This is a genomic window from Micromonospora sp. NPDC049900 (assembly GCF_044461025.1).
Classification (GTDB): Bacteria; Actinomycetota; Actinomycetes; order Mycobacteriales; family Micromonosporaceae; genus Micromonospora.
In genome coordinates, this window is the sequence record NZ_JBITKM010000010.1 from 51,632 (window position 1) to 109,302 (window position 57,671).

The window sequence follows — 57,671 nt, forward strand, 5'->3', positions numbered from 1 at the left end:
GCCAGGGTGACAAGGTCGTACGTCCGGTAGGGCGCTCCACCTTGTCACCCTGGCCCTGGCCCGCTCCACGGTGTGTGGGTCGGCGGCAGACGGGATGACAGTTGACTACTCGCTCTCGGACGAACTCTGGCGCCCGTGATTTGTTCGAACACATGTCGGACGCCAATAACATGTTCCTCCTTGCCGGCATACTGCCAGCCATGCGTCGTAAGCGGAACGCCTTTGTCGTTCACCCTGCCCCTGTTAAGCGCATGTCGAAACAGCTCCGCCCGCCGTCCGTCTCCAGTCAAGACCTGGATCCTGCACTCGACCCGATCATCTCCTGGTGGTATAGGCAACCCGATGCCCGAGAGCGCTTCCGCTGGGTTCTTCGTGACTCCATCGACGAGCTTCTCGATGGTGAGCGGACAGGGCACTGGTGCTACCAGCACTTCGGTAAGACGGAGAAGACGCACCTCGGGACGGTGATCGAGATCAACCTTGCAAAGGAGTTCGCCATTCCGCAAGGGCATGACCTCGACTGGCGTATTGCTGGCTGCGATCTTGACTGCAAATTCTCAAAGGACGTTGGCGGCTGGGAAATCCCGATGGAGATGTACCTTTGCGCTGACCACGGTGAGCAGAGCGGGCGAGCCGATCATCCCGCTCTCGTCGTGTGGCTAGACGACGACATGTCGCATTGGGCTGCCGGGGTTGTGCGGGTCACCGACGACCGACTCAAGTTCCGAGACCGTAACGGTATCCGTGAGCGGCAGTACAATCGAGACAACAAACGCAATCTCTCTGACGCCGGCATGAACGCAATCTATTGGTTGTGGGGCGGGCTACAGCAAGACCTTCCCGAGAACCTTCTACGCCACATGAACCCCGCTGACCGGACGGCGGTGCTGGACGCGAGCCTGAGCGGGCAGCAGCGCGTCAACGAACTCTTCAGACGGATGACTGAGAAGCTTGTGAGCCGGCACGTGATCAACACAGTCGGTCAACAAGACGACGCACCCAAGCGGGTTCGTGATGCCCGAAACCCGGCACCTCAAGGGATTGGGTCTGAGGGGTATTGGATACTCGGACATCAAGAGGCCCACCCCCAGATAGCAGCGGCGTTCGGTCTCCCAATTCCCGAGAAGGGCGAATGGGTGTCGGTGAAGGTCGCCGAGGTCAGTCAGAGCAGCAGTCGACCGAAGGTGAAGATCGGTAAGTCCTACTGGGCTAAGGCGATACCCGGTGACAAGATCGGTCCTGCTCCAAAGATACCGCGCGGCAGACTAGAGGATTGAGAAGCCAGACTGCATTAAGGGGCGTCTTGCAACCCGGTGAAGTACTTGCCTGCGACGGGCGTGGCGGTCAATCGCCGAGGGCCCATGCTGTGGAGCATGGGCGACACCCTAACAGACAAACCTCGGGTTGCGAGACCTCCTCTTAGACCAACCCGCCGTCGTTATTCAAGGGACGCTGCAACGCTCCGTGCAGCGGACCGCATTCCAGCCCTACCGCTCTTTGTGACTAATGGAGGTGGCGCTTGATCTGTGCGGCGATCGCGGCCGCCAAACCCGAGGGGACGGCATTGCCGATTTGCTTGGCAATCTCAGTCTTGGTGCCGCACCACAGGTAGTCCTTCGGAAAGTCCTGCAGCAGGGACGCCTCGTAGTGGGTGATGACGCGGTTGACCCGCCGGTCCCGGTCGTACAGATCCCACTGCGGGTGTAGGTACTGGCCCTTCTCGGGCTTGAAGAACTCCGTGCGGATGGTCAACGAGGGGGCGTCCCAGCGCATCCGCCCCATCACATCCGTCGTACCCGTCGACTTCTCACGCCAGCATCGAGGCAGCAGGTGCGGTGGGACGTCGAATCTCCCGCCGCCCGGAGGCACGTGGTCGTACCGGTCCAGGGAAAGCTGCGTCGGCTGCCGGCCGAAGTGGATGTCCATCCCTTTAAAGAGACCGGGGATCCGCTCGCCGAAGTACTCGGTAAAAGCCCGCGGCAGCTCGGTGGTCGCCGGGCGCTCATCGATGCCACCGATGCGGCTTCGAACGGTCTCCCAAGGCAGCAGATCGCCGGTCGGCACCCGAGCGTGCGTTGGTCGCGGCAGATCGATCTTTCCGATGCGAGAGCCAATGATGATGGTGCGCGGGCGCCGCTGGGCGACGCCGTAGTCGGCGGCGAGTAGTACGCCGTAGCTCAACTCGTAGTCCTTGATGATGCCGTGGTCCGCCTCGCTGAGCAGCAACTGGAACTCGCTACTTTTGGAGAACCGCTGGACGTTCTCGATCACGAATACCTGCGGCCTGGCCGTCACGACGAAGCGGAGGTACTCCTTCCACAGCTTGTTGCGGGGATCGTTCACGTCTTTGCTGCCGAGGTTGGAGAACCCCTGGCAGGGCGGGCCTCCAATGATGACGTCCGCCTCGGGGATCTGATCCTCGGTCACGTCGGCGATGTCGCCCCAGTGGGTATGACTCTCGCCGAAGTTGGCTGCGTACGTTGCCGCTGCCGACCGCTCCCACTCGACCGCAAGGACCGACCGAAAGCCTTCACGATGGAACCCAACGGTCATCCCGCCACACCCGGCGAAGAGATCGATCATGCTCGGCCGCTCACTCACCTGCAACATCCTAGTTGTCCTCCCGCTAGAATCTCCGCCGGCGTGCCGGAGGAGAGTCGAACAAGTGTCTGATGTCTCATGGGCGTCATCCCAGGCCGTACGCAAGTCGATGCAGTCCAATACCGGGCGTGACACGAAGCCGGAACTGGCGTTGCGGCGGGCTGTGCATGCCGCCGGTCTCCGGTACTTCGTCAGCCGACGACCCATCCGCTCAGTCCGCCGAACCGCCGACCTGGTCTTTCCTCGTCTGCGGTTGGCGGTCTTCTTGGACGGCTGCTTCTGGCATGGGTGCCCCCAGCACCACACCGTGGCCAAGACCAACGCGGCCTTCTGGGCTCAGAAGGTTGCCACCAACCGCCGCCGCGATGCCGACACCGATGCTCAGTTGATCGCCGAGGGGTGGACTGTGCTGAGAATCTGGGAGCATGAGGCACCCGCCGAAGCAGCCGCCCAAGTCGCCGAGGTGGTGAAGCGACTGAGGAGAGAGTCAACCGCGAACGCTGATGATTGACGCCGTTCGGCCCCGGTCTGCGTCGTTGTACAGCCATCCGTACAGCCAAGCCGGTCGACAAACCCGGTCCGCGAACGACGACGGGCGACACGGCGAGCAGGCCAGCGACGGTTACCGACGCCGGTCGACAGAAGTCTTGATCTTTGCAAGGCAGGGGTTAGGGGTTCGAGTCCCCTGGGCTCCACTTACACCTCCGCTTCCGGGAGGGCTCTCGTGGATTTGCCGAGAGTCATAAGGCGTACTCTTCATCAGCTTCAGTGGTCTGTTTTGCCTCCGCGCAGTCAGTACGGACGGTAGTCGGGACTGCGGCGAAGTGCGACACCGTCGTATGTTGCCGGCATGGTGTTTGCCGATCGACTCCGCCTCGGCGCTACCCGGATCTTGACCGGAGCGCTTCTGCTAGCGCTGGCGGCCTGCGGATCTACCGGCTCATCCGTTTCGTCGAGCAGCTTGCCGCCAGAGGTGGGAGTGGCGACGAGCGCACCTCCACAAGCACCAGAGGACGCGCCTGCGGAGGAGGGAAGGGAGCGGCTGCCCCACGAGGTGCTCGCCACCAACATCCGCCTGGCTCGTACGGCCTGCAAGGGATGTGGCGCGGAGCTGAATCTCGACGCGGCCACGCGGCAGAAGTCGATCGTGAGCTTGATGCGGGAGCACGCTCAGCACAAGGATTTCGTGCTCAGTGAGGCAAACGCAGAGCGGGCACTCTACGGCCCCGAGGGGTCGACGCCGACGCTCGCCGGTGCGAACAAGCCGCCACCGGACGTCTCGTTTCTGGACAAGAGCGGGCAGGAAGTGTATCGGCGAGAGGTCAAGACGTTCAGTGGGGCGCCCACTACCTTCGCCCGGCAGTTCGAGGACTACGCCAAGAAGTTGACCTATCGGGGTGAGTTGTTCGTACAGGTGCCCCCAGGAACCGACGTGCGTCGGTTGATGGAGGCATTCTGGGCCAAGAACCGCGACGATCGCCGGCTCGCGCGGTACGCGGACGTGTACGTTGCTTTCCACACGCCGGACGGGCGCCCATTGGGGCTTTGGATGCTGGGAGCGCGGGGCATGGGCGTACCTGGTTAGGGGATGGCAATGGGGGCTTCCGCTTTTCTCTACTGCTCGTGCAACCGGATCTGTTGGGGTCTCGGCAAGCCGCTGAGTGAACAGCCCGGCGCTGCGCTGACCCGGTACGCCGGTAACCCGGACGAGCCGGTCTTCTCGCAGTGTCGCTCCGCGTCGAGCGCCTTGTGGAAGCTGCTCGCCGATCATGGTGGGCACCGGTTGCGGGTGGCCCATGACTGGGACCCGGAGTTGCACCGGCAGATGGAGACCGGTTGTCTTCCCGCGATGCTGGACGGCGACGGGGAGGGTGACATCTCCTTCTCGGCGTATCTGGCGGGCTGGCCGGAGGGTGGTTTCGCGGACCTGCTGTCTGCTGGGTTCGACGCGTCCGACGAGGGGTTCCTGCGCTGTGCGGAGTGCTCGGAGCGTCTATCGCTGGGCCGCGTGTTGCGGGATCGGGCGGGCGCGCCGTTGCTGTTCCACGCGGGTGCGGTTGACGGGGTGCCCAACTCTCGGCAGCCGGACCTGAACCGGGCGGCCTGGCGCTTCCTGACCGTGCACTTCACCCATCCGATGCTGGTCGTCACGACCGCCGTCCGGGAGCCGGGCGAGTACGCCGAGCAGGACCTCGGGGGCGATGTCACGGTCGGCGGTACGGGACCGGGGGCGGTGCCGCTCACGGCGTACGTCGCCGAGTTTTCCGGGTGAGTCGGGGCATGTCGGGTGAGGCGTCGGACGCAGGCTAGCGTCGAGGGTGTGAGCACTGGATCTCCGCGTGTCCTGCCTGCCGAGGGTGACCTGACCGAGGCCGCCTCGGTGCTGCGTACCGGCGGGCTGGTGGCCTTTCCCACCGAGACCGTCTACGGCCTGGGGGCGAACGCGTTGGACGCGCGGGCGGCGGCCCGGATCTTCGAGGCGAAGGCGCGGCCCAGCTTCGATCCGTTGATCACCCACCTTGCCGACGCCGCTGACCTGGAAGCGCTGGTGGGGGTGGTCTCCGCGGGCGTGGCGGCGTTGGCGGAGCGGTTCTGGCCGGGTCCGTTGACGTTGATCGTGGACCGGCCGGACGTGATCCCGCCGATCGTCACCTCCGGGTTGGCGACGATGGCGGTACGGGTGCCGGACAACGAGTACGCGCGGCGGCTGATCGCCACGGCGGGGGTGCCGGTGGCGGCACCGAGCGCCAACCGGTTCGGGCAGCTCAGTCCGACCCGGGCGGAGCACGTGGTACGCGGGCTGGGTGGCGCGGTGGACGTGGTGCTCGACGGCGGGCCGACCCGGTGCGGGATCGAGTCGACGATCGTGGACGCCCGGGGGGACCGTCCGGTGGTGTTGCGTCTGGGCGCGTTGCCGGTCGAGGAGTTGGAGAAGGTCACCGGCCCGGTGACGGTGCGCCAGGGTAGTTCGGGGCAGCCGGTCGCGCCGGGGACGTTGGCCGCGCACTACGCGCCCCGTACGCCGCTGCGTCTGCGGGACGCGGGGACGTTGCCTGTCGAGGACGGGGTTCGGCGCGGCTACCTGGCGTTCCGGGATCGGCCGGCGGAGGGTTGGGCGGCGGTGGAGGTGCTCTCGACCGCCGGTGACCTGACCGAAGCGGCGGCGCGGCTCTTCGAGGCACTGCACCGGTTGGACGCCGCCGGGGTCACCGAGATCGTCGCCGAGCCGGTGCCGGAGAGCGGGGTGGGGCGGGCGATCAACGACCGGTTGCGTCGCGCTGCCGCGACCTGGCATTTCCCCGGCTGACGCTCAGGACTCCTGCGGCCCGGGGCCGACCTGGGAAGCCCGACCGTCCGACGACGCTGCGCTCGACGACGCACCATCGGGCTGAGCGTCGTCATCCCGGTGACCGTCATCCCGCGCACCGTCCACCTGGACACCGTGGACCCGAGCGTCCTCGACCAGGACGCCTTCGGCCCGGCGTCCGCCAGACGACACACCGCCAGACGACACACCGCCAGACGACAGGCCGTCGGCACCAGCGCCATCGCCACCAGCGCCGTCAACAGGAGAGCCGTCGGCAGGAGCGCGGTCGGTCTGAGGTAGGCGGGCGACCAGCTTGGTGAGAGCGCCGTTGGCGAAGGTGGCGCCGAGTGCGGAGCCGGTCGCGATGGTCCAGCCGACCGGCCCGAGCGGGGTGCACCCGAAGAACTGACTGACGCCGGGGGTCTGCACCACGGCGGCCAGGACGCCGACCGATGCGGCGGTCGAGGCGAGTACGGACGGGCTGGTGCCACCGGCCAGGACGGTCTGGCCGAGCTGGGTGCCGACCAGCGAGACCAGGGCGATGGTGCCGGCGCGTCGGCGGCTGCCGGTGTAGCGGGCCAGCGTCCAGCCGGCGGTGGCACCGAGGGTGGTAGCGGCGGCACGCAGTCCGATCTCGCGGGTCATGGTCTCGCCCAGGGAGCTGTCGGGGCCCTCGCGGAGCAGTCCGTCGGTGTGGTCGCCGTCGCCGGGTGGGCGGACGGCGATGGCCAGTGCGGGCGCCATGTCGGTGAGCAGGTTGACCAGCAGTAGTTGGCGTCCGTTGAGCGCGGCCTGCCCGGTGGCGGCGGCGGTCAGCACGCTGAACGCGATCTCGCCGAGGTTGCCGCCGACCAGGATGCTCAGCGCGTGGCGGACCGAGGACCACATCGCCCGGCCTTCGACCAGGGTGGCGATGATGGTCTCCAGCCGGTCGTCGGTGACCACCAGGTCGGCGGCGGCGCGGGCGGCCGGGGTGCCCCGTTGGCCGAGGGCGATGCCCACGTCGGCCAGTCGGATGGCGGGTGCGTCGTTGGCGCCGTCGCCGGTCATCGCGACGGTCCGGCCGCACTTCTGCAACGCCTGGATGATCCGGACCTTGTGGGCGGGGGTGCAGCGGGCCACCACGTCGGTGACGGCGAGCCGGGCGGCGAGGGCGTCGTCGTCGAGGGTGTCGAGTTCGGTGGCGGTGACCACCCGCTGGGCGTCGCCCGCGCTGATGGTGGCGGCGATGGCCTCGGCGGTCGCCGGATGGTCGCCGGTGATCATGATGGTGTGCACGCCGGCCTGTCGGATCCGGCGGACGGCGGGGGCGGCGCTGTCACGTACCCCGTCGGCGATCGCCAGGAATCCGGTGAAGACCAGGCCGCGTACGTCGTCGTCGGTGAGGTCGGGGTCGCTGACCACGCACTCGGCGACGGCCAGGATGCGGTGTCCGGCTCCGGCGCGCTCACCGAGCAGGCGGTGCAGCTCCGCCCGGCCCGCGTCGTCGAGCGGTTCGTCGCGGCCGTCGGTGCGGCGGGCGGCACAGCGGGGCAGTACGCGCTCCGGCGCGCCCTTCACACTGAGCAGCATCCGCCCCTCGGTCTCGCCCACGGTGGCGTGGTAGCCCCGGGACGGCTCGAACGGCAGGCCGCCGATCGCGCGCCAGCCCGGGGCCGCGTACTGCTCGGGGATGTCGGCGGAGGTCGCACCGCGCAGCACCGCGCGGTCGGTCTGCATGGACAGTTCCTCGGGATCGTCGGCTGCGGGAGTGGCGCGCAGCGCGGTGGCGAGGATCCGCCGGAGCCGGTCGTCGAGTCGGTCGGCCGGGGCGTACCCGTCGGCGTCGCCGACGCCCGCCAGCAGCAGGTGTCCCTCGGTGAGGGTGCCGGTCTTGTCGAAGCAGAGGACGTCGACCCGGCCGAGCGCCTCGATGGTGCGCGGGTTGCGGACCAACGCGCCGTGTTCGGCGAGTCGCCGGGCGGCGGCCAGTTGGGCGGCGCTGACCAGGAACGGCAGCCCTTCCGGCACGGAGGCGACGGCCAGGTTCGCGGCGGTGGCGGCGGTCTGCGCCAGGGGTACGCCGCGCAGCAGCCCGGCACCGACGACGGCGACCGCCGACCCGGCGGCCAGCGGGATCGCGGCCCGGGTGAGCCGGCCGAGCCGGGCCTCGACGCCGCTGGCGGGTGGGGCCTGCCGGGCGAGTGCGAGGCTGCGCCCGGCCTCGGTGTCGGTGCCGGTGGCCACCACCACGGCGACGCCGCGTCCGGCGGCGACGGTGGTGCCCTCGTAGAGCATCGACCGGCGGTCGGCGACGGCGGCGGCCACCACCGGCTGGTCGGTCTTGGCGACCGGCAGCGACTCGCCGGTGAGCGAGGACTCGTCGGTCTCCAACCCGACGCTGTCCAGCACCCGGCAGTCGGCGGGTACGGCGTCGCCGGATTCGAGCACGATCACGTCGCCCGGCACGAGGTCCTCGGCCGGGAGTACCCGTTCCGTGCCGCCCCGGCAGACCCGGGCGGTGACCGCCGAGCGGGACAGCAGCGCGGCCAGTGACTTCTCGGTGTTGCGCTGGTGCACGGCGCCGACCAGTGCGGACGCGCCGACCACGCCACCGACCAGGGCGGCGTCGACGAGCGAGCCGAAGCTGGCGGAGAGGACCGCTCCGGCGGCGAGCACCGGTGTGAGCGGGTTGGCCAGCTCGTCTACGAAGGCCCGCAGCAGCCCGCCGGGGCCGGAGGTCTCGCCCGGCCCGGCGGCCCGGCGGCGCTCGGCCTCGGTTTCGGTCAGGCCGCCGCGTTCGGTGCCGAGCTGGTCGAGGACGGTCGGCACCGGCATCAGGTGCCAGGCGGTGATCGCCGGGGCGGCCGACTCGGTGCGGGCGGAGAGCCGACCGGCGCGCCAGACGCCGTGCGCGAAGGCCAGTGCCGCCGCGCCGTTGACCGAGGCGAGGCTACGGCCGGGCAGCAGCGCGGGGTCGGCGGTGAAGGCCGCCAGCGCGCCGAGGCCGCTGCCGGCCAGCCCGATCCGCATGTTCTGGCCGGTCATCCGGCGGGCCACACCGGCCGCCTCGATGATCAGTGCGACCGACCGCAGGTCGGTGCCGACCAGCAGGTGCGCTCCCCAGGGCGGCGCGGCTTCCGGGTCGGCGACACCCAGACCGCAGTCGGCCGCCGCGAGCGCCGCGCGGTCGCCGGAGACGAGCATCACCACCGCCCCCTCGCGTTGCAGGGTGCGGACCGATTCGGCCAGCCGGTCGTCGCCGGGCAGCAGCGCGTCGGCGGAGGCGTACCGCTCGGTGTCGTCGCCGGCCACCACGAGCCGTAGACCGGCCTGTCGGGCGACGGCGGGCAGGGTGTCGACGCCGGGCGCGGGTTCCGGTTCCACCCGCAGTACGGACGCCAGGGTGTCGCCCTGCGCCAGGCCGAGCAGCGTTCCGCCGCGTTCGCGTAGCCGGCGACTGTCGTCGGTGTCGCCGGGGTCGTGGACGTCGAGGCGGTCGAGGGGGCCGAGTCGCCAGCCGTCGAGTCGACGTACGTCGGTCGGGGCGGTCGGCTCGAACAGGGTGAACGCCCGTGCCGCCACCTGCGAGGTGTCGGCGCCGGGCAGCGGGGCCAGGTCGGCCAGGACACCCCGGTCGGAGCCGAGCACCCGGGCGTCGAGGACCAGCGTGTCGATCCGGTCGAGTTCGCGCAGTACGCCTCGGTCCATCGCGATGACGCCCCGCCGGGCGAGGATGCGGCCGAGTTGGGCGGCGTACCCTTCGCGACCGCTGCCGGGGGCCTTGGGCAGCGTGGAGAGCCCCAGCGCGGCGGCGCGTTTCGGACCGACGACGGGTGTGGCGGCGGCGAAGGCAGCCGCGCCGGTGCCCAGCATCCGGGTGACGTACCGCTCCGGGGCCCCGTCCGGTTTCGGGCAGGGGCGTTCGCCGACCGGGGAGCGGGCCACGGCCCGGTCCGGTTCCCCGGTGAGGCCGGGCTCGGCCTTCTCCCAGGCGTGCAGTTGGGCCAGTCCTTCACCCCACTGCACGATGCGCTGGGCGCTGTCCAGCACGATGCCCGTCCAACCGCCGGTGAGGCCCTGCACCACCGCTTCGGCGAGCGGGAAGATGACCTCGGCGCGGGGGTCGCGGCGCAGGCCCAGACCGGCGAGGGCGTGCAGCCTCGGGTGCAGGTCGATGGCGCTGAGCAGACCGGAGACCTCGGCGGGCACCGGGGTCACGGGCAGGATCCGGGTGGCCGCGGAGATGGTCAGGCCGAGCGCGTCGGAGGCGAGCGCGCCGAGGGTACGGGCGGTGCGCGGCCCTTCCTCCGGCGGGTGCGGAGGCGGGATCTCCGGGTCGGGTTCGTGCGGGCAGGTGCGTTCGATCCGGGAGATGGTGCCGATCAGCTCGCGTACCTTCGGTCCCGGTGTGTCGACGGCGACGACCACCCGTCCGGAGGGGGCGTTGACCCGGGCCCAGAGCACGCCGGGCATCCGTTCCAGGGCCGCCTCGACCTGCCGGGCCAGCGTGTCGCCGCCGTCCTGGCACACGCCGTGCACCTCGATGTGGTGGCGTCCCGGCCGGGACCACACCCGGCGGCTGGAGAGCCCCACGGCCCGGGCGAGCCGGGTGGCGGCGGCACCGACGCTGCGCGAGGCGTCGCCGACCAGCGGCGGTACGGACACGGGTCGCCGCATCTCGCCTCCTACCGGTCGGGCCCGGCGGCCTGGCTTCCCGGCCGGGCGTCCCTTATGCCCGCCGGGGCGGGGAAGTTTTTCGCCTCGGTGGGCATGGACGGCCTCGGCGGTGGAATCCGGGGTGGGCGTCGTCGTCCAAGGGAGGCGTCGTCGTCCACGGGGAGGCCGAGATGAGTGCGCTGACACGAGAACTCAGCGGTACGCAGGAGACGCTGCGGGCGTTCGCCCACCGGGTGGAGATCCCGTGGCTCGGCATGGTGGCCGTGCCGCCGCCGGACAAGCTCGCCTACTACGCGGGCATCGGGGTGCTCACCGCGCTCCAGGTGATCGAGTGGCCGTTGGCGCTGGTGATCACCGCCGGGCACCTGCTGGCCGATCAGCGCCTGTCGGGACTGGCCAAAGGGCTGGGAGAGGCGCTGGAGTCGGCCTGAGGGTAAGCCGCGTCACGCTTGACCTGAACATGGCTTGAGGTCGCAGGATCGGGTCATGTCGATCGTCCCGTACCGGCGTCCCGTCGGTGTCCCGCGCCGCCGTGCGAGTGTCCGGTGACCGCCACCGCCTCGGCTCCGGACCTGACGTCGGCGGAGACGATCTTCGCCACTCGGCTGCGGGCGATGACGGTGGGCACCGTGGCCCTGGTCTCGCTACTGGCCTTCGAGGCGCTGGCGGTGGGCACCGCCATGCCGACCGTGGCCCGCGCCCTGGACGGTCTGGCCCTGTACGGGATCGCCTTCGGCGGCCCGTTCGCGGCGGGCGTGGTGGCGATGGTGATCTCCGGTCTCTGGTGCGACGCCCGGGGACCGCGCTGGCCGATGTGGTCCGGTCTCGGCGGCTTCGTCGTCGGGCTGCTGCTCGCCGGGAGCGCCGACACGATGGGCACGCTGGTGGTGGGCCGGATCGTGCAGGGTTTCGGCTCCGGCCTGCTGTCGGTCGCGTTGTACGTCATCGTCGCGAAGGCGTACCCGGAGCACCTGCACCGGCGGATCTTCGCCGCGTTCGCCGCCGCGTGGGTGGTGCCGTCACTGGTGGGGCCGCTGCTGGCGGGCCTGGTGGTGGAGCACGTCGGCTGGCGGTGGGTCTTCCTGGCGGTGCCGGTGGTGGCGGTGCCGGCGGCACTGCTGGTCCATCCGGGCCTCCGCTCGATCGACGCGGGCCGGTCGGCCGGAGCGGGCCGGTCACCGGACGGGTCGGTGACCGACGTCGACGGGCCGGTGCGGCCGACCGGCGACCAGTCCGGTCCGCTCACCCGGATCGGCTGGGCGTGCGGGGCGGGGGTGAGCGCCGCACTGCTGCACATCGGGGGTCAGCAGCGCGGCCTCACCGCCGTGGCGTTGGTCGGTACCGCCCTGGTCGGCCTGCTGGTCTGCGCGCCACGACTGCTGCCCGCCGGGTTCCTCCGGGCCGGGCGGGGCCTGCCCACCGTGGTCGGGCTGCGTGGGCTGGCCTCGGGTGCCTTCGTCGGCGCGGAGGTGGTGATCCCGCTGATGCTCTCCCGGGAACGCGGGTTCTCGCCCACCGCAGCCGGTCTGGTGCTGACCACCGGGGCGGTCGCCTGGTCGTTCGGGTCGTGGCTACAGGGACGGGTCCGCGCGCCACGCAGCCGTGCCACCCTGCCGAGAGCCGGCCTGACCTGCATCACCGTCGGTGTCGCGGTGGTGGGCCTCACCGTGCTGCCGGTCGTACCGGTCGGGGTGGGCGTGTTCGGCTGGGCGGTGGCCGGGACCGGTATGGGCCTGCTCTATCCGTCGCTGTCGGTGCTGACCCTGGAGTTGTCGGCCCCGGGCGAGCAGGGCCGCAACAGCTCGTCGTTGCAGTTGTGCGACTCGCTCGCCGCAGCGGCCGTGCTGGCGCTGACCGGTGCGGTGCTGGCGGCGGGCGCCGCACCGGGTCCGGGCAGCTACGGGGTGACCCTCGCGGCGGCGGCCGGGCTGGCGCTGGTCGGCGCGCTGCTCGCCGGTCGGGTCGTGCCACGTGCGCGGGTCGGAGCGGCCTGACCTCGGCGGGCGTACGCATCCGCCGAATCTGGGGTGCCGGACGGAGGCAGCCGGGAGGATGGGCACGCGATGAACTTCCTGACTCTCCTACCACTGGCCGTGGTCATGGTCGCCGGGACCCAGTTGGTGGCGGCGGTCTTCTTCGCCTCCTCCGACCGGCCCCGGGCCGCGTCGCTGGGCTACCTGGCCGGAGCGGCCATCGTGGTGTGCGGCGGTACGACCCTGGCCTGGCTGGTCACCCACCTGTTCCGGATCAGCGTCGACGACCGTGACGGCCGGTTCGAACGGATCGTCGACTGGCTCGTCCTGGTGCTGCTGGCCGTCCTGGCGGTGGTGGTGTTCCTGCGGCGCCACTCCGGGCCACCCGCCTGGATGGGCCGGCTCCAACACGCCACCCCCCGTTATGCGCTCCGAGTCGGCGTGCTGCTCTTCCTGGCCATGCCGGCGGACGACCTGACCATGCTCACGGTCGGTGCCAGTGCCGCCCGGCAGGGTCTGCCGTGGTGGCACCTGGTGCCGTTCATGCTGCTCACCCTGACGCTGCTCGCTCTGCCGCTGCTGGCGTTGCTGCTCCTGGGCCGTCGGGCGGCGGCGGTGCTGCCCCGGATCCGGGACTGGGCCGACAGCCACGCCTGGCTGGTCAGCGAGGCGGTGATCGTGTTCTTCGTCGTGCTCACCGTGCTGGACCTGGCCCGGTGAGGTGGCCGTCACGCCACGCCGTACCCGACTCGGCGCACGCACCAGATCGACGTGCTCGGCACCCGCCGGCTGGTCGCCGCGGCGACCGAGGGCGGCGTGGCCCACCTGATCTACGTCTCGATCGTCGGCGTGGACCGGGTGCCCTACGCGCACTACCGGCACAAGCTCGCCGCCGAGCAGGTGGTGGCCGCCGGAGGGGTGCCCTGACGGTGCGGGCCACCCAGTTCCCGCAGTTCCTCGACGGGTCGCTGCGCGCGTCCGGCAAGCCCTGCCCGGTGATCGCCGACCGGGCGGTGGTGGCCCAGCCGGTCGATCCGGGTGAGGTGGCGGACCGGCTGATCGAGCTGCTGCGCGCCGGTCCGCGCGACGGCATCGCGCCGGTGGACTGGTCACCGAGACCCGCCCGACCGGCCGCCGCACCTGGGCGGACTACCTGGCCGACACGTACGGGGGAACGACGGCAAGATGACGCCCGCTCTCGTTCACGTTCGCCCTACCGTCGGCTCATGCTCACGTTCGTCGTCACCTGTCTCCTGTACGTCTGCGGCTTTGTCTTCCTCTACGGGGTGATCCGGCTCGCGGTCCGGCACGCTCTGGAGGACATCGAGGCGCGCCGCGTGCAGGCGGAGCGGGCGGAGGAGATGGCGGCTGCCCGGGACCGGGCGATGCTCCAGGAGCACGGGTTCCTGACCAACGGCTGAGCCGGAGCCTCGGTGACCGGTGCACCCGCGACGGATGCGACGATCGCACCCGTGATGGGAACGTTGCGTACCGAGCCCGCCCGTGGCCGCCCCGAACTGCTGGCCGCGCCGGTCGCCGACGCGCTGGCGCAGTGGCCCGCCGACGCGCCGGTGGACGTCGACGCCGTGCTGGTCGCGCCGATCGACGCCGACCTCGCCGACACCGCCGCCTTCTGCGAGGCGTACCAGGTGGGGCTGGAGGAGTCGGCCAACTGCGTGGTGGTCGCGGGCAAACGGGAGGGCGTCGTCCGGTACGCGGCCTGCGTGGTGCTGGCCACCACTCGGGCCGACGTGAACGGGGTGGCCCGGCGTGCGCTCGACGTACGCAAGGCGAGCTTCGCCCCGATGGCCGACGCGGTGGAGTCGACCGGCATGGAGTACGGCGGCATCACCCCGATCGGGTTGCCGCCGGAGTGGCCGATCCTGGTCGACTCCCGGGTGGTGGCCGCACCGTACGTGGTCATCGGTTCGGGGGTGCGGCACAGCAAGATCGTCCTGCCGGGCCCGGCGCTGGCCGTGTTGCCCGGCGCACGGGTGGTGGAGGGCCTGGCCAAGTCGACCTGATCGTCGAACGGTGTCGATGTGGTTGCACGTGAAACATCGCCACCGTCGATGGGTCAGGAGGCGGCGGCCTCACGCTCCGCGACCTCGTTGAGCGCGGCGAGCAGCGTGGCCGGCTCCTGGGCACCGGAGACCGCGTACTTCCCGGCGAACACGAAGGTCGGCACGCTGGTGATGCCGAGTTGCCGCGCCTCGGTCAGCTCCGCGTCGAGCGTGGCGACGCCCTCGTCGGAGTCGAGGAAGCGGCGGGCCTCCGCACCGTCAAGCCCGACCTCGGTGGCGATCTCGGCGAGCGCCCCCCGGTCACCGATGTCGACGCCGTCGGTGAAGTGGGCCTGGTGCAGGGCGTTCACCGTCTCGGTGCCGCGACCCCGCTCGGTCGCCCAGTCGACCAGTCGGTGCGCCTGGAACGTGTTGGCCGCGATCGCCCGCGAGAAGTTCAGCTCCAGCCCGACGCTCGCGCCGATCTCGCTGACCTGGGCGGCCATCTCCTGAGCCCGCTCCGGACCGCCGAACTTGGCGGCCAGCGCGTCGAGCAGCGGCACCGGCTCGGTCACCGGGGACGGGTCGAGCTGGAAGGGGCGGTGCCGGACGGTGACCTCACCGTCGTACGAGGCGAGAGCCTCCTCCAGTCGGCGCAGGCCGATCCAGCACCAGGGGCAGACCACGTCGGCGTAGATGTCGATCTCCATGCCCGGAGACAACCCGTCGGGACACCGATCTGTTCCCGTACCGGCGTCGGAGTGAGTCGGCCCGCTCCCGGACCTGCCGCAGGGGCAGAGGAGGTCAGCCGGCCTGCTCGCGGACCTGGCGCTTGAGTCGGGCGAGGATGGCGGTGCCGCCGCGTACCCGCAACGGGCTGATCGCCTGCGCCAGACCCATCCGCTGGTACAGGTCGTCCGGGACGGCGAGCACCTGCTCCGGGCTCGCACCGGCCAGCCCCTCGGCGAGGATGCCGGCGAACGCGCGGGTGGTGGGCGCCTCCGGAGGGCAGTCGAACAGGGTGCGAACGGTGCCCTCCGGCGTCACCTCGGCACGCAGGAAGAACGCAGTCTGGCACTCCGGCACCTGCTCCATGCCCTCGTGCCCGGCCTGGTCGGCGGGCAGCGGCGGCACCGCGTCGGAGTACTCCAGCAGCATCTCCAGCACCACGTCGCGGGGCGCGGAGGCGAACTCGTCGACGATCTCCGCCAGCTTGCTCGGCATCTCGGGCATTCCGCCAGGCTACCGGCGACAGGCGCGGCACTGCGGTCGCGTCCGGGTGCGGTCGCGGTCGGTGCTGCGGTTGCGGCCGGAGTGCGGTCGCGCCCACGGTTCCGGCCGCGCGGTCGCGCACGGTCGCGGAGCGCGTGTCGTACACGGTGCTCGGCGAGCGCCGAGTGTTAACCGGGGACCCCTTCTCTACCGCAGGCGTTAGGAAGGTGCCCTTCCTTACACCTGGGGGGCCTGTTCGCTGATCTCGCTGAGGGCGGAGGTGGGGTCGAGCTGCATCGCCAGGTCGCCGAGGGAGACGATGCCGACCAGCTTGCGTTCGTGGTCGCAGACGAGGATGCGGCGGATACCGCGTTCGCGCATCAGAGCGGCGGCCTTCGTGGCGGTGCAGAACTGCTCGATCATCACCACCTCGCGGGTGAGGATCGAGCCGATGGTGGTGGTCGTCGCGCTGGCGTTCTCCGCCACCGCCCGGACCACGATGTCCCGGTCGGTCAGGATGCCGGCCAGCTCGGCACCGTCGGTCACCACCACGTCGCCGATGTCGGCGTCCCGCATCACGCGGGCGGCCTCGTCCAGTGTGGTCTCCGCCGACAGGTAGATCACCTGCTTGGTCATCACGTCGACGACCCGATACTCGGTCATGAGAGCCTCCAGAACACCTTCTGCCGATCGTGATGCGGTACCCGGTTACGTGACTGCTACACCACGTTCCTGCCTACCTCCTCGACGAGACGGTCCGCCAGGTCTTCCACCGGGATCTCGACACGTTCCCCGGTGGACCGGTCGCGCACCTCGACGTACCCGTCGGCCAGGCGGCGGCCGACCACGACGGTGCGCGGGATGCCGATCAGTTCGGCGTCGGTGAACTTCACCCCGGCGGAGACTCCGGCCCGGTCGTCCACCAGCACCCGCAGACCGGCGGCGGCGAGTCGGGCGCCGAGGTCGAGCGCCGCCTCGACCTGCGGACCCTTGCCGGCCGCCACCAGGTGTACGTCGCAGGGCGCGATCGCCGCCGGCCAGACCAGTCCCCGGTCGTCGTGGTGCTGTTCGGCGATCGCCGCCACCGCCCGAGACACCCCGATGCCGTAGCAGCCCATGGTGGGGCGTACCGGCTTGCCCTGCGGCCCGAGGACGTCGACCGCGAAGGCGTCGGTGTAGCGGCGGCCGAGTTGGAAGATGTGTCCGATCTCGATGCCCCGACGCATGGTCAGGCACCCGCCGACGCAGGCGGGACAGGGGTCGCCGGGACGGACGTCGGCGGCCTCGACGGTGCCGCTGGGGGTGAAGTCGCGGCCACAGACCACGTTGACCGCGTGCCGCCCCGGCTCGTTCGCCCCGGTCAGCCAGGCGGTGCCGGGCACCACCCGGGGGTCGACCAGATAGCGGATGCCGAGCTTGTCGAAGACCTGCGGGCCGATGTAACCCCGGACCAGGTCGGGGCGCTCGTCCCAGGCGTCGAAGACGTCCACGGTGGCCGGTGCCAGCACCGCGGCCAGCCGCTTGAGGTCCACCTCTCGGTCACCGGGTACGCCCACGACCAGCAGGTCGGTCTCGTCGACGCTGGGTCGGCGTACGGTCAGCACGACGTTCTTGAGGGTGTCGGCGGCGGTCCAGTCGTCGCGTCCGGCGAGTCGGCGTTCGTTGGCCAGCGCGACCAGGCTGGCGATGGTGGGCGTCTCCGGGGTGTCGTGCACCTCGGCGGGCGGCTGGGCCAGCGGGTCACCGGCCGCCGGTGCGGGCGTCGTCACCGCCTCGGTGTTGGCCGCGTAGTGGCAGTCCGTGCAGCCCACGAAGGTGTCCTCGCCGACCGGCGCGATGGCCAGGAACTCCTCCGAGGCGGAACCGCCCATCGCCCCCGACGTCGCGTGCACCACCGTGTACTCCAGGCCCAGCCGGTCGAAGATCCGCCGGTACGCGTTCCGGTGCCGGTCGTACGCCGCGCGCAGCCCCGCATCGTCCAGGTCGAAGGAGTACGCGTCCTTCATCAGGAACTCGCGTCCGCGCAGCAGCCCGGCGCGCGGGCGGGCCTCGTCGCGGAACTTGGTCTGGATCTGGAACAACGTCACCGGGAAGTCGCGGTACGAGGTGAACAGATCCTTCACCAGCAGCGCGGCCAACTCCTCGTGGGTCGGAGCGAGCAGGTGTTCGGCGCCACGCCGGTCGGCCAGCGTGAAGATGTCGTCGCCGTACTCGGTCCAGCGTCCGCTGGTCCGGTAAGGCTCGGCCGGCAGCAACGCCGGGAAGTGCACCTCCTGGTCGCCGACCGCGGTCATCTCGGCCCGGACGATCGCGGCGACCCGGTCCAGCACCAGCTTGCCCAGCGGCAGCCAGGTGTACCCGCCCGGGGCGGCCCGGCGCAGGTAACCGGCGCGCAGCAGCAGCCGGTGACTCGGCACCTCCGCGTCGGCCGGGTCCTCGCGCAGCGTCCGGATCAGCGTGGTCGACATGCGCAGCAGCATTGCCGCAGCGTACGACCCGGGGTGCGGGACGGCGATCCGATTAGGCGTGCCCGGGGTCCCCGAGCCCGGCCCGGTGGGCGATGACGGCCAGCGCGGTCCGGTCCCGGGCGTCCAGCTTGGTCAGCAGGCGGCTCACGTAGGTGCGGGCGGTGGCCGGGCTGATGAACAGTGCGCGGCCGATCTCGTCGTTGCTCTCGCCCAGCCCGACCCGGGCGAGCACGGCCCGTTCCCGCGCGGTGAGCACGGCCAGCCGAGGGTCCGGCGGTGGCAGCCGGGGAACGGCGGCGAGCTGTTCCATCACCCGGCGGGTGATGGTGGGCGAGAGTAGGTTCCCACCGGCCACGGCGGTGTGCACCGCTCGCCGCAGGTCGTCCGAGCCGGTGTCCTTGAGCAGGTACCCGGCGGCACCGAGGCGGACCGCCTCGACGATGTCCTCGTCGTCGTCGAAGGTGGTGAGGATCAGCACGCGGGTCCCGGTCAGCGTCTCGTCGGCGCGGATCGCGGCGGTGGCCGCCAACCCGTCCAGGATCGGCATCCGGATGTCCATCAGCACCACGTCCGGCCGCAACCGGCGGGCCAGGTGCAGTCCGGTGCGGCCGTCGGCGGCCTCCCCGACGACGTTGATCTGCGGATCGGACTCCAGCAGGGTACGGATTCCGGCGCGGACCAGGTCCTGGTCGTCGACCACGAGCACGGTCGTCACGGCGTACCCGCCAGCGGCAGTTCGGCGCGTACGGCGAAACCGGTGGCCCGGTGCTCGGCGGTGAGTGAGCCGCCCAGGCTCTGCGCCCGTTCCCGCATTCCGGCGATGCCGTGCCCGCCGCCGGTGGCCTGCTCGGTGGTCGGCCGGTCCGCGCCGGAGTCGGTGACCGACACGGTCACCTGCTGTTCGTCCTGCGCGACCAGGATCTCCACCCGGCTGCCCGCCGAGTGCCGGACCACGTTGGTGACCGCCTCCTGGATGATCCGGTACGCGGCGGCCTCCACCGGTGCCGGCAGTGCGGAGCGCAGGTCGACCCGCACGTCGACGTCGAACCCGGCGGCACCGGCCGCCCCGGTCACCGCGTCGAGGTGCGCCAGCGAGACCACCGTCCGGGGCGGCTCGTCGTCGCGGCGCAGCAGCGCCACCGTGCGCCGCAGGTCGTCCATGCTCCGGCGGGCGGTGGCGCGGATCAGCTCCAGGGCCGACCGGGCGGCCTCCTCGTCGCGGCCCAACGCCTCCCGGGCCACGTCGGCGTGCAACGCGATCACCGAGGTGGTGTGACCGAGCGAGTCGTGCAGGTCCCGGGCGACCGCGATCCGCTCAGCCTGCACACGGGCGTCCGCCTCCTGCCGGTAACGCTCCTCGGTCAACTCGGCGATCCGTCGCGCGTCGACCTGCACGGTCCGCCGGGACCGCAGGCTGTCGCCGAGCGCGATCGCCGCGCCCATCAGCAGTACGTGACCGGCCAGCTCGTAGCCGACGACGAAGGAGAAGTTCTGTCCCTCGGCGAGGCGGACGACCACGGACACGACGACCACCACCACGGCACCGGTGATCGAGGCGGCGAGGCGGCCCTGCTCGGCGGCGGAGAAGAGGGCGGCGGCGACCGGCACGGCCAGACCGACCGCCGGGTAACCGGCGGCGTAGTAGGCGAACAGGCCGAGCACCGTGACGGCGAGCACCACCACCGGGTAGCGGCGGCGGGCCAGCATCAGCGCGCCGAGACCGACCGCCCACAGGTACGCGATCCGGTCCGGCTCCTGCCGGCCGCCCTCGTTGGCGGTGATCACCACCGAGACGACGGCGGTGACGCCCACGCCGAGGAGCGCGTCGGTGAGCCAGGGCCGGACCTGGCGTACCGCAGGCTGGCTCGGCTGACCGCTCACCGGCCCAGCGTACGGCGCGGATGGGCGGCGTCGGAGTCGTCGGATGGCGACGTCCGGGGTCGCCTCCCGACGTACCGCGATCGGGTCCGTCTGCGGATGGCGGGCGGCCCGGCCGTCCCTAGCGTTGCCGGCATGACCACCACCTCCCCGCACCGCTCCGCACTCGGCCTGCCGCTGCTCGCCCTGGTCGGGTTGGCGCTGCTCGGGCTGCCCCGGGTGGTGCTGCACGACCTGGGGCTGGTGCACGAGCGCACCTTCGTCAACCTGCTGCTGGTGGTCGTACCGCCGGTCGTGTGGATCACGGTGGCGTTGGTGCGGCGGGTACCCAACCCGTTCCTGACCCTGCTCGTGGTCGGTCTCTGCCACGGCGTCCTGCTGGCGGTCGCCCACCAACTCCTCTGGGACGTCGCCTTCGACGAACCGCCGACGCTCGGCGGCAACCTCACCGGCCTGGCCCCGGGTGCCCAGACGGTCGTCGTCCGGTTCTCCGCCACCATCAGCAGCGTCTTCACCGGCGTCATCGTGGGCGTGGTGACCGGCCTCGTCGCCTGGGCGATGAGTCGGGTACGCCCCTGACCGGTGCGGATCGGCGGATCTCCACACCGGGCCCGTCGCCGGGCGACGGTCTGGGCGAGGATGGGGTCATGATGCGGGCGCCGGGCGGACTGTTGCTGGATTTCGGGGGCGTGCTGGCGGACGCACCGGGGAACGGGTGGGCGTCGCCGGAGGTCGTCCGGCGGATGTCCGAAGTGATCGACGGTGCCCTGCCGGACGAGCGGATCGCGGCCGACCTCACCTCGGGCGCGCGGGCGTACGGGCGGTGGCGGGACGAGACCGGTGTCTCGGCCGAGCCGGTCGAGTTGACGCACGGCCAGGTGTGGGCGGACTTCGTCACCCACACCTGGCCCGAACCGGCCCGGGCCGCCGTCGCGCGGCAGGCCACCCCGCTGGCGTACGCGTCGACGTGGCGCACCGAGTGGCAGGTCCGGCCCGGCATCCCCGAGGCGTTGACGGCGGCTGCCGAGGCGGGCGTGCCGATGGCCGTGGTCAGCAACGCGCTCTGCGGTGCCGCCCACCGTGACTTCCTGGCCGCCGCCGGGCTGTCCGGCCGGTTCGTCGCCGAGTTCTACAGCGACGAGACGGGGCTGCGGAAGCCGAACCCGCGCTTCGCCGAGTTGGCCGCCGACGCCATCGGCGTACCGGTGAACCGGTGTTGGTTCGTCGGCGACAGCCTGCACCGGGACGTGGCCTGCGCCCGGCGGGCCGGTGTCGGGGCGGCGGTCCTGATGCGCTCGCCGCGCACCGACCGCGAGCCCGACGCGCCCGAGTTGGCACCGGACGCCTGGATCGAGGACGGTCACGGGCTACTCGACCTGCTGCGCGGCAGCGGCGACGCGGGATTCTAGCCAGCGCTGCACCGGGTGCCGCCTCCTTGCCGGAACCGTCGTCGTCGCCTTCCGTCCCGGCCTACCGTCCGGGGGGAGCGGTCGGTGATCGAGGGCGAGGAGCGGGGCCTTGTTCGATGACGTGCGGCAGATCGACGCGGGTGTGCTGAACGTGGGCTACGTCGACGCCGGACCGCCGGACGGGCCGGTCGTCCTGCTGCTGCACGGCTGGCCGTACGACATCCACAGCTTCGCCGACGTGGTGCCGCTGCTCACCGACGCCGGTCACCGGGTGCTCGTGCCACATCTGCGCGGCTACGGCACGACAAGCTTCCGCTCGCCCGACGCCGTCCGCAACGGCGAACCGGCGGCCATGGCCTGCGACGCGGTCGCCTTCCTGGACGCCCTCGACGTGCCGCAGGCGACGGTGGCCGGGTTCGACTGGGGTGCCCGCACCGCCGACATCCTGGCCGTCCTCTGGCCGGACCGCTGTGCCGGGCTGGTCGCGGTCAGCGGCTACCTGATCGACGGCCAGGAGTCGGGCAAGGCACCCTTGCCCCCCGAGGCTGAGCACGCCTGGTGGTACCAGTTCTACTTCGCCACCGACCGGGGCCGTCAGGGGTACGAACGCAATCTGCGGGACTTCGCCAAGCTGATCTGGCGGACGGCGTCCCCGCAGTGGGACTTCGACGATGCGACGTTCGACCGGAGCGCGGCCTCCCTCGACAACCCCGACCACGTCGACATCGTGATCCACAACTACCGCTGGCGGATGGGCCTGGCCGACGGCGAGCCGCAGTACGCCGACCTGGAGGACCGACTGGCCGACAAGCCCGCCGTCACGGTGCCCACCATCAGCCTCGAAGGCGACGCCAACGGCGCACCCCACCTGGAACCCGGGGTGTACGCCAAGCAGTTCACCGGCCCGTACGAGCACCGCACGATCAGCGGCGGCATCGGGCACAACCTGCCGCAGGAAGCGCCGAGGGCCTTCGCTGACGCGATCATTCAGGTGACGTCGCTGACCTGATGCTCCGCTGGTCCGGCTGGGCTGGCGTTGCCGACCTGCGGCCCGGTCGTTGCCGTCCAGGTCAGGGACGCTTGGCCTCGATGACGAACGCGCGCCAGGCGGACGGGTTGAAGACGAGCGCCGGGCCGGTCACGTCCTTGCTGTCCCGCACGCCGACGACGCCGGGCAGGTTGGCGGCGACCTCGACGCACTCACCGCTGCCGCTGCGGGTGGACTTGCGCCAGTCTGCGCCAGTCAGATCGTGGACCATGACTCCATCACTTCCTTCATCAGCAGCTCTGACTGTCCCTTCGGGAGGGCTACGCTACGGACGCTCTCCCACCTCGTGAGCAGCGTAGCGATTTCCTCGTCCCTGTCGATGGTCGTGCCGCCGACATGGTTCTCCAGGTGTCCGAGCCAATCACCATCGGCGCCTCGGGCCAGAGTGAGCGGGCTGATGAGCCCCACATGCACGCTCACCTCGGCTGGAATCAGATGCACCAGCACGCCACCACGCTTGACGCATTCGAGCAGGTGACCGATCTGCTGAGTCATGATGCCTCGGAATCCCTCGTCGGCCCGGTGCAGCGTGGTCTCCTCGATCACCGCGACGAGGATCGGCGGGTCCGGTCGGGTCAGGATCGCCTGCCGATCCATTCGTACCGCCAACCGCCGTTCGACCTCTTCGTCGCTGAGCATGTCGTCGGACTGGATCACCGCGCGGGCGTAGTGCTCGGTCTGGAGCAGGCCGGGGATCAGCGTCGGGTGGTAGCAGCGCAACTGCCGCGCGCTCCGCTCGGCGTCCAGCCAGGGGCGTAGCCAGTTCGGCTGGCCGTGCAGCTCGGCGATGCGCAGCAGCCCCGACAGCAGGCCGTCGCTGTTCAACACCTCGTCGGCCCGCTTGAGGAAGAGCCGGTCGAACGGCCGTTGCCCCAGCTCGATCGCGGAGATCTGCGAGCCGGAGAAGTGCACCAACTTGCCGAAATCCTCCTGGGTCAGGTCGGCGGAGAGTCGCAGCCTGCGCAACTGTGCCCGGATCAGTTCGGAGGTCGGCTCGGATTCCACGCTGCCTCCACGAATTCTCGGTTGCTCAGATGGATGCCCGGCCCGGCGTCACCATCGCCACAGCCGGTGTCGATGCTGTCCGACAGTAGTCGTCCGGTCAGCAGACTGTCACCCGGCGGCCCTGCTCCCATCCACCGGGGACGGGGTGGGACTGCACCGGGGCCGTCCCGACACCTCCCCGTGCCGGGGCGGCCCCACCCGACGTCCGGCCGCCCGAGGCCGTGGTGTCGGCGGCTCCACCGATGTCCGGCTCTCCGATGCCGTGGCGTCGGCGACCAGTTCCGACGTTCGGCAGCCCCGGTGCCGTGGTCGGCAACCCTTTCCGCCCGACATGCCGTGGGGCGGTCTCATCCGGAGGCGGAGGTCGAGATGTCCCACCCGAAGTCGTACCCGGTGCCGCGTCGTGGCCCGGCGGCCGAGCGGCCCCGGCAGCACCCGATGTCCGGCCCGCAGCATCTGCCGCTGCGCCCGCTCTGGCTGTGTCGGGCCTGCGGGCACTCGTGGCCCTGCGCCGAGGCGCGGTTGCTGCTCCGTGTCGAGTACGACGACCGCTGGCTCGACCTGGCCGTCTACCTGTCCGGGCTGTACTTCGAGGCGACACACGACCTGTTCCGGCTCGACCCGGACGGCGGGCCGACGCCGCCTGAGCTGTTCGCCCGGTTCGTGGCCTGGGGGCCGTATCGTCGCTCGGCGGTCGACCCGCCGCGCGCCTGCACCGGCCGCTGCCGCCTGCCCGCCGAGTCGCCGGACGGATGACGTCTGCCACGTTCGGCGATCGCGGGGCAGACCGGTGAATGCGACCGGTGCCAGACTCCCAGGTGTTAGGAGGGGACCCCTGCTATACCGCAGACGTTAATAAGGTGCCCTTCCGTGCTGGCAGCCTTTTACACCGGCAGCCTTACCCGCAGCTTCGAGGAGTGAGCAGTGCGCTGGCGCAGTTACGTCGCGGTCGGGGACAGCTTCACCGAGGGTCTGGACGACGCCTACCCGGACGGCACGTTCCGGGGCTGGGCCGACCTGGTGGCCACCCGGCTGGCCGCCGAGGCCGGGCCCGAGTTCCGGTACGCCAACCTGGCCATCCGTGGCCGACTCTTCCCGCACGTGGTGGCCGAACAGGTGCCGTCCGCGCTGGCGATGAAGCCCGACCTGATCAGCTTCGCCGCCGGTGGCAACGACGTGCTGCGGCGCAACTTCGACCCGGCCGCGCTGGTCGGCCGCTTCGACTCGGTCGTCGGCGAACTGCGCTCGGGCGGTGCCGACGTGGTGCTGTTCCGGTTCGCCGACGTGATGGCCCGACTGCCGGGGCAGCGGCTGATCGCACCCCGGATCGAGTTGCTCAACCGTGCCGTCGGGGAGACCGCCGAGCGGCACGGCGCGATCCTGGTCGACCTGTACGCCGACGACACGTACCTCAACCCGCTGCTCTGGAGCACCGACCGGCTGCACCTGTCGCCGGCCGGACACCGCCGGGTCGCCGCCCAGGTGCTCGGTGCGCTGGGCGTCGGCTGTGACGAGGAGTGGCTGCTCGTACCGCCGAGGCCGACGCCGAGCCCGTGGCTGGCCGCCCGTACCGCCGACCTGCGCTGGGCCGGTCAACACCTGGCGCCCTGGCTCAAGCGTCGCCTCACCGGCCGCTCCTCCGGCGACACCCGCACCGCGAAACGCCCCACCCTCAGCCCTCTCCCCGACTGACCCGGGCGCTCCAGGCGGTGCCGCCGCTCGCTGCACGTTGTAAGGAGGGGTCCCCTGCTATACCGGAGGCGTTAGCAGGGGACCCCTCCTTACACACAACCCCGCGCGGACGCGGCTGCTCGGCGTACCTTGGGGCTCATGTCTGTGCCCAGTGATCCCGATCCCCGACTCCAGTCGTACGCGGACCCGCAGCGACTGGTGACCACCGAATGGCTGGCGGAGCACCTCGGCGACGAGGGTCTCGTCGTGGTCGAGTCCGACGAGGACGTGCTGCTCTACGACACCGGCCACATCCCCGGCGCCGTGAAGGTCGACTGGCACCTGGAGCTGAACGACCAGGTGACCCGCGACTACCTGGACGCCGAGCGGTTCGCCGAGTTGTGCGCGGCCAAGGGCATCGGTCGTGACGACACGGTCGTCTTCTACGGTGACAACTTCAACTGGTGGGCCGCGTACGCCCTCTGGGTCTTCACCCTCTTCGGTCACCACGACGTGCGGCTGCTCGACGGCGGTCGGCAGAAGTGGATCGCCGAGGGGCGGGAGCTGACCCGGGACAGGCCGGTCCGGCCGAGGGCGGAGTACCCGGTGCCGCAGCGCGACGACGCGCCGGTGCGGGCGTTCCGGGAGGACGTCTCGGCGCACGTCGCCGCCGACCGGCCGCTGGTGGACGTGCGGTCGCCGGGGGAGTACACCGGCGAGATGCTGCACATGCCGGACTATCCGCAGGAGGGCGCGCTGCGCGGCGGGCACATACCGGGTGCGGTGAGCAAGCCGTGGAAGTCCGCCGCCAACGAGGACGGCACGTTCAAGTCGGCCGACGAGTTGCGCACGATCTACGCCGACCAGCTCGGGTTGAGCCCGGACGACGACGTGATCGCGTACTGCCGGATCGGCGAGCGGTCCAGCCACACCTGGTTCGTGCTGCGGCACCTGCTGGGATACCCGCGCGTGCGCAACTACGACGGCTCGTGGACCGAGTGGGGCAACCTGGTCCGGGCTCCCGTCGTCAAGGGCCCCGACCCGAGGTGAGCCGCCCACCGGGATGATCAAGAAGTTTGGTGGCTCCCACCGTCCGATCCTGACCGGAACTTCTTGATCGACTTGGCGATCGGGGTGCCCGCCGCCGGGATCAGTCCGGCGTCGGGTCGCGCAGGTAGCGCTGGATGGTGGGGGCCAGCCAGGCGACCAGTTCGGCGGGCTCGAAGTCGACCATGGGGGGCAGGTGCAGGACGTACCGGGTCAGGGCCACGCCGAGTAGCTGGCTGGCGACCAGGCCGGCTCGGTGGGGGGCTTCCGTCGGGTCGACGACCACCCGGGACACGGCCGTGCCGAGCTGGGTGGCGAAGATGTCGCGTACCCGCTCGGCACCGCTCGGGTTGGTGCTGGCCGTGCGCAGCAGCGCCGGCAGCGTGGTGTCCCCCTCCCAACGGGTGAAGAAGTAACCGACCAGCGTCTCGCCGAGGCGGTCGGCCGGTGTGCCGCTCAGGTCCGGTAGCCGCAGGTCGAACTCGGCCGCCGCCGCGAACAGGCCCTCCTTGCTGCCGTAGTAGCGCATCACCATGGACGGGTCGATGCGCGCGTCGGCGGCGATGGCCCGGATCGTCGCCCGGTCGTAGCCGTCGGCCGCGAAACGCTCGCGGGCGGCCCGCAGGATGGCCGCGCGGGTCGCGTCCGCGTTGCGCGGGCGCCCGCCGGGTGCCGGCTGTTCTTGCGGTACGCCTTCCGTCATGTGCACGACGCTATGCCAACACGTGTTGACTTCTCCGTTCGGGGGCGCCTAGCGTTGCCAACAAGTGTTTGCCAACAGTTGTTGGCAAGCGGATCGGGGGAGGTCGTCATGCTGCCCGGAACCACGGACGTCCTGATCGTCGGAGCCGGTCCGACCGGCCTGACCGCCGCGCTCACGCTGGCTCGCCGGGGAGTCGAGGTCACCCTTATCGATCAGCGGGAGGAACCGGCGGTGACCTCACGGGCGGCGGTCGTGCACGCGTACACGTTGGAGATGCTGGACCGGGTCGGCGCGGGCGCGCCGCTGGTCGCGCGCGGGCTGCCGTCGGCCCGGTTCAGCGCCCGCGACCGGGACCGGGTGCTGGTCACCGTGCCGTTCGACCGGCTGCCCAGCCGCCACCGGTACGCGCTGATGGTGTCCCAGTCGGTCACCGAACAGGTGCTCACCGAACGGCTGACCGAGGCGGGCGGGCGGGTGCTGCGGCCGTACCGGCTGACCGGGCTGCGTCAGGACGCCGACGGCGTGGCGGCGCAGTTCGGTGACGCGATCGTCCGGGCGCGCTGGGTCGTCGGTGCCGACGGCATCCACAGCACCGTCCGCGAGTCGGCCGGCATCCCCTTCACCGGCCCGGACGGGTCGGCGGAGTCGTTCGTCCTGGCCGACGTACGCCTGGACAGCGTGCTGCCCCGCGACGGCGCGTCGGTCTTCCTCGCCCGGGGCGGACCGCTGGTCTGGGCGCCGCTGCCCGACGACCGGGTGCGGCTGGTCGCCACCGTGACCGACCCGCCCGCCGAGCCGGACCTGCCCTACCTGCAACGACTGCTCGACGAGCGCGGTCTGCGCCGTCGGCCGGACCAGGTCCGGGAGGTCCTCTGGTCCTCGCGCTTCCGGCTGCACCGACGGGTCGCGGAGACCTTCCGCACGGGTCGGGTACTACTCGCCGGGGACGCCGGGCACGTGCACAGCCCGGCCGGTGGGCAGGGCATGAACCTCGGCATCTGCGACGCCGTCGACCTCGGCGAGACCCTGTCGGCGGTGCTGGGCGGGGAGCCCGACTCCCTGCTGGACGAGTACGCGGCCCGGCGTCGCCCCCTCGCCCACGAGGTGGCCGGCTTCGCCGACCGGCTGACCCGGCTCGCCACCGTGCCGTCCGCTGCACGTCCCGCCCGGGACGCGCTGCTGCGCCTGCTCGCGGCGCTGCCACCGGTCCGCCGCCGGATCGCCCTACGGCTGTCCGGACTCAGCCAACGCGCGTCCGATAGGGTGGCGCACCCGGCGAGGTCTCGCTGAGGAATCGGGCACGCGGATGTCGGCCGGCACCGGTACGGTGGGCGCCGACATCCGGGAGCGGGGAGCGGACAAGGCGTGGACCGTACCTTCCAGGTGGACCTGCGTGGCGTGGTCGACCTGCTCAGTCATCACCTCTACGGCAGCCCACGGGTCTACGTCCGTGAGCTGATGCAGAACGCGGTGGACGCGATCACCGCGCGCCGGGCCGCCGAGCCGGACGCACCGGCCCTGGTGCGGATCGAGCCGCCCGAGCTGACCGGCGACGGCACCCTGCGGGTGCACGACACCGGCATCGGGCTGACCGAGGCGCAGGTGCACGAGCTGCTGGCCACCATCGGCCGCAGCTCCAAACGGGACGAGCTGGGCTTCTCCCGCCACGAGTTCCTCGGCCAGTTCGGCATCGGGCTGCTCTCGTGTTTCCTCGTGGCCGACGAGATCCGGGTGGTCACCCGCAACGGCGACCATCCCACCGTGCTCTGGACCGGCTACGCCGACGGCCGCTACGCGGTGCGCCTGGCCCCGCCGCAGGAGGCCCGCGCCGAGGTCGGCACCACGGTCACCCTGGTGCCGCGTCAGGACGCCGACCAGTGGTACGCCACCGCCACCGTCACCGAGTTGGCCCGCCTCTACGGCAGCCTGCTGCCGGTGACCGTCCGGGTCGGCAGCGTGGTGACCACCACCGGGGAACCGCCCTGGCCGACCAGCCCGGGGGCGCCCGTGGACCGGGCCGCCCTGATCGCGTACGCCCGCGAGACGCTCGGCGTCGATCCGTTCGACGTGGTGCCGCTGCGGGTGCCGGAGGCCGGGCTGACCGGAGTGGCTTTCATCCTGCCCACGGCGGTGAATCCGGCCGCCCGCGCGGGCCACCGGGTCTACCTCAAGCGGATGCTGCTCACCGAGCACGCCGACGGACTGCTGCCGGACTGGGCCTTCTTCGCGCACTGCGTGGTCGACACCAGCGAGCTGCGGCCCACCGCCAGCCGCGAGGCGCTCTACGAGGACTCGCTGCTCACCAGCACCCGTGAGTCGCTCGGCACGCAGATCCGTGGCTGGCTGGTCCGGCTCGCCAAGCACCAGCCGCACCGGTTGGCCGAGTTCCTCCAGGTGCATCACCTCGGTGTCAAGGCGCTCGCCCTGCACGACGACGAGATGCTCAACCTGGTCGACCAGTGGTGGCCGATGGACACCAACGTCGGCACGCTCACCCTGGCCGAGTTCCGGCAGCGCTACGGCCTGGTCCGGTACGCCGCCAGCCTGGACGAGTTCCGCCAGCTCGCGGCCGTCGCCGCCGCACAGGACCTGGCCGTGGTCAACGGCGGCTACACGTACGACAGCGAGCTGATCGAGCGACTGCCCACCGTGGACCGTACGGTGCTCATCGAACGGCTCGAACCGAGCGACCTGACCACCCGGTTCCACGCCCTCGAACCGCACGTCGAGTTGGCGCTACGGCCGTTCCTCACCGCCGCCGGCCGGGCCCTGGAACGGCTCGGGTGCGAGGTGCTGATCCGCGCCTACGATCCGGCCTCGCTCCCGGCGCTCTACCTGCTCAGCCGCTCGGCCGCGTTCACCGACCAGCTCGCGGCCAGCCGGGACAAGGCCGACGAGCTGTGGGGCGGCGTACTCGACGCGTTGGCCGTCTCCGCCCCGGCGGACCGCCCCCAGCTCGTGCTCAACCACCGCAACCCGCTGGTACGCCGGATCACCGCACTCGGTGACCCGGAGCTGGTCGGGCTCGCCGTCGAGGCGCTCTACGGGCAGGCGTTGCTGCTCGGGCACCACCCCATCCGCGCGGCGGACGCCGCCCTGCTCAACAGTTCCTTCCTCGGCCTGCTGGGTCGGGCCGTCCCTGGACAGGAGTGAGACGTCGTGGCCGACGAGGACCTGTGGCGCATGCTGCACCAGACCAGCGAGATGCCGTACGGCATCGGGCAGGTCGCCGCGCTGGAGCAGTTGCTGCGCCGGGCGGACGCCGCTGACGACCGGCACCTCGCCTTCGCGGTCCGCAGCCAGGGCATCAGCACGTACATCTACGGCGGCGAGCCGGCCAAGTCGTTCGTCGTCTTCGCCTGGTGCCTGGCCGAGTTCGACAAGGACCCGCAGCCCTACCACCAGCGGTACGCCCAGCACCTGCTCTGGCACTTCAAGCACATGGTCAACGGGATGCTGAGCTTCCCCGAGGTGCCGTTGGACCGCACCCACGCGGTGCTCGACGACATGGAGCGGCGCTACCGCGAGGGCGGGCACAGCCTCCAGGCCGTCTACAAGTACCGCTACCGGGTCGCCGACCACCTCGGCGACCGGGAGCAGGCCGAGGAGTGGTACCGCAAGTGGCTGACCACGCCGCGCGACCAGCTCTCCGACTGCGCGGGCTGTGACCCGACCACGCAGGTCAACCACCTGAGCCGCACCGGCCGCCACGACGAGGCCGTGGCGCTCGCCGAGCCGGTGTTGAGCGGACGGCTGAGCTGCACCGAGCAGCCGCAGGGAATCCTCACCGCGTTGCTTCCGGCGTACCTGCACAGCGGGCGGCGCGACGAGGCGCGCAACGCGCACCGGGAGGCGTACCGACGGCACCGGGGCAGCATCGCCGACCTGTGGGACGTCAGCGAGCACATCGAGTTCTGCACGCTGACCGGCAACGACGCGCGGGCGCTGGAGATCGTCGAGCGGCACCTGGACTGGCTGGACCGGGCTCCCTCGCCGGGTGCCGCGATGCACTTCGCCGCGTCGGCCGCCGCCGCGCTGCGCCAGGTGGACGACCAGACACTGACCGTGCACCGCCGTGCCTTCGGGGAGCGGCCTGCCGCCGAGGTGACGCTGGGTGCGCTCGCCGCCGAGCTGACCGAGACGGCGACCGCGCTCGCCGTCCGCTTCGACGCCCGCAACGGCAACAGCAACCAGTCCGAGGGCATCGCCCGGCGACTGGCCGTGACGCCGGTCGGTGACCATCTGCCCCTCTCGGCGAGCCTGCGGCGTCGTGCCGTGTCGCCGGGCCCGCGTCCCGCGCTCGACGGTGTCGACACGTCTGCGGCGGGCTCCGCCCCGGCCGGCGACGCCAAGGTGCCCGCCCCGCGCCGGTCGGCGGAGTTCGTCGTACCGGCCGAGGTCGACACGGAGGAGTTGCTGGATCTGGCCGAGCAGCGGTGGGCCGCCCACGATCGGGCGGGGCTGCGTACGGTGTTGGCCGCGTTCGACGAGCGATTCGGCACCGTGGAGCTGACGCCGCGCCAGCACGCCCGCCGACTGGAGCTGCGCGCCGCCGAGCTGATCGACGTCAACGACGTCGCCGGATCGCTGACCGCCAACCGGGTGGCGATGGCGGCGTACGAGGAGTTGCCCGACCTCACTCGCGCCCAGGTCGTCGCCAGCCGGATCGGTGTGCTGCTCGACGAGGGGGACGGGCCCAGCGAGGAAGGGTTCGCTCTGGTCAGTGCCGCTGCGGAGTTCCTCGACGTGCACGGTGACGACCGGCAGCGGTCCGCCGCCTTCGACCGGCTCGCGGTGGCGCTGGGCAACCGGGAACGCTGGACGGAGGCGCTGGCGGCGTCCGAGCGGGCCGCCGCTGCCACCACGGACCGGTTCCTGAGTGCCCGGATCGCGCTGCATCGGGTGCGCATCCTGGAACACCTCGACGACCAGGAGGAGTTCCTGCCCGGCGTGGAGCGGGCCCGCGTGCTCGCCCGCGAGGCGGGCGCGGACGACATGATCGTCGCCAGCGCGCTGGCGTACGCGGGTGCCGCCGACGATCCGGTCGAGGCGGTCGCCGCCTGCGACGAGGCGATGTCCCATGCCACCGAGCCGTCGTTCCTGGCGGTGCGTGTCGCGCGCGCCCGTGCGCTGGTGGCGGCTCGGCGGGCCGACGATGCGGTGGAGGACTACACCGAGGCGGTGGCGCTCTGCGTCGAGCGGGGCGAGGCCGGTGACGCCTACCTGCGGTGGGAGCTGGCAAACGCGTACCGCCTGGCCGGGCGGCTCGGTGAGGCGGCCGAGGTGGCCGAGGAGGCGGTGGCCGGTCTGGACCGGCTCGGTCACCAGGCGGACGCCGACGCGGCCCGACACCTGCTGGCCGGGATCTACCAGGGGCTCGGCGAGATCGACGCGGCACTGACGCTGCTCTACCGGCTCGCCGAGAACCTCGACGGGCCGGACAATCTCCCGCACCGGGCGCAGGTGTTCGAGGACGCCGGGGACATCCTCTACCAGGCCGACCGGGATGCGGCGGCGGGGCAGAAGTTCGCGGCCGCCGCCTCGGCGTACCAGCTCGCCGGACAACACCTCGACGAACTGCGGGCCCGTCGTCGGGAGGCCTCGGCGTACCTCTGGGCCGCGGAGACGGCCAGTGCGTTGCGCGCGGTCGAGACGACCGACCGGCTCGCCGGTGAGCTGACCGCTGGAGCCGCCGACGAGCCGCCGGTGATCTACGAGGTGTCGCTGGCCGCCGAGACGGCGGCGCGGGTGCTGGCTGCGGACGACCGGGAGGACGAGGCGCTGGACCGGCTGGCCGGGGTCGCGCACCGACTGCGGTCCGTGGAGGCGTTCGGCGAGGCGGCACAGGTGGAGATCCTCACCGGCGAGTTGCTGCTGCGGCAGGGCCGACCGGCCGAGGCGGAGCCGGTGCTGCGCGAGGTCCTGGGCGGTCTGCCGACCGGGTCGAGGCCGACGGCCCAGGCCGCCTGGCTGCTCGCCCGCGCGCTGGACGAGCTGGGTCGCTCGGCGGAGGCGACCGACCTGCGCAAGCAGCACGACCTGGATCACGACCACTGACGACCTGGGGATTCGTGGGCCTTTCCCGGTAATCGGACTGACGGGTAACCAAGGGCCCCCGTCTCTTTCCCGGTGGGTCTACGCTGACCCGGTGACGGTGGAGCAGCAGGCCCGGGGCGGGAGCAGCGGGGCCACGGGGTCGGGGCGGCGCCGGTCCCGCAAGGACGAGATTCTGGAGATCGCGGTGGGGCTGTTCGCCTCCCGCGGCTACCACGGCGTGTCGATGGACGACATCGGCGCCGCCGCCGGGGTGACCGGCCCGGCGCTTTACCACCACTTCGCCGGCAAGGAGGCGATGCTGGTCGCCGCGCTCGTGCCGGTGAGTGAGGGCTTGCTGGAGGGCGGTCGGCAGCGGTCCGCCGCGCATCCCGGCGACCCGCGGGCGGTCCTGGAGTCGCTGATCGACTTCCACGTCGACTTCGCGTTGGCCAACCCGGCCGTCATCGCGTTGCACCTGCACGAGCTGGACCGGTTGCCCGAGGAGCCACGGCGGCGTATCCGGCGACTCCAGCGCCTCTATGTCGAGGAGTGGGTCATCGTGCTGACCGCGCTGCACCCGGGCCTGCCGGCGGGCGAGGCACGGGTGTTGGCGCACGCCGCCTTCGGCCTGATGAACTCCACGCCGTTCCTCGGTGGCGAGGTCGACCGTCGACGTCGGGCCGAACTGCTGCGTGCGGCGACCCTGGCCGCCCTGCTCGCCCCGACCGACCCGCCGGCAGCTTGAGTGTTAGGAAGGGTCCCCTGCTATACCGCAGGCGTTAGCAGGGGACCCTTCCTTACATGCAGGCTGCCGTGGTTGGCTTGCCCGCGTCCCACAAAATGGAACGCGGAGGAAGCATGATCGAGTCGTTGCTGGTCGCCAACCGAGGTGAGATAGCCCGCCGGATCATCCGTACCGCCAAGCGGCTCGGGGTACGCGCGATCGCGGTGCACTCGGAGGCCGACACCGACCTGCCGTTCGTCACCGAAGCCGACCAGGCGATCTGTGTCGGACCGGCCAACCCGGCGCAGAGCTACCGCAACGCCGAAGCGATCCTGGCCGCCGCCGAGTCGACCGGTGCGCAGGCGATCCACCCCGGCTACGGCTTCCTGTCGGAGAACGCCGACTTCGCCCGTGCGGTCGAGGCGGCCGGTCTGATCTGGGTCGGACCCGACGCGGACGCGATCAGCGCGATGGGCGACAAGATCAATGCGCGGAACCTGATGACTGCGGCCGGTGTGCCGGTGGCACCCGGCACCACCGAACCGGCGGCGGACCTGCCGGCGGCGCGCGCCGCGGCGGCCGAGATCGGCTACCCGGTGATGGTGAAGGCCGCCGCGGGCGGTGGCGGCATGGGCATGGGCGTCGCCGTCGACGAGGCCGCGCTGGACAGCGAGTACGACAAGGTGCGCGCGTTCGCCGAGCGGATGTTCGGCGACGGCTCGGTGCTGATCGAGCGCTACTTCCCCCGGGTACGTCATGTCGAGGTGCAGATCCTCGGGCTGGCCGACGGCCGGGTGGTGGCGTTGGGCGAGCGCGAGTGCTCGGTGCAGCGCCGCAACCAGAAGCTGGTCGAGGAGTCGCCGTCACCGGCGGTCTCGCCGGAACTGCGTACCCGCCTGTTGGCGGCGGCGGTCCGGGCCGGTGAGGCGGTCAAGTACCGCAACGCGGGCACGGTGGAGTGTCTGCTCGACCCCACCTCCGAAGAATTCTTCTTCCTGGAGATGAACACCCGGCTTCAGGTGGAGCACCCGGTCACCGAGCTGGTCTACGGCCTGGACCTGGTCGAGGAGCAGCTCCGGGTGGCCGCCGGGTTGACGCCGACCTTCGACCCGGACGCGTTGACGCCGCGCGGGCACGCCATCGAGCTGCGGATCAACGCCGAGGACCCGAAGCGCTTCCTGCCCGGCCCGGGAGTGGTGCAGACCTGGGTGGAGCCGACCGGTGCCGGAGTACGCGTCGACTCCGGCTACGTCGCCGGCAACACCGTGACCCCGTTCTACGACAGCCTGATGGCCAAGCTCGTGGTCGACGCGCCCACCCGTGCCGAGGCGATCGACCGGGCCCGTGCGGCGGTGGCCGGATTCGCGCTGGCCGGTCCCAAGAACAACCTGCCATTCTTCGCCGAGTTGCTGGAGAACCCGGAGTTCGTCTCCGGCGACTACGACACCGGCATCGTCTCCCGGATGCGCTGACCCCGCCAGGTCCCGAGGTGCCCGCCGCGACGCCCGGGGCGGGCACCTCGGGACCGTGGCGATCACCGCCCGACGTGACATGCTTGGGTGGTCAGCGACAGGTGAGTGTCACAGTGAGGTGATGCCGAGATGGCGGAGCTGCCGACGTCCGTGTCGATCCGCGAGGTCGGGCCGCGAGACGGGCTACAGAACGAGGAGCCGATCCCGACCGAGGCCAAGGTACGCCTGCTCGACGCACTCTCCCGCACCGGCGTACGGCGGATCGAGGCGGTGTCGTTCGTGCACCCCCGGGCGATCCCGCAGATGGCCGACGCCGACGAGGTGTGGCAGCGGGCGGCGAAGGTCGACGGGGTCCGCTACTCGGCGCTGGTGCCGAACACCCGAGGCGCGCAGCGCGCCCTGGCCGCCGGCTTCACCGAGATCGAGGTGGTCGTCTCGGCCAGCGACACGCACAACCGCCGCAACGTCAACCGGGGCACCGACGAGTCGTTGGACGACATCGCCGAGCTGATCGACCTGCTGCACCAGGCCGGAGCCACCGCCGAAGTGATCATCGCGACCAGCTTCGGTTGCCCCTACGAGGGGGACGTCGACCCGGCCCGCGTCGCCGCCATCGTCGACCGCGTGGTCCGCGACGGCGCCGACCGCGTCGCGTTCGGCGACACCACCGGCATGGGTACGCCCCGACGGGTCCGTGACCTCGTCACCGCCGTACGCGACCGCGACGCGGACGTGCCGGTGCTGCTGCACTTCCACAACACCCGGGGTACGGCGTTGGCCAACCTGCTGACCGCCCTGGAACTGGGTGTGACGGAGTTCGACGCCAGCGTGGGTGGCCTGGGTGGCTGCCCCTACGCGCCCGGTGCCAGCGGCAACCTGGCCACCGAGGAGGCGGTGCACATGCTGCACGACATGGGCGTCGACACCGGCATCGACCTGGACGCCCTGATCGAGGTGGCCGAGCTGGCCGAGGAACTGACCGGTCGACGCCTGCCCTCCGGGGTGCTGCGCGCCGGTCCGCGTACCCGGCTGACCCCGTCCCCGACCTGACCCGGCTACTGGGACCACCAGGTCGGTTGGCGTGACCACCGGTGCCCGCGCAGGGTCTCCAGCAGCGCCGGGTCGAGCTGCTGCCCGTCGCTGACCGCGAGGTTGCGCTCGACGTGAGTGACCCGGCGCATGCCGGGGATGACGGTGGCGACCCGAGGTTCGGCGAGGATGAACCGCAGCGCCGCCTCCGGCATCGGCATCCCGCTCGGCAGGTCCCCGCGCAACTCCTCGGCCCGCGCGACACTGGCGGCGAGGTTCTCCGGCACGAAGTACGAGTTGCGCCAGTCTCCGTCCGGCCAGGTCGTCTCCGTCGTCAACGTGCCGGTCAGGGTGCCCTCGTCGAACGGCACCCGGGCGATGACCGCCACGTCGTGTTCCGCCGCCGCCGGGAAGAGGTCGTCCTCGGGCGCCTGGTCGAAGATGTTGTAGATCACCTGGACCGCGTCGACCAGCCCGGTGGCCAACGCGCGGACGCCGTTCCAGGACTCCCAGCGGTTGACCGAGATGCCGATGCCGCCGATCAGGCCCTGCTCACGCAACCCGGTGAGGGTCCGCTGCCAGCGCGGGTCGTCCGCCCAGGAGTCCTCCCAGACATGCAACTGCAACAGGTCGATGGCGTCCAGGCCGAGGTTGCCGAGACTCGTGTGGACGTACTCCTCGATGTGCTCGGGCGGGAAGACGTCGTCCAGGGTGGACTCACGGGTCGACGGCCAGCGCATGTCCTTCGGCGGCACCTTGGTGGCGACGTACAGCCGGGTGTCCGGGTTGGCGCGTACCAGCTCGCCCAGCACCCGTTCGCTGTGCCCGCGCCCGTACACCCAGGCGGTGTCGAAGAAGTTGCAGCCCAGGTCCACGGCGCGCTGGAGGGCCGCGACCTTCTCGTCGTCCTCGACGCCGGTCCAACCGTGCAGACCACCGCCGACGCCCCACATGCCGTACGAGACCTCACTGACCTGCCAGCCCAGTCGGCCGAACCTGCGGTAGCGCATGTGTCACCTCTCCGGTGCCCGAGGGGGTTGAGGGGGTGTGTCGTCGCCCCACACGCGTACCGCCTGCTGATGGTCGGAGCCGGGCGACGCGAAGGAACGCACGATCTCGGCGGATACACCGACCGGCGGCCGGACCAGACCGGCCGTCCAGCGCGGTTCGGCGCCCCGGGCGCGCTTGGCGCCGTACGTGCCGGCGCCGAGGTGGACCAGGCCCAGGCCGCGCTCCGCCGCCAGCTCCCGTGGTCGGTACACGCTCAGGTTGAAGTACGAGTAGGGCGCGGCCCCCTCGGCGAACCCGGCGGCGCGGACGTACACCCCGTCGGGCCACAGGTAGTTGAGGCTGAACCCGACCACGGTGTCGCCCGCGTACTCCAGGAGCACGTGGCTGTACGCGTCGAGCGACGGCACCTGCGAGGCGAAGTAGGCGTGCATGTCGGCGTCCGTGTCCGGGCCGCCGTACTTGCGTTGCGTCGCGCCGAGCAGCGGGGCGATCACGTCCACGCAGGCGGAGAGCGGCACCGTCTCGACCCGGTCCACGGCGGCCTCGTACCGGCGGCGTTCCCGCCGCCACTCGCGGCGTCCGGCCGTCGCGGCGGAGCCCTCGCCGACGTGCACCGGCAGCACCGCCTCGGCGGACAGCGGCGCGGCCACCGGCGGCGGACCGTCCGGGCCGACCGCCCGCGTCCAGGCGGCGAGGTACGCCTCGACGTTCGCCACCGGGGTGTAGAGCAGCGCGACGCTGGCCGCGCCGAGCCGCGCCGCCAACGCCTCGACCTCGGTGAAGAGGGCGGTCAGCACGGCGTCGCGCCGGTCGGCGGTGAGATCGTCGGCGATCGCCACCGCACCGTGGTAGCCGGCCCGCGAACCCACCAGCAGCACCGGCAGGAACGCCGCGTGCTCCTCGGGCGACAGCGACCGCCCGAGGTTCTCCTCGGCCATGTGGCTCGGGCTGTAGGCCAGGTTCATCGACGGCACGCTCGCGCCGTGCCACAGGTAGGTGGCCACCGCCGCCAGCGTGGTGCCCGCCGCGTCCTGCACGACGAGGTAGGTGGTGTCGAACGACCTGTCGGTCTCCGACCAGGCCACCCACGGGTAGCCGAGGTAGAAGCCGTCACCGGCGGCGAGACCGTTCCACACGTCCTCGCCGATCTCGGTGACCGAACGTCGGGTGGTGACCGACAGGTCGTCCATCAACTCCCCTGGCTGACGCCGTCGTCGAACAGTTCCAGAGCCACCAGGTCGTCGTAGGTCTCCCGGCGGCGGATCAACGTCACCTGGTCGCCGTGCACCAGCACCTCGGCGGGCCGCTGCTGGCTGTTGTAGTTGCTGGTCATCGTCATGCCGTACGCCCCGGCGGTGAAGATCGCGAAGTGCGCGCCGGGCTCCAGCTCGGGCAGCGAGCGACCCCGCGCCAGGTAGTCGCTGGACTCGCAGATCGGGCCCACCACGTCGTACGAGGTCAGCCCGGCCAGGCCGGAGACGTCCCGGGAGACCGGCGTGGCGTCCGCCGGGGGCTGGACCGGCCACATGAAGTGGTAGCTGTCGTACATCGCCGCCCGGGCCAGGTGCGTCATGCCCGCGTCGAGCACCACGAGCTGCCGCTCACCGGCCTGCTTGAGGTAGCGGACGGTGCTGACCAGCACACCGGCGTTGGCGGCGATCGTCCGACCCGGCTCGAAGATGACCTGACCGCCGAGCCGGGCGAACCCGGTCAGCCGGGGGATGATCGCCTCGGCGAAGTCGTCCCAGCTCGGCGCGGTGCGGTCGACGTACTCGGCGGGGAAACCACCGCCCAGGTTGAGCGTGGTGATGCGGTGCCCGGCCTGTTCGAGCTGGGCCACCAGGGCCAGCAGCCGATCGAGGGCGGTGGCGTACACCTGCGGGTCGAAGATCGGGCTGCCCAGGTGGACGTGGAAGCCCTCGATGCGCAGCGCCTCGTCGGTGGCGGCCTTCGTGAACAGCGCCCCGGCGCGGTCGATGTCCACGCCGAACTTGCCGCCCCGGGTCCCGGTGGTCGTCCGTGCCGGGGTCCGGTCGTCCGGTGCCACGTCCGGGTTGACGCGGATCGCCAGCCGGGGACGCTTGCCCTCCTGGCGGGCGATCCGGGACAGCAGCTCGACCTCGGCCTCGGACTCGACGTTGATGCAGCGGATGTTGCGGACGACCGCCTCGCGCAGCTCCGCCTCCGACTTGCCGACCCCGGCGAGCACGGTGCGCTCCGGGTCTACGCCCGCCAGCATCGCCCGGTGCAGTTCGCCGCCGCTGACCGCGTCGACACCGGCGCCCTCCCGACCGAGCAGGCGGAGCAGGTGCACGTTGCTCAGCGCCTTCGCCGAGAAACAGACCAGCGGGTTGACCGCGTCGAACGCCTTCGCGAAGCGACGGTAGTGGTCGATCAGGGTGCTCGCCGAATAGACGTAGGTGGGTGTGCCGAAACGCTCGGCCACCGAGGTCAGCGGGACCCCTTCACAGTGCAGCGTGCCGTCGCGATAGGTGAACTCGTCCATCTGTTCCTCATTCAGGAGATCAGCGCACAGGATATCCGTCCACTCAACGAAGATCGGCCCCTACCTGTGCTTGTAGAGAGCGTCCTGTTCGAGGGCACGAATGCGCTGGTAATCCTCCTCCAGACGGCTCGGATCGTCGGCGATCAGGTAGAGGTGGCCGGGCGAGGTGAACAGGTCGACGGTCCGGTGCACCGGCGTGTCCGGCAGCAGGTTCAACGCCGACCCGCACAACACCGAGGGAAGCTCGGCCAGGCGGTCGGCGGCGCCGTCGGCGATCAGACCGTCGTACGGGGCCACCAGGCAGACCACCATGAGGGCGCGGTGGCGGCGGTAGCCGGTGCCGAGACGGCGACGGAAGCGCTCGGGAGCGGCGTACCGCTCCACGGTCAGCGAGAGCTGGCTCTCCCCGGTCGCCTGCCTCGGCCCGTCCGGCGTGACGCCCCCTTCGAGGCGAGCACCGGACTCGATCAGCACCGGCCCCCGGTCGTCGACGAAGAGTTCGGTGTGCGCCGGCCCGTCGTGCACGCCGAGCGCGTCCAGGACCCGCTCGACGAAGATCCGCACCCGGTCCTGGATCTCGCCCGCGCCGTCCAGTAGGACCTGCCGGTCGTACACCGGCCGCCCGTCGACGAAGATCCGGTCGTCGCGCCAGATCTCGTGGACGTGGTGCCGGCCGTCGAGGCTCACGCTGTTGACGAAGTACTGCTGGCCGACCAACTGCTCCTGCACCAGCAGCGAGTCGTTGACCTGGGCCATCGCGTTGGCCGAGCCGAGCAGTTTGCCCGCCGCCGACCGGGCCTCGGCGCCGTCCGCGCAGAAGTGCACCCCTTCGGAACCGGCGCTGGCGGCGGGCTTGACCACGACCGGGAGCACCCGCGCCGCGGCCAGCCACTCGTCGAGTTCCTCGATGCTGCGGACCTGGGTGCCCAGCGGCACCCGCAGGCCGGCGCGGGCGGCGGCGGCCATCATCGCCGGCTTCTGCCGCCGGGGCCGGTCGTCGGTCCGGGAGTTGCCCGGCAGCCTCAGCTCGGCGGCGAGGTCGTCGGCCAGGTCGACGCCCCACTCGCAGCCCGGGATCACGTGGCCCGGCCGCAGCGGTACGAGCCGGTCGGCGAGCTGCCGGAGGGCCGCCGGACCCTCGCCGGACGCGGTCAGCACGTCGACGAACTGCTCCCGGCGCAGCCCGGCGGCGTAGCGCTCGTTGATCGTGCCGGTGAGGACGGCGACGCAGCGCCGACCGTGCCGGGCGAACTCGGGTGCCAGGAGCGCGCCGGTGGAGAACGGGTCGACGATCACGATGGTCTCGTCGGTGTCGGCGGTGGTCGTGTCGACGCTGTGGCCGGGGACTCCGTGCGGGGGTGCCGCGACCACCTCGGTCACGAACGACGCCCGGTACGGACGCAGGTCCAGCCCGACGGCGGGACTCAGCACGTCCAGCCGCATCGGCAGCGGGTCCGTCCAGGTGGCCGCCCGGTCGGGCGGTCGGGCGTAGCAGAGACTCAGCACCGGGTCGGCGAGCCGGTCGGTACGCAGCACCAACTCGGCCTCGTCGCAGCCGTCGTCGTCCGGGTCGAGGTGGTGCAGCGGGACCGGTACGAACCCGAGGCGACTCTTGAAGCTGAACAGCCCCGCCTGCGCGATGTGGCCGTACAGGGTCGGGTCGGTGCCGAGCGAGATCCACGGGAGTCCGCGCCGGGCGCTCTCCTCGAACGCGGCCACGTAGAGCGCGCGGCTGATCATCCCTCGTCGGGCCTGTGGCCGGGCGGCCGAGAAGGCCACCCGCAGCGCCTCGGGCGTGACCCGGCACATCACCGCGCCGACCAGTTCACCGGCGGACCGGGCGGTGACGAGTACGAAGTCGGCGAGCCCGGCCTCGGTGGCGGCGACCGCGTGTGCGGCGGGCAGGCCGTACGGCATGGCGGCGATCTGCGCGTCGTAGACGTCGAGGAACTCGTCGAACAGGACCGGGTCGATCCGGTCGTGCACCTCGACGTCGAGCCCCGCCGACTCGACGTACCGCAGCGCGTGGCGGACGTTCTGCCGTTCCGCCTTCGGCAGGGCGGCCAGGAAGTCCGCCGTCCGCTCCGGCGTACGCCGTCCCCAGGTCACCCAGCGTGGCTTGAGTCGGAAACCTGACGCCGTCAGATCCGCCCACCGGTCCCGGGCCGGATCGGTGACGATCACCAGGTCGACGTCGTCGACACCGACCCAGGCCCGGTCGAGCGCCTCCTCGGTGGACATCTCCCACCTGCGGACGCCGTAGTAGTCGCTCCCCCCGAAACCGGACACGCGTCCCCCCTCGCTGCTGCTGCGGATCCCGGCCCGGTGGTGCCCGGCGACTGGTGACTCAGCCGGTCACGATGCGCTGCCGACACTGACCGGGGCATCGACGCGACTCAGCGTATCCCGCACCCACAAGACGGTCGCGAGCGCGACGAGCGCGGCCACCGGGGACAGCAGACGCGCCTCGGCGGGGCCGAACCAGCCCAGGACCGCGCCGGCCAGCAGGGTGCCCGCCGCACTGCCGACCGCCATCATCGTCGCGGCCAGAGCGAACGACTCGTTGATCACCGTCTTGGGCACCAGTTGGCCGAGCAGCCCGAACTCCTCGGCGCTGAGCGCCGCCAACGGCAGGCCGGCGAGGAAGAGGCAGACCGCGAGCACCGGGATCGAGGTGGCGAAGACCAGCGGGATCATGCAGGCCAGCGCCACCGCCAGCAGCACCAGGTAGCGGTTCACCGCTCGGCGGGTGTGCTGTCGCGCCCCCCAGACCAGCCCGCCGAGGACGCTCGCGGCCGGTGGCAGCGACAGCAGCGCCACCCCGGTCGCGGCCGTGCTGCCGTGCGCCGACACGGTGGCCGGCACCGCGACCTCCAGGACGGCGAAGGCGGCTGCGGCGGCACCGGCGGCGACCAGGATCGCCACCACGCCCGGGATCCGCCACGGCCGCCGGGTGCGCCCGGGACCGTCGCCGGTCGTCGCCTCGGCCTCCGCCGCCTCGCCCGGCTTGCGCAGCGTGGCGACGGCCGGGGCGCTGCCGTAGAGCAGCGAGCCGACCACCAGCATGCCGCCGGCCAGCAGAGTGGTGGCCAACGCGCTGAAGACGCTGGTGAACAGGCCGGTCGCCGCCGGCCCGATCACGAAGAACACCTCGATCAGCACCGCTTCCAGGGCGTTGGCGGTGTTCAGCTTCGGCCCGGGCGGCAGGATCAGCGCCCAGGCCGCCCGGACGGTCGAGCCGACCGGCGCCATGGTGAGCGCCACCGGCACCACGGACGAGATCAGCATCCAGCCGGGCCCCTGGTTCGCGGCGACGAACCCGACCAGTGCCACCGCGTGCAGCATGGCCAGCACCGGCAGCACCCGACGCAGCCCGTGGCGGTCGATCAGTCGCCCGTGCACCGGCCAGGCGACCGCCAGGCCGCCGGAGAAGAGGGCGAGCGCGGTCGCACCGGCCGAGTAGGACCCGGTCTTCTCACTGACGTGCAGGAAGATCGCGAGTGGTTCGATCGCCACCGGCAGTCGGGCGAGCATCGCGGGCAGCATCACCCGGGGTACGCCGGGGGTACGCCAGAGTTCGACGTACCGCCCGACGGCGTCAACCAGCGACACGGGCGTCCAATCAGGCCACCGGGGCGGCGTCGGCACCGGCACGCGGCCGGTAGATCCCGTCGTACTGGTCGATCAGCGATCCGTTCAGCGCCTCGGTGAGCCGGAGCCGCTGCTCGAACAACTCGTAGTAGGACAGGTGCTTGGACGGCATCGGCGAGAGGTAGACGCTGATCACCTCCGGGGTCTGCTCGATGTCGAAGGCGAGCCGGTCCGCCTTCTTCCGGAAGTCGGCGGTGCCGGGCAGCAGTGTCCGGTTGAACACGTTGAAGTAGTTGGTCGCCTCGGGACTGGCCTCGACCAGCCGGTCCTTGAGTTCGAGGCACCGGTCCAGGTACATGTCGATCATCGATTGGTCATCGTCGTCGTGCCCGATCAGCATGTTGAACGTCAGGTATCGGACGCCCAGGTCCAGCATGGACGTGATGATCCGCATCTGCTCCTGGAACGGACGCAGCTTACGGAACTTCTGGGTGGGCTCGTCACCGAGGTATTCCAACGGGATCTGGACCCGATAGCAACCGATCCACCGGTCGCCGCTGGTGTCGTTCCAGAACAGCGTCTCCATCAGTTCCCGGTCCACCTCGCCGAGGTCCAGGAACTTGCCGAATTCGAGCCCGTTGGCGAACTCCCAGGAGAATTCGTACTCCCGGGCGATCCGGAAGATCTCCAGCGTGTCCTCACGGCCGGAGTCGTGCAGCAGCGTGCCCCGGCCGGACCGCTGGATCCGGGAGAGCGTGTTGTCCTCCTGGAAGAGGATGTTCGAGATGCCGACCGACCGGAAGTAGTCGAAGTGTCGACGCACCACGTCCGGCTTCATGTAGCGGTAGTGCCCGCGCATCGGCGTCGCACAGAACGAGCACGTCCGGTAACAGCCGCGCGAGGTCTCGAAGCAGGTGAACGGCGCCCGTACCGTCATCGGCGGCTGGCCCTCGCCGGTGTCGTCGTAGACGGACAGGTCGTCGATCAGGTCGAGTGCCATCGGCGGCAGCTCGGCCAGGTTGAGCTGGGGGCCGCCCATGATGACCAGGCCGTCGCCGATCCGACGGCTCAGCACCGACTCCTCGATCGGCTTGCCGGTGGCCCGGGCCTGGATCACCCGGGCGAAGGTCTGCTCGCCTTCGAGCTGGATCACCACGTCGAAGCCGTTGGCGAGGTACCACTCGGGCCGGGCGGTGACGTCCATCCCGCCGCCCACGACCAGTGCGTCCGGGTTGATCTTCTTGAGGAACTTGGCGAAGTCGGCCACCACCCGGGCCGAGTTGGTGAAGTTGTTCGAGATGCCGATGACGTCGGCGGCCCGGGCCTCGTCCGCGTAGTTCTCGAAGGCGCCGCCGTAGCGGATGCAGTCGACGGTGCGGGGCCCGTACGCGAACGAGGCGTAGTGCTCGGGCTCCCCGGCGTCGACCTGGGTGTCGACGATCCGGAACTCCGCGTCGACACCCCACTCCCGCAGATACGCGCGCGTTCCGGCGGCCAACGTGACGAGAGCGCTCTTGGGGTTGCGGACCCGGACCGGGCTGATCGTGGTTCCTTCGTCCCGGAACGACTGCCCCGGGTACGGGGCGTAGAAGAGGGTGACGCGCATGGCCGTACCTCCCGTCAACCCGCGTAGATGCCGTCGTAGAGACGGTGCATCTCGCGGTCGTTGAGCATGTTCGTCATTTCGAGACGCTTCTGGTAGATGTCCCAGTAGGTGAAGTGGTCGGTGTTGATGGCCGACAGGAAGATCCCGATCACCTCGGGGTTCTCGTCGATGTCGAACTGGAGCAGCGAGCGCAGCGTGACCCAGTCGCGGGCACCCGGCAGCAGCGACAGGTTGAACACGTTGAAGTACGGCTTGTACCTGCCCTTGCCGACCGAGGTCAGCTCCTCCTTCAACCGCATGCAGTAGTCGGTGAAGATGTCGATGCCCTCGCGGTCGTGCTCCGGGTAGCCGATGAACAGGTCGTACGTCTGGTGGCCGACGCCGTGGTCGGTGAGCATGGTGGCCAGCACGTTCACCTGCTCGTCGAAGCCGAGCAGCTTGGGGAACCGGCGCTTCTTGACGTTCATGTTGTCCAGCGGGATCTGCACCCGGTAGCAGCCGACCCAGCGACCGTCGACCGTCTCGCTGCCCAGCAGCGCGTCCGCGAGTTCGTGGTCGAAGCTGCCGTTCTGCATGAACTTGCCGAACTCGATGCCGTTGGCGAACTCCCAGGCGAAGCCGTACTCGCGGAACATCCGGAACATGGCGAGGACGTCCTCGCGCCCGGAGTCGTACAGGTAGCGGCCCGCGCCGTTCTGCTGGATCCGGGAGAGCGGGTTGTCCTCCTGCCAGACGATCGTCTTGATGCCGTACTCCTGGAAGACCCGGAGGTGCTTCTCCATGACCGGCAGGCTCATGTAGCGGTAGCCGCCCCGCGACGGCGCGGTGCAGAACGAGCACCGCCACGCGCATCCCCGGGACGTCTCCCAGCAGATGAAGTTGCCCTGCACGCCCGCGGGGGGCGGCCCCTCGGCGGTGTCGTCGTAGATGGACAGGTCGGGGATGAGGTCCAACGCCATCGGCTCGATCGAGTCCATCGGCACGGTCTCGGAGGAGTCGACCTTGCTGGGGATCAGCCGGCCGGGCAGCGAGATGTTCGGCACCGTGGACAGGTCCCGCTTGTGGTAGACCGCGTCCACCAGCCGCGCGAAGGTCAGCTCGCCCTCCCCGCGCACCACCGCGTCGGCACCCCGGGCCAGGTAGTACTGCGGGCGGGCGGTGCAGTCGACCCCGCCCACCACCACGATCGCCTTGGGATTGATCCGCTTGATGTGCAGCGCCAGGTCGGCCACGATCTGCGCGCTGTTGGTGAAGTTGCAGGTGATGCCGTGTACGTCCGCCGCGCGGATCTTCTCGTCGGCCTCCTCGAACGGGGTGCCGTACCGGTAGCAGTCCATGACCCGCGGGCCGTACGGGAGCGACTTGTACTTCACCCGCTGCCCGCCGAGCTGGAGATCGACGATCTCGATGTCGCAGGAGTAGCCGAAGTGCGGCGCGTACGCGCGCAGCCCGGCGGCGATCGTGGTCAGTGCGCTCTTCGGGTTGTGCGGCCGTTCGGTGTTGATCGGCTCGCTCTCGCCCTGGAAGATCTGCGAGGGGTAGGGTGCGTAGTAGAGATTGACCTTCATGGCGTCTCCTGGACCCGTTGGTCGCGGTTCACTGAACTGTCCCGCTGGACAGATGAGGACGGCCCACCGCTGCGTGGTACGTCCGGTTGAGACGGTCGATCATCACGTCGATCTCCCTGTCCCGGCTGGTGCCCCAGTCGAGGCCGAGTCCCCGCGCCAGCCGGGTGGCCTGGGGTGTCTCGGTGCCGACCAGGGCGTCGTGGACCACCTCGGCCAGTGGCTCGGTCGCCGCCGCGGCGCGGGGACGCAGGACGGCGAGGCAGCGCGCCACCTCGTCGTCGCCGACCGCGTCGGCGGCCCGGTCGAGGAACTCGTCGTAGCTGATCTCCGGCAGTGGCCCGTCCCCGACGCGTAGCCGGGCCAACAGGTCGGCGACGGCGACGGAGGCGGGTGCCACCACGTTCAGCACACCCTCGGCGGGCGTGCGGCGCTGCGGGTCGGCGAGCGCGGCCACCATCCGGGCCACCACGTCGACCGGTGTCCAGTCCACCCACAGCCGGGTCGACGGGCGTACGCCGAGTCGCAGGCAGAGCCGCAGGACCATGGTCACCGACGAGCGCGGGTTGGCGGAGCCGGTACGGGAGTGCGCCGCCACCTCACCGAGCCGGACGACGGTCGCGGGTACGCCCTGTGCGGCGGCACCCCGGACGAGCTGTTCGGCGACCCACTTGGACTGGCTGTAGCCGTCGACCGGCGGTGCCGACGTGGGCGCGAGGAACGACTCGGCCAACGGCGTACCGGGTGTGCTCCGGACCGTCGTGGTGGAGAGCGTGACCAGCCTCTTGCGGACCTGCGTGCCGGCGAGGTCGACGAGCGTCCGCAGGCCGTGCACGTTGGTGTCGCGCAGATCGAGGTAGTCGCGGAGGGTGTCCACCCGGCCCGCCGCGTCCACGATCGTGCCGACCTGGTGGCACAGCCGCCGCCAGTCGTCACCGCGAAGACCGAGGAGCGGTCGGGCCAGGTCACCGGCGAGCGCGGACCAGCGATGTACCGCAGCCGTCCCGGTCGCGGCCAGCGCGGCGGCCACCCGATCCGAGGCGGCCTCGTCGTCGGCCGCCCGGACCAGGCAGACCACCGGCCGGTCGCCGTGGGCCAGCAGGGCCGCGAGCACCTGTGCGCCGACGAAACCGGTCGCCCCGAGCAGCAGGATCGCGCCCGGATCCTCGGCCGGTCGCGGCGAAGCGGTGCCCAGGTCGCCGAGCCGGGCGTCCCGGGCCAGCTCGGGCGGCACGGCGGTGGGCACCGGCAGGGACCGGCCGCCCCGGACCAGTTCCGCCTGGGCCGCGATGGTGGAGGCCCGGACCAGGTCGCGGGCGGCGAGCCGCACTCCGAACGTACGCTCCAGGTCGACCGCGAGTCGGGCGGCGCCGAGCGAGGTCCCGCCGAGGCAGTAGAAGTCCCCGTCGTACGCGCCGAAGCCGAGCACCCGGGCCCAGATCTGGGCGATCCGCGCCTCGACGCTCCCCGCCGGATAGGTCGGACCGGGCCCGCCGTTGCCCGCCGGTGCCTCCGCGAGGTGCCCGCGCAGGCGTTGCTGGTCCACCTTGCCGTTGGCGAGCAACGGCAGGCCGTCGAGGCGGACGAACCGGCCGGGCACCAGCTCACCGGGCAGTCCGGCACGGGCGTGCTCGCGCAGCGTCTCCTCGCCGACCTCGCCGTCCGCCGAATAGAAGCAGACCAGGGCGGCGGTGGCACCGGCCTCGTCCACCAGCACCTTCACCTGGCGCAGACCGGGCAGCGTGGCGAGGGTGCACTCGATCTCGCCGAGGTCGACGCGTACCCCGGCGATCTGGACCTGGGCGTCGCGCCGGCCGGTGAACATCAGCAGGCCGTCGTCGCGTACCCAGCCGAAGTCCCCGGTGCGGTAGAGCAGGTCGCCGGGGACCCCGGGGTAGCGGTTCGGCACGAACACCTGGCGGGTGCGGGCCGCGTCGCCGTGGTAGCCCGCGCCGAGACACACGCCCGCCAGGTGGATCTGGCCGACGTCGCCGCGCGGGGTGGGTGCGCCGTGCTCGTCCAGCAGCAGCACGGCCGTGTTCGGCAGCGGCAGGCCGAGCGGGATGACCTGTCGGTCGTCGTCGCCGACGGCGTGGAACACCGAGCCGATCGAGGCTTCGGTGGGCCCGTAGGTGTTGGTCACCCGCACGTCCGGGAACATCCGCCGGAACGCCTGTACGGCCGGGGGCTTGGCGGCCTCACCGCCGATGAAGACCTGCCGCATCGACGACAGCAGGCGCCGGTCCTGCGGTCGGCTGCGCAGGCGTTCGACGAGCAGGTCGAAGATGCTCGGCACGAAGTCGGTCATGGTGACCCGGTGCCGGTGGATCTGCGCCAGCGTGGCGTCGAAGTCGAGGATGCCGGTGCGGTCCGGGATGACCACGGTGGCGCCTCGGGTCAGCGGCCAGAGCAGTTGCCAGATCGACGAGTCGAAGGTGTGTGCGGAGTTCTGGAGCACCACCGCGCCGTCGGCGGCGAACCGCTCGGTCATCGACAGGAAGCGGTTCACCAGACCCCGGTGCAGGTTGACCGCGCACTTGGGCAGCCCGGTGGAGCCGCTGGTGAAGAACGCGTAGATCGGGTCGTCGGGGCGGGGCCGCGCCGCGACGGCCGGTCCGGCGGCGGCGTCCGGGTCGGTCCGTACGCCGATCACCGGCCGGTCGGTGGCCGACGGTGGCGCGCCGACGACCGCCCGGGGAGCGAGGTCGTGCAGCATCCGTTGCAGCCGCTGGGCGGGCCAGGCCCGGTCGAACGGCACGAAGGCGGCGCCCGAACGCATGGTGCCGAGCATCGCGACGAGCTGCTCGACGCGATCGTCGAGCAGCAGGGCGACGAAGTCTCCCCGGCGTGCGCCGTGGGCGAGCAGGTCGGCGGCGACCACGTCGGCCAGCCGGTCGACGTCCCGGTAGGTCAGCGCGCCGGTGGGATGGACGACCGCGTCGGCGTCCGGGTGACGCCGTACGGCTTCGTCGACGAGGTCGACCACGGTCCGGTGTAGCGGACGTGGTCGGGTGGGTCCTGTGAGGAGAGCGCCGACCTCAGCGGGATCGCGGCGGACGCGCTCCATTCCGAGAATCGTCAAAGCGCAGATGAGGATGCCATTGAGGGCACCTCCCCCGAGGTGTGCTTCCGCGTTCCCGGCGGTGCCTGCCGAGGGCGCGAGTGGCAGGTCTCCATTGACCCGGGTCGGACCCTAACGGCGCTCTCGCTCGCCTGTCAACGCATTGACGGCTGTACGTCTTAGCAGGTGTCGGCGCGGAGGTCGGCGGCTTCGAGGAAATTGTCTGATGGCGATGAGATGTGCCTTCCGCCCGCTGTGTCCCATGGGGCGGAAAACTGGTCCTCGGACGTCTGTCAGCGGACATCTGGATCAGGTACCGTGCGCTCTCACGGCCGTGGCTTCCGGCCAACGGGACGATCCGAAGGGACACCGTGTGACTGTGCAGAGCCCGGTCCGAAAGGTTTGCCTGGTAGTGGCGGTTGTCGCTCTCGTCGCGACGGCGGGATGCGCCAAGGAGGACAAGAGCGAGGTCCAGGCCGGCGGCGTCAAGCTGGTCGAGAAGGGCAAGCTGACCGTTTGCACGCACCTGCCGTATCCGCCGTTCCAGTCCAAGGACGCGGCCGGTGCGGTGATCGGCTTCGACGTGGACCTGATCGACCTGGTCGCCCGGGAACTCGGCGTGGAACAACGGATCGTCGACACGCCGTTCGAGGGGATCAAGTCCGGCCAGGATCTGAACACCGGGAAGTGTGACGTGGCCGCCGCCGGAATGACGATCACCGAGGAACGGCAGAAGGTAATGGACTTCTCCGCGCCCTATTTCGACGCGACCCAGGCGATGCTGGTCAAGGCCGGTAAGCCGTACAAGTCGCTGGACGATCTGCGCGGCAGGAAGGTCGCCGTCCAGGCCGCCACCACCGGGCGCGACTACGCGCGCGGGCTCGCGGCCGAGAAGGGTCTCGAACTCGTCGAGTTCGAGGACCTGGCCGCCGAGCAGCAGGCGCTCGCCAACGGGCAGGTCGAGGCGGCCATCAACGACCTGCCGGTCTGGACCGAGTACATCAAGGAGAACCCGGGCGGGTTCGAGGTGGCGGCCGAGTTCGACACCGGTGAGCAGTACGGCTTCTCGGTCCGCAAGGACGAGAACCCCGAACTGCTCAAGACCATCAACGAGGTGCTCGACCGGGCCAGGCAGGACGGCACCTACGACCGGGTCTACGAGAAGTGGATCGGCCCACGCCCGTGAAGCTGCGTCGTCGCCAGCGCGAACGGCTGTCCCTCTGGCTCCAGTACCTGGCCTTCGTGGCGGTCGTCGCGCTGGTGATCGGCAGCGCCGACTGGGGCAGGCTCGCCGACGCCTTCTTCCGCGTCGACATCATCAAATCGATGTTCCCGACGATCATCACGGTCGCGCTGCGCAACACGATTCTCTACACCCTGGGCGCGTTCGCCTTCGGTCTCGTGTTCGGCACGCTGCTGGCGTTGATGCGGCTGTCCCGGGTGGCGCCTTACCGCTGGGTGGCGACCGGGTACATCGAGTTGTTCCGGGGGCTGCCCGCGCTACTCGTGCTCTTCCTGGTCGGGTACGGCATCCCGATCGCCTTTCCGGAGCGGGAGATTCCCGGCGGAGTGTTCGGCTCGATCGCCATCGGCCTCGGGTTGACGGCGGCGGCGTACATGGCGGAGACCATTCGCGCCGGTATCCAGGCCGTTCCCAAGGGGCAGATGGAGGCGGCCCGTACGCTCGGCATGTCGCACTTCACCGCGATGCGCGCCATCATCATCCCGCAGGCGTTCCGGATCGTGATCCCGCCGCTGACGAACGAACTCATCCTGCTCACCAAGGACTCGTCGCTCGCCTACGTGCTCGGTGTGACCGCGCAGACCATCGAGATCACGAAATTCGGTCGGGACGCGCTCAACGACCGGGTGAACGCCACTCCGTTGCTGGTCGCCGGCTTCACCTATCTGCTCATCACGTTGCCGCTGTCCCAGTTGGTGCGGCGTCTCGAACTTCGTTACGCGAAAGCCCGGTGATCCGGATGTCGAAAGATCGGTCCCGGCCCGCCGTACGGATCAGCGACCTGCACAAGTCGTTCGGTGCGTTGGAGGTGCTCCGGGGAATCGACGTCGAGGTCGGTCACGGCGAGGTCGTCTGCGTCATCGGGCCGTCCGGTTCCGGCAAGTCGACTCTGCTGCGGTGCGTGAACCTGTTGGAGGAACCGACCTCCGGCCGGATCTGGGTCGGCGACGTCGAGATGACCGATCCCGACGTCGAGATCGACAGGGTCCGCCGGGGCATCGGCATGGTGTTCCAGTCGTTCAACCTTTTCCCGCACCTGACCGTGCTGGACAACCTCACCATCGCCCAGCGTCGGGTGCTGCGACGCGGTCGCGCGGAGGCCGAACGGATCGCCCGGGGCAACCTCGCGCGGGTCGGTCTGACCGACAAGGCCGACGCGTTCCCGGCGCAACTGAGCGGTGGGCAGCAGCAGCGGGCGGCGATCGCCCGGTCGTTGTCCATGGACCCGGAGCTGATGCTCTTCGACGAGCCGACCTCCGCCCTCGACCCGGAGTTGGTCGGCGACGTGCTCACCGTCATGCGGAAGCTGGCCGAGGACGGTATGACGATGATGGTGGTGACCCACGAGATGGCGTTCGCCCGGGAGGTCGCCGACCGGGTGGTGTTCATGGACGGTGGGGTGGTGGTCGAGCAGGGCCCGCCGCAGGAGGTGCTCGGCGCTCCCCGGCACGAACGGACCCGGGCGTTCCTCGCCCGGGTGCTCGACCCGACCCACGTCGCGGAGTTGGACCGACCCGACCGGGCACCGGAGCCACCGTCGGGCGGTGTCGACGGTCGGTGACGGTCCGCCGCGCGCCGGAGACCGGCAGGTCGCCGGTGCCGTTCCCGATGCGTTAGCCTAACGATCGTTCAGGCTGGTTGCCCGGGCCGGAGTGCCGGTGTCGGGATGGCGGCGAGGGGGCGGCGTGACGTTCGACGGTGAGGCTCTGGAGCAGCTACGCAAGCGGGTCCGGTCCGGTGGCGCGGAGAAGTACCACGCGGCGAACGCGACCAAGGGCAAGATGTTCGCCCGGGAACGGGTCGCACTGCTGGTGGACGAGGGGTCGTTCGTCGAGGACGGGCTCTACGCGAACGCGCTCGCCGACGGCCTGCCGGCCGACGGCGTGGTCACCGGCACCGCCACCATCGACGGACGCCAGGTCTGCCTGATGGCCAACGACTCGACGGTCAAGGCCGGCAGTTGGGGCGCGCGAACCGTCGAGAAGATCATCCGGACCATCGAGCGGGCGTACGACACCGGCGTGCCGATGGTCTATCTGGTCGACTCGGCCGGTGCCCGGATCACCGACCAGGTCGACCTGTTCCCGGGCCGACGCGGCGCAGGCAAGATCTTCTGGAACCAGGTTCGCGCCTCCGGCTCGATCCCGCAGGTCTGCGCGTTGTTCGGGCCGAGCGCGGCGGGCGGTGCCTACATCCCGGCGTTCTGCGACGTGGTCGCGATGGTGGACGGCAACGCCAGCATGTATCTCGGCTCCGACCGGATGGTGGAGATGGTCACCGGCGAGAAGACCACGCTGGAGGCGATGGGCGGGGCCAAGGTGCACTGTGCCGAGTCCGGCGTGGGGCACTTCCTCTGCAAGTCCGAGGCCGAGGCGCTCGACGTGGTCAAGCGCTACCTGTCCTACCTGCCGGCCAACTGGACGCAGCGTCCGCCGGCCGCCGAGGCCGTCGAGGCGCCCGAGAAGGCGGACCTGGCCGCCCTGGTGCCGGCGAGTGAGCGCCAGGCGTTCGACATGCGGCGGTACGTCAAGGGTCTGCTCGACGACGGCTCCTTCTTCGAGATCCAGGCGCTCTGGGCCAAGGAGTTGACCATCGGCTTCGGTCGGCTCGACGGCGAGGTCGTCGGCGTCGTCGGCAACAACTCGATGTTCAAGGGCGGGGTGCTCTTCGTCGACTCGGCCGACAAGGCGACCCGCTTCGTACAGCTCTGCGACGCGTTCAACGTGCCGCTGCTGTTCCTCAGCGACGTGCCGGGCTTCATGGTCGGCAGTGCGGTGGAGAAGCAGGGCATCATCCGGCACGGCGCAAAGATGATCACCGCGATCTCCGAGGCGACCGTACCCAAGATCTGCGTGGTGGTCCGTAAGGCGTACGGGGCGGGGCTCTACGCCATGGCCGGGCCGGGTTTCGAGCCGGATGCCACGATCGCCCTGCCCACCGCGAAGATCGCGGTGATGGGGGCCGAGGCCGCAGTGAACGCCGTCTACGCCAACAAGATCGCCGCGATCGAGGACGAGGCCGAGCGGGCCGCGTTCGTCGCCGCGAAGCGGGCGGAGTACGAGCGGGACATCGACATCGTGCGGCTGGCCAGCGAACTGGTGGTCGACGCGATCGTGGAACCGCACCAGCTCCGCGCCGAACTGGTCCGCCGGTTCACCGCCGCCCGGAGCAAGGAGCGGCACTTCTCCCGCCGCCGGCACGGCGTCACCCCCGTCTGACAGCTCACCCGGCACCAGTCAGCACCGGCACCGCCCCGGCGTCACGAGCGCCCGGCGGGCACGTCCGCACAGGAGGAACCCGATGGACTTCCGGCTCACCGAGGAGCACGAGGCGCTGCGCGAGAGCGTGCGGGAATTCGCCCGCGAGGTGGTCGCGCCGGTCATCGCCGAGCACTACGAGCAGCACACCTTCCCGTACGAGGTGGTCCGGCAGATGGGCAAGATGGGCCTGTTCGGCCTGCCCTTCTCCGAGGAGTACGGCGGCATGGGCGGTGACTACTTCGCGCTCTGCCTGGCCCTGGAGGAACTCGCCCGGGTCGACTCCAGTGTGGCGATCACCCTGGAGGCGGCGGTCTCCCTGGGTGCGATGCCGATCTACCGGTTCGGCACCGCCGAGCAGAAGGCGCAGTGGCTGCCGAAGCTGCTCAGCGGTGAGGCGCTGGCCGGATTCGGACTCACCGAGCCGGGCTTCGGCTCGGACGCCGGTGGCACCGAGACCCGGGCGGTGCTGGACGAGACGACCGGCGAATGGGTGATCAACGGTTCGAAGGCGTTCATCACGAACTCCGGTACCGACATCACCGCGCTGGTCACCGTCACCGCCGTCACCGGCACCCGACCGGACGGCGCGAAGGAACTCTCCACCATCATCGTGCCGAGCGGGACGCCGGGCTTCACCGTCGCGCCGGGCTACTCGAAGGTCGGCTGGAACGCCTCGGACACCCACGAGCTGACCTTCGACGACTGCCGGGTGCCGGCGGAGAACCTGCTCGGCGAGCGTGGGCGCGGCTTCGCCCAGTTCCTGCGCATCCTGGACGAGGGCCGGATCGCGATCGCCGCGCTGGCCGTCGGGCTCGCCCAGGGCTGCGTCGACGAGTCGGTGAAGTACGCCGCCGAGCGGCACGCCTTCGGCCAGCCGATCGGCAACTACCAGGCGATCCAGTTCAAGATCGCCGATATGGAGCTGCGGGCGTACACCGCCCGGCTGGCGTACTACGACGCGGCGGCGCGGATGCTGGCCGGCGAGCCGTTCAAGCGGCAGGCCGCGATCGCCAAGCTGCACGCCAGCACCGTCGCGGTGGACAACGCCCGGGAGGCGACCCAGATCCACGGCGGCTACGGCTTCATGAACGAGTACCCGGTGGCCCGGTTCTGGCGGGACTCCAAGATCCTGGAGATCGGCGAGGGCACGTCCGAGGTGCAACGCATGATCATCGCGCGCGACCTGGGGATGTGAGCCCGCTCCGACGTCCGGCCTTACCCGAGGCGGTAAGCGCGCCTCGGGGCCGGGTCAGCCCGACGTCATAAGCTGACGCAGGGTCGAACGGTCCGCCGCGTCCTGTTCGGCACGGGCGATCAGGGCACGGGCGTCGACCTGTTCGCCCGCCGGCCCGATCAGCACACCCCGGACCGACGGATGTGCCAACCGCCAGCCACGGCGCAGCAGGTTCTCCTCGACCAGCCACACCGACGCGGCGGCTGGTTCGTCCCACTCGCAGTCGCCCGGATCGTCGGACAGCTCGCCCACCGGCACGTGCATGGCGGCGGCCAGCACCTCCCGGGGGCGGGTCCGGATCACGTCGATGGCCTCGACGTCGTCGACGGGCGGTCGACCCAGCACCGCAGCCACGTCGGCCCGGACCGAACCGGCCTCCCCGGCGGCCCGGCGCAGCCACCAACGCGGCGGGGAGTCGGCGAAGGTGTGCCAGCGGATGTAGCGCGGATAGGGGATGTTCAGCAGGCGTCGGGCCAGCCGGCGGCGCTCCCGCCCGGACAGCGGGGCGACCGGCACCGGATGGGCGGTCGGCACCACCGGCGGTGGCGTCCTGCCGAGGGCACGCAGCGCGTCGGCGAGCCGGGGATGCAGGGTGGCGAGCACCTGCGCCTCGTCCTCACCCCACTCGACGTCGGGCGTCCCGTGTCGCAGCAGGTGCCGCCACCCGTCGTCCACGTCGCTGATGCCCACCTCGGCCAGCCGCCACCATCGGTGCTCGGGCAGCGCCGTGCTCTCCAGGAAGTCGGTGTACCCCTGCGCGGCGGCGTCCGCCAGCGCGAACGCCCGTGCCGCCGCAGCGGCGCCGGCCGCGAGCACGGCGGCCTCGTCGGCGTCGCGCTGCACCTCGGCGGCGAAGCCGGCCAGCGTACGCCGGAACTCGGTGACCCGGCGCAGGTCCCGGCCCTCCTCGTACGTCTCGGCGCGCACCGCCTCGGTCCAGAGGTGCAGCAGGCCGACGACCAGACCGCAGTGGCGGTGGCGGAGCAGGGCCAGCCGGTAGCCGACCAGTGCCCGCAGTTCGGTCGCGTTGAGGCAGTCGAGCAGTGGGAGGCCGATCAGCAGATGCCGGCGTCGGCGTGCGACGGCCAGGTCCACCGTCGGGGTGCCGGTGAGCAGCACGCGGTCGGGCATCGGGGTACCCAGCCGATCGGCGGTCTCCGCCACCAGTCCGGTGAGTTCCGGGTGGGTACGCCGGGTCACCGGTACGCCACTGGGGTGGCCGAGTTGCGGCTGACGGCCGAGTAGACCGGCGTGCCGGGTCAGCAACCAGCGGGCCTGCCGGGTGTCGAGGTCGCCCGGCAATCTGTCGCGGGACATGGGCGGCATTGTGACCGTCGCCGGTCACCCCGATCAATGGCTGATCGTCCAGTGCTGTCGACCGGTCGGCCGCTGTCGGGTTTCTTCGCGGTCGGGTCGGGTGGCCGACGATCCCGTGTCCAGTGTCGGGTGTGGCCCGTAGTGTCCGTGGCCATGCCTCCGGGTCATGATCGTCGGGTCGGGCCGGCCACGCACGCCGGGCTCCCGGAACTCTTACGGTCGCACCGCCTGTCCGCCGGCCTCACCCAGGCCGAGTTGGCGGTGCGCGCCGGCGTCGGCATCCGAACGGTTCGTGACCTGGAACGGGGTCGATCCGTACGACCGCAGCGCACCACCGTCGAACTGCTCGCCGCAGCGCTCGACCTGACCGGTACCGCCCGCGCCGGGTTCCTCACCGCCGCGCGGGGGACGGGCACCGCGAGCGCGCCATCCCACCCGGGTCCGGCGCTGGGCCTGCCGCCCGCGCCGGAGCTGATCGGCCGGGAGCAGGACGTGGCCGAGTTGACCGCGATGTTGACCGATCCGCGTGGCCCCCGGGTGATCAGCCTGGTGGGGCTGGCCGGGGTCGGCAAGACGGCGCTGGCGTTGGCGGCGGTGCACGCCGTCGCACCGGCCCATCCGGGTGGCGTGGCCGGGGTGCTGATCGGTGCCGGGTCCGACGTCACCGACGTGCTGGCCGCCTCGGTGACGGTGTTCGGTGCCGCCCGGATCACCGAGTTGGCCGCCCGGCTCGGTGACCGCCGGGCCGTACTGCTGGTGGACGCGGCGGAACGCGCGCCGGGTCCGGTGGCGGCCACGCTGCACCGGCTCGTCGGTGGGGTGCCGTCGCTGCGAGTGCTGGTCACCGGTCGGCATCCGGTCGGGCTGCCGGGGGAGCGGGTCCGTCCGGTGTCGCCGCTGGACGTACCGCCGCCGGGCGGCACCGACCCGGGGGCGCTGGCCACCTATCCGGCGGTCGCGTTGTTCACCGCGCGGCTGGCGCAGGTGCGCCCGGAGCCGCCGTCCGACGCGGAGCTGCCGGCGCTGGCGTCG

At 71.2% G+C, this 57,671-nt stretch carries 48 protein-coding genes and 1 pseudogene (1 of these 49 cut by a window edge); 29 read left to right on the forward strand and 20 right to left on the reverse strand.

Features of this window, described 5'->3' with window-relative positions:
- The first annotated feature begins 152 nt into the window (after nt 1-152).
- Nucleotides 153-1,277, forward strand: coding sequence for a NaeI family type II restriction endonuclease (locus tag ACIBMZ_RS21330; protein ID WP_396696355.1), 1,125 nt, complete (start codon nt 153-155; stop codon nt 1,275-1,277).
- 226 nt (nt 1,278-1,503) lie between these two features.
- Here ACIBMZ_RS21330 and ACIBMZ_RS21335 read toward each other — a convergent pair whose 3' ends face one another.
- Complete coding sequence (locus ACIBMZ_RS21335; protein WP_396696357.1) at nt 1,504-2,610, reverse strand: DNA cytosine methyltransferase; 1,107 nt, start codon at nt 2,608-2,610, stop codon at nt 1,504-1,506.
- Here ACIBMZ_RS21335 and ACIBMZ_RS21340 point away from each other — a divergent pair.
- The 4 genes from ACIBMZ_RS21340 to ACIBMZ_RS21355 all read left to right on the forward strand — a co-directional run bounded on the left by ACIBMZ_RS21340 (nt 2,582) and on the right by ACIBMZ_RS21355 (nt 5,908).
- Nucleotides 2,582-3,112 carry a very short patch repair endonuclease gene (locus ACIBMZ_RS21340; RefSeq protein WP_396696359.1) on the forward strand — a complete coding sequence of 177 codons (531 nt, stop codon included), beginning with the start codon at nt 2,582-2,584 and terminating at the stop codon, nt 3,110-3,112. The two genes, ACIBMZ_RS21335 and ACIBMZ_RS21340, sit on opposite strands and share 29 nt — an antisense overlap.
- A 339-nt stretch (nt 3,113-3,451) precedes the next feature.
- Nucleotides 3,452-4,186, forward strand: coding sequence for a hypothetical protein (locus ACIBMZ_RS21345; protein WP_396696361.1), 735 nt, complete (start codon nt 3,452-3,454; stop codon nt 4,184-4,186).
- A gap of 9 nt (nt 4,187-4,195) precedes the next feature.
- Nucleotides 4,196-4,873, forward strand: a complete 678-nt coding sequence (locus ACIBMZ_RS21350) for a hypothetical protein (RefSeq protein WP_396696363.1) — start codon at nt 4,196-4,198, stop codon at nt 4,871-4,873.
- 48 nt (nt 4,874-4,921) lie between these two features.
- Entirely contained in the window at nt 4,922-5,908 is a 987-nt protein-coding gene (locus ACIBMZ_RS21355) for an L-threonylcarbamoyladenylate synthase (protein ID WP_396696365.1), read from the forward strand.
- 270 nt (nt 5,909-6,178) lie between these two features.
- Here ACIBMZ_RS21355 and ACIBMZ_RS21360 read toward each other — a convergent pair.
- Nucleotides 6,179-10,567 (reverse strand): annotated as a pseudogene (locus ACIBMZ_RS21360) (HAD-IC family P-type ATPase); the annotation flags it as partial.
- A 170-nt stretch (nt 10,568-10,737) separates the two neighbouring features.
- On the opposite strand from ACIBMZ_RS21360, the gene ACIBMZ_RS21365 reads away from it, so the two are divergent.
- The 6 genes from ACIBMZ_RS21365 (at nt 10,738) to ACIBMZ_RS21390 (ending at nt 14,564) form a co-directional block, all read left to right on the forward strand.
- Nucleotides 10,738-10,998, forward strand: coding sequence for a hypothetical protein (locus tag ACIBMZ_RS21365; RefSeq protein ID WP_396696367.1), 261 nt, complete (start codon nt 10,738-10,740; stop codon nt 10,996-10,998).
- A 114-nt stretch (nt 10,999-11,112) separates the two neighbouring features.
- Entirely contained in the window at nt 11,113-12,561 is a 1,449-nt protein-coding gene (locus ACIBMZ_RS21370) for an MFS transporter (RefSeq protein WP_396696369.1), read from the forward strand.
- A 69-nt stretch (nt 12,562-12,630) separates the two neighbouring features.
- On the forward strand, nt 12,631-13,260 hold the full coding sequence (locus ACIBMZ_RS21375) for a GAP family protein (protein WP_396696371.1): 630 nt from the start codon (nt 12,631-12,633) through the stop codon (nt 13,258-13,260).
- A gap of 51 nt (nt 13,261-13,311) precedes the next feature.
- A complete protein-coding gene (locus ACIBMZ_RS21380; RefSeq protein WP_396696373.1) occupies nt 13,312-13,467 on the forward strand; it encodes a hypothetical protein in 156 nt (51 codons plus the stop codon).
- A 299-nt stretch (nt 13,468-13,766) separates the two neighbouring features.
- The gene (locus tag ACIBMZ_RS21385; RefSeq protein WP_396696646.1) at nt 13,767-13,961 is read left to right on the forward strand and encodes a hypothetical protein; all 195 of its coding nucleotides are present in this window, start codon (nt 13,767-13,769) and stop codon (nt 13,959-13,961) included.
- 54 nt (nt 13,962-14,015) lie between these two features.
- Nucleotides 14,016-14,564 carry a YbaK/EbsC family protein gene (locus ACIBMZ_RS21390; protein WP_396696648.1) on the forward strand — a complete coding sequence of 183 codons (549 nt, stop codon included), beginning with the start codon at nt 14,016-14,018 and terminating at the stop codon, nt 14,562-14,564.
- Between the two features lie 53 nt (nt 14,565-14,617).
- Here ACIBMZ_RS21390 and ACIBMZ_RS21395 read toward each other — a convergent pair whose 3' ends face one another.
- From ACIBMZ_RS21395 to ACIBMZ_RS21420, 6 genes are all read right to left on the reverse strand, one after another.
- The gene (locus tag ACIBMZ_RS21395) at nt 14,618-15,253 is read right to left on the reverse strand and encodes a DsbA family oxidoreductase (RefSeq protein ID WP_396696375.1); all 636 of its coding nucleotides are present in this window, start codon (nt 15,251-15,253) and stop codon (nt 14,618-14,620) included.
- A 94-nt stretch (nt 15,254-15,347) separates the two neighbouring features.
- The gene (locus ACIBMZ_RS21400; RefSeq protein WP_396696377.1) at nt 15,348-15,776 is read right to left on the reverse strand and encodes a SufE family protein; all 429 of its coding nucleotides are present in this window, start codon (nt 15,774-15,776) and stop codon (nt 15,348-15,350) included.
- A 216-nt stretch (nt 15,777-15,992) separates the two neighbouring features.
- Nucleotides 15,993-16,418 (reverse strand): CBS domain-containing protein, encoded by a 426-nt coding sequence (locus tag ACIBMZ_RS21405; protein WP_396696379.1) that lies wholly within the window; start codon nt 16,416-16,418, stop codon nt 15,993-15,995.
- A gap of 56 nt (nt 16,419-16,474) precedes the next feature.
- Nucleotides 16,475-18,235: a proline--tRNA ligase gene (locus ACIBMZ_RS21410; RefSeq protein ID WP_396696381.1), complete on the reverse strand. Its 1,761-nt coding sequence runs from the start codon at nt 18,233-18,235 to the stop codon at nt 16,475-16,477.
- 40 nt (nt 18,236-18,275) lie between these two features.
- Nucleotides 18,276-18,938 (reverse strand): response regulator, encoded by a 663-nt coding sequence (locus tag ACIBMZ_RS21415; protein WP_396696383.1) that lies wholly within the window; start codon nt 18,936-18,938, stop codon nt 18,276-18,278.
- Nucleotides 18,935-20,104, reverse strand: a complete 1,170-nt coding sequence (locus ACIBMZ_RS21420; RefSeq protein ID WP_396696385.1) for a sensor histidine kinase — start codon at nt 20,102-20,104, stop codon at nt 18,935-18,937. Before ACIBMZ_RS21420 ends, ACIBMZ_RS21415 begins: the two co-directional genes overlap by 4 nt.
- Nucleotides 20,105-20,236: 132 nt before the next feature.
- Here ACIBMZ_RS21420 and ACIBMZ_RS21425 point away from each other — a divergent pair, with 132 nt between their 5' ends.
- The 3 genes from ACIBMZ_RS21425 (at nt 20,237) to ACIBMZ_RS21435 (ending at nt 22,519) form a co-directional block, all read left to right on the forward strand.
- A complete protein-coding gene (locus ACIBMZ_RS21425) occupies nt 20,237-20,680 on the forward strand; it encodes a hypothetical protein (protein WP_396696387.1) in 444 nt (147 codons plus the stop codon).
- A gap of 68 nt (nt 20,681-20,748) precedes the next feature.
- Complete coding sequence (locus ACIBMZ_RS21430) at nt 20,749-21,510, forward strand: HAD family hydrolase (protein WP_396696389.1); 762 nt, start codon at nt 20,749-20,751, stop codon at nt 21,508-21,510.
- 109 nt (nt 21,511-21,619) lie between these two features.
- A complete protein-coding gene (locus tag ACIBMZ_RS21435; protein ID WP_396696391.1) occupies nt 21,620-22,519 on the forward strand; it encodes an alpha/beta fold hydrolase in 900 nt (299 codons plus the stop codon).
- A 61-nt stretch (nt 22,520-22,580) separates the two neighbouring features.
- On the opposite strand, the gene ACIBMZ_RS21440 is transcribed toward ACIBMZ_RS21435, so the two are convergent.
- Nucleotides 22,581-22,769 carry a DUF397 domain-containing protein gene (locus ACIBMZ_RS21440; protein ID WP_396696393.1) on the reverse strand — a complete coding sequence of 63 codons (189 nt, stop codon included), beginning with the start codon at nt 22,767-22,769 and terminating at the stop codon, nt 22,581-22,583.
- Nucleotides 22,754-23,563 carry a helix-turn-helix transcriptional regulator gene (locus ACIBMZ_RS21445; protein WP_396696395.1) on the reverse strand — a complete coding sequence of 270 codons (810 nt, stop codon included), beginning with the start codon at nt 23,561-23,563 and terminating at the stop codon, nt 22,754-22,756. The genes ACIBMZ_RS21440 and ACIBMZ_RS21445 overlap by 16 nt, the downstream gene beginning before the upstream one ends.
- Nucleotides 23,564-23,932: 369 nt before the next feature.
- On the opposite strand from ACIBMZ_RS21445, the gene ACIBMZ_RS21450 reads away from it, so the two are divergent.
- The 3 genes from ACIBMZ_RS21450 (at nt 23,933) to ACIBMZ_RS21460 (ending at nt 26,284) form a co-directional block, all read left to right on the forward strand.
- Nucleotides 23,933-24,319: a hypothetical protein gene (locus ACIBMZ_RS21450; protein WP_396696397.1), complete on the forward strand. Its 387-nt coding sequence runs from the start codon at nt 23,933-23,935 to the stop codon at nt 24,317-24,319.
- A gap of 168 nt (nt 24,320-24,487) precedes the next feature.
- A complete protein-coding gene (locus ACIBMZ_RS21455; RefSeq protein ID WP_396696399.1) occupies nt 24,488-25,255 on the forward strand; it encodes an SGNH/GDSL hydrolase family protein in 768 nt (255 codons plus the stop codon).
- Nucleotides 25,256-25,393: 138 nt separating this feature from the next.
- Nucleotides 25,394-26,284, forward strand: a complete 891-nt coding sequence (locus ACIBMZ_RS21460; protein ID WP_396696401.1) for a sulfurtransferase — start codon at nt 25,394-25,396, stop codon at nt 26,282-26,284.
- Nucleotides 26,285-26,384: 100 nt separating this feature from the next.
- Here the strand turns inward: ACIBMZ_RS21460 and ACIBMZ_RS21465 are convergent, their stop codons facing one another.
- The gene (locus ACIBMZ_RS21465) at nt 26,385-26,984 is read right to left on the reverse strand and encodes a TetR family transcriptional regulator (RefSeq protein WP_396696403.1); all 600 of its coding nucleotides are present in this window, start codon (nt 26,982-26,984) and stop codon (nt 26,385-26,387) included.
- A 108-nt stretch (nt 26,985-27,092) separates the two neighbouring features.
- On the opposite strand from ACIBMZ_RS21465, the gene ACIBMZ_RS21470 reads away from it, so the two are divergent.
- From ACIBMZ_RS21470 to ACIBMZ_RS21495, 6 genes are all read left to right on the forward strand, one after another.
- On the forward strand, nt 27,093-28,274 hold the full coding sequence (locus ACIBMZ_RS21470) for an FAD-dependent oxidoreductase (RefSeq protein ID WP_396696405.1): 1,182 nt from the start codon (nt 27,093-27,095) through the stop codon (nt 28,272-28,274).
- Between the two features lie 75 nt (nt 28,275-28,349).
- Complete coding sequence (locus tag ACIBMZ_RS21475) at nt 28,350-30,137, forward strand: HSP90 family protein (RefSeq protein ID WP_396696407.1); 1,788 nt, start codon at nt 28,350-28,352, stop codon at nt 30,135-30,137.
- 6 nt (nt 30,138-30,143) lie between these two features.
- Entirely contained in the window at nt 30,144-33,041 is a 2,898-nt protein-coding gene (locus ACIBMZ_RS21480; RefSeq protein ID WP_396696409.1) for a hypothetical protein, read from the forward strand.
- A 91-nt stretch (nt 33,042-33,132) separates the two neighbouring features.
- Nucleotides 33,133-33,765 carry a TetR/AcrR family transcriptional regulator gene (locus ACIBMZ_RS21485; protein WP_396696411.1) on the forward strand — a complete coding sequence of 211 codons (633 nt, stop codon included), beginning with the start codon at nt 33,133-33,135 and terminating at the stop codon, nt 33,763-33,765.
- A 113-nt stretch (nt 33,766-33,878) separates the two neighbouring features.
- On the forward strand, nt 33,879-35,216 hold the full coding sequence (locus tag ACIBMZ_RS21490) for an acetyl/propionyl/methylcrotonyl-CoA carboxylase subunit alpha (RefSeq protein WP_396696413.1): 1,338 nt from the start codon (nt 33,879-33,881) through the stop codon (nt 35,214-35,216).
- A gap of 129 nt (nt 35,217-35,345) precedes the next feature.
- Nucleotides 35,346-36,266 (forward strand): hydroxymethylglutaryl-CoA lyase, encoded by a 921-nt coding sequence (locus ACIBMZ_RS21495; protein ID WP_396696415.1) that lies wholly within the window; start codon nt 35,346-35,348, stop codon nt 36,264-36,266.
- Between the two features lie 5 nt (nt 36,267-36,271).
- Here the strand turns inward: ACIBMZ_RS21495 and ACIBMZ_RS21500 are convergent, their stop codons facing one another.
- The 8 genes from ACIBMZ_RS21500 to ACIBMZ_RS21535 form a co-directional block, all read right to left on the reverse strand.
- Nucleotides 36,272-37,255 (reverse strand): aldo/keto reductase, encoded by a 984-nt coding sequence (locus ACIBMZ_RS21500; protein WP_396696417.1) that lies wholly within the window; start codon nt 37,253-37,255, stop codon nt 36,272-36,274.
- 3 nt (nt 37,256-37,258) lie between these two features.
- Nucleotides 37,259-38,446: a GNAT family N-acetyltransferase gene (locus tag ACIBMZ_RS21505; protein ID WP_396696419.1), complete on the reverse strand. Its 1,188-nt coding sequence runs from the start codon at nt 38,444-38,446 to the stop codon at nt 37,259-37,261.
- Entirely contained in the window at nt 38,446-39,762 is a 1,317-nt protein-coding gene (gene lysA, locus ACIBMZ_RS21510; RefSeq protein WP_396696421.1) for a diaminopimelate decarboxylase, read from the reverse strand. Before lysA ends, ACIBMZ_RS21505 begins: the two co-directional genes overlap by 1 nt.
- Nucleotides 39,763-39,822: 60 nt before the next feature.
- On the reverse strand, nt 39,823-42,051 hold the full coding sequence (locus ACIBMZ_RS21515) for a GNAT family N-acetyltransferase (RefSeq protein ID WP_396696423.1): 2,229 nt from the start codon (nt 42,049-42,051) through the stop codon (nt 39,823-39,825).
- A 66-nt stretch (nt 42,052-42,117) separates the two neighbouring features.
- On the reverse strand, nt 42,118-43,374 hold the full coding sequence (locus tag ACIBMZ_RS21520) for an MFS transporter (protein WP_396696425.1): 1,257 nt from the start codon (nt 43,372-43,374) through the stop codon (nt 42,118-42,120).
- Between the two features lie 10 nt (nt 43,375-43,384).
- Nucleotides 43,385-44,959 carry a B12-binding domain-containing radical SAM protein gene (locus ACIBMZ_RS21525; protein WP_396696427.1) on the reverse strand — a complete coding sequence of 525 codons (1,575 nt, stop codon included), beginning with the start codon at nt 44,957-44,959 and terminating at the stop codon, nt 43,385-43,387.
- Nucleotides 44,960-44,973: 14 nt separating this feature from the next.
- A complete protein-coding gene (locus ACIBMZ_RS21530; RefSeq protein ID WP_396696429.1) occupies nt 44,974-46,527 on the reverse strand; it encodes a B12-binding domain-containing radical SAM protein in 1,554 nt (517 codons plus the stop codon).
- A 28-nt stretch (nt 46,528-46,555) separates the two neighbouring features.
- Nucleotides 46,556-49,510: an amino acid adenylation domain-containing protein gene (locus ACIBMZ_RS21535; protein WP_396696431.1), complete on the reverse strand. Its 2,955-nt coding sequence runs from the start codon at nt 49,508-49,510 to the stop codon at nt 46,556-46,558.
- 487 nt (nt 49,511-49,997) lie between these two features.
- On the opposite strand from ACIBMZ_RS21535, the gene ACIBMZ_RS21540 reads away from it, so the two are divergent.
- From ACIBMZ_RS21540 to ACIBMZ_RS21560, 5 genes are all read left to right on the forward strand, one after another.
- Nucleotides 49,998-50,771 carry a basic amino acid ABC transporter substrate-binding protein gene (locus ACIBMZ_RS21540; protein WP_396696433.1) on the forward strand — a complete coding sequence of 258 codons (774 nt, stop codon included), beginning with the start codon at nt 49,998-50,000 and terminating at the stop codon, nt 50,769-50,771.
- The gene (locus tag ACIBMZ_RS21545; RefSeq protein WP_396696435.1) at nt 50,768-51,562 is read left to right on the forward strand and encodes an amino acid ABC transporter permease; all 795 of its coding nucleotides are present in this window, start codon (nt 50,768-50,770) and stop codon (nt 51,560-51,562) included. The genes ACIBMZ_RS21540 and ACIBMZ_RS21545 overlap by 4 nt, the downstream gene beginning before the upstream one ends.
- A 5-nt stretch (nt 51,563-51,567) precedes the next feature.
- Entirely contained in the window at nt 51,568-52,389 is an 822-nt protein-coding gene (locus ACIBMZ_RS21550; RefSeq protein WP_396696437.1) for an amino acid ABC transporter ATP-binding protein, read from the forward strand.
- A 124-nt stretch (nt 52,390-52,513) separates the two neighbouring features.
- Nucleotides 52,514-54,046, forward strand: coding sequence for an acyl-CoA carboxylase subunit beta (locus tag ACIBMZ_RS21555; RefSeq protein ID WP_396696439.1), 1,533 nt, complete (start codon nt 52,514-52,516; stop codon nt 54,044-54,046).
- Between the two features lie 82 nt (nt 54,047-54,128).
- Entirely contained in the window at nt 54,129-55,283 is a 1,155-nt protein-coding gene (locus ACIBMZ_RS21560; protein WP_396696441.1) for an acyl-CoA dehydrogenase family protein, read from the forward strand.
- Between the two features lie 54 nt (nt 55,284-55,337).
- Here the strand turns inward: ACIBMZ_RS21560 and ACIBMZ_RS21565 are convergent, their stop codons facing one another.
- Nucleotides 55,338-56,639 carry a hypothetical protein gene (locus tag ACIBMZ_RS21565; RefSeq protein ID WP_396696443.1) on the reverse strand — a complete coding sequence of 434 codons (1,302 nt, stop codon included), beginning with the start codon at nt 56,637-56,639 and terminating at the stop codon, nt 55,338-55,340.
- 153 nt (nt 56,640-56,792) lie between these two features.
- Here ACIBMZ_RS21565 and ACIBMZ_RS21570 point away from each other — a divergent pair, with 153 nt between their 5' ends.
- A protein-coding gene (locus ACIBMZ_RS21570) for an ATP-binding protein (protein WP_396696445.1) crosses the window boundary here: on the forward strand, nt 56,793-57,671 show its 5' end (the start). It continues 1,599 nt past the right edge of the window; 879 of the gene's 2,478 nt are visible here — the first part of the coding sequence; its start codon is at nt 56,793-56,795; its stop codon lies beyond the right edge, outside the window.

Bases quoted from the DNA above. Each gene is read 5' to 3' on its own strand.
- ACIBMZ_RS21330 (WP_396696355.1), top strand. From the start codon at position 153: ATGTCGGACGCCAATAACATGTTCCTCCTTGCCGGCATACTGCCAGCC.
- ACIBMZ_RS21340 (WP_396696359.1), top strand. From the start codon at position 2,582: ATGCTCGGCCGCTCACTCACCTGCAACATCCTAGTTGTCCTCCCGCTA.
- ACIBMZ_RS21335 (WP_396696357.1), bottom strand. From the start codon at position 2,610: ATGTTGCAGGTGAGTGAGCGGCCGAGCATGATCGATCTCTTCGCCGGG.
- ACIBMZ_RS21345 (WP_396696361.1), top strand. From the start codon at position 3,452: ATGGTGTTTGCCGATCGACTCCGCCTCGGCGCTACCCGGATCTTGACC.
- ACIBMZ_RS21350 (WP_396696363.1), top strand. From the start codon at position 4,196: ATGGGGGCTTCCGCTTTTCTCTACTGCTCGTGCAACCGGATCTGTTGG.
- ACIBMZ_RS21365 (WP_396696367.1), top strand. From the start codon at position 10,738: ATGAGTGCGCTGACACGAGAACTCAGCGGTACGCAGGAGACGCTGCGG.
- ACIBMZ_RS21375 (WP_396696371.1), top strand. From the start codon at position 12,631: ATGAACTTCCTGACTCTCCTACCACTGGCCGTGGTCATGGTCGCCGGG.
- ACIBMZ_RS21385 (WP_396696646.1), top strand. From the start codon at position 13,767: ATGCTCACGTTCGTCGTCACCTGTCTCCTGTACGTCTGCGGCTTTGTC.
- ACIBMZ_RS21390 (WP_396696648.1), top strand. From the start codon at position 14,016: ATGGGAACGTTGCGTACCGAGCCCGCCCGTGGCCGCCCCGAACTGCTG.
- ACIBMZ_RS21395 (WP_396696375.1), bottom strand. From the start codon at position 15,253: ATGGAGATCGACATCTACGCCGACGTGGTCTGCCCCTGGTGCTGGATC.
- ACIBMZ_RS21400 (WP_396696377.1), bottom strand. From the start codon at position 15,776: ATGCCCGAGATGCCGAGCAAGCTGGCGGAGATCGTCGACGAGTTCGCC.
- ACIBMZ_RS21405 (WP_396696379.1), bottom strand. From the start codon at position 16,418: ATGACCGAGTATCGGGTCGTCGACGTGATGACCAAGCAGGTGATCTAC.
- ACIBMZ_RS21410 (WP_396696381.1), bottom strand. From the start codon at position 18,235: ATGCTGCTGCGCATGTCGACCACGCTGATCCGGACGCTGCGCGAGGAC.
- ACIBMZ_RS21425 (WP_396696387.1), top strand. From the start codon at position 20,237: ATGACCACCACCTCCCCGCACCGCTCCGCACTCGGCCTGCCGCTGCTC.
- ACIBMZ_RS21430 (WP_396696389.1), top strand. From the start codon at position 20,749: ATGATGCGGGCGCCGGGCGGACTGTTGCTGGATTTCGGGGGCGTGCTG.
- ACIBMZ_RS21440 (WP_396696393.1), bottom strand. From the start codon at position 22,769: ATGGTCCACGATCTGACTGGCGCAGACTGGCGCAAGTCCACCCGCAGC.
- ACIBMZ_RS21450 (WP_396696397.1), top strand. From the start codon at position 23,933: ATGTCCCACCCGAAGTCGTACCCGGTGCCGCGTCGTGGCCCGGCGGCC.
- ACIBMZ_RS21460 (WP_396696401.1), top strand. From the start codon at position 25,394: ATGTCTGTGCCCAGTGATCCCGATCCCCGACTCCAGTCGTACGCGGAC.
- ACIBMZ_RS21465 (WP_396696403.1), bottom strand. From the start codon at position 26,984: ATGACGGAAGGCGTACCGCAAGAACAGCCGGCACCCGGCGGGCGCCCG.
- ACIBMZ_RS21470 (WP_396696405.1), top strand. From the start codon at position 27,093: ATGCTGCCCGGAACCACGGACGTCCTGATCGTCGGAGCCGGTCCGACC.
- ACIBMZ_RS21490 (WP_396696413.1), top strand. From the start codon at position 33,879: ATGATCGAGTCGTTGCTGGTCGCCAACCGAGGTGAGATAGCCCGCCGG.
- ACIBMZ_RS21495 (WP_396696415.1), top strand. From the start codon at position 35,346: ATGGCGGAGCTGCCGACGTCCGTGTCGATCCGCGAGGTCGGGCCGCGA.
- ACIBMZ_RS21500 (WP_396696417.1), bottom strand. From the start codon at position 37,255: ATGCGCTACCGCAGGTTCGGCCGACTGGGCTGGCAGGTCAGTGAGGTC.
- ACIBMZ_RS21505 (WP_396696419.1), bottom strand. From the start codon at position 38,446: ATGGACGACCTGTCGGTCACCACCCGACGTTCGGTCACCGAGATCGGC.
- lysA (WP_396696421.1), bottom strand. From the start codon at position 39,762: ATGGACGAGTTCACCTATCGCGACGGCACGCTGCACTGTGAAGGGGTC.
- ACIBMZ_RS21525 (WP_396696427.1), bottom strand. From the start codon at position 44,959: ATGCGCGTCACCCTCTTCTACGCCCCGTACCCGGGGCAGTCGTTCCGG.
- ACIBMZ_RS21530 (WP_396696429.1), bottom strand. From the start codon at position 46,527: ATGAAGGTCAATCTCTACTACGCACCCTACCCCTCGCAGATCTTCCAG.
- ACIBMZ_RS21550 (WP_396696437.1), top strand. From the start codon at position 51,568: ATGTCGAAAGATCGGTCCCGGCCCGCCGTACGGATCAGCGACCTGCAC.
- ACIBMZ_RS21560 (WP_396696441.1), top strand. From the start codon at position 54,129: ATGGACTTCCGGCTCACCGAGGAGCACGAGGCGCTGCGCGAGAGCGTG.
- ACIBMZ_RS21565 (WP_396696443.1), bottom strand. From the start codon at position 56,639: ATGTCCCGCGACAGATTGCCGGGCGACCTCGACACCCGGCAGGCCCGC.